At 63.1% G+C, this 55,973-nt stretch carries 57 protein-coding genes (2 of these 57 only partly in view); 13 read left to right on the forward strand and 44 right to left on the reverse strand.

Annotation, left to right across the window (positions count from 1 at the left end; translation table 11 throughout):
- Positions 1–490, forward strand: partial view of a cysteine hydrolase family protein gene (locus tag KYT87_RS28970; protein WP_104142510.1) — the 3' portion only. 368 nt of this gene lie to the left of the window's left edge; 490 of the gene's 858 nt are visible here — the last part of the coding sequence; its start codon lies off the left edge, out of view; its stop codon occupies positions 488–490.
- Between the two features lie 143 nt (positions 491–633).
- Here the strand turns inward: KYT87_RS28970 and KYT87_RS28975 are convergent, their stop codons facing one another.
- The 5 genes from KYT87_RS28975 to KYT87_RS28995 all read right to left on the reverse strand — a co-directional run bounded on the left by KYT87_RS28975 (position 634) and on the right by KYT87_RS28995 (position 4,128).
- Positions 634–1,257, reverse strand: coding sequence for a TetR/AcrR family transcriptional regulator (locus KYT87_RS28975; protein ID WP_120157296.1), 624 nt, complete (start codon positions 1,255–1,257; stop codon positions 634–636).
- A 127-nt stretch (positions 1,258–1,384) separates the two neighbouring features.
- The gene (locus KYT87_RS28980) at positions 1,385–1,696 is read right to left on the reverse strand and encodes a DUF4148 domain-containing protein (protein WP_046802924.1); all 312 of its coding nucleotides are present in this window, start codon (positions 1,694–1,696) and stop codon (positions 1,385–1,387) included.
- 99 nt (positions 1,697–1,795) lie between these two features.
- Positions 1,796–2,107: a DUF4148 domain-containing protein gene (locus tag KYT87_RS28985; RefSeq protein WP_104142507.1), complete on the reverse strand. Its 312-nt coding sequence runs from the start codon at positions 2,105–2,107 to the stop codon at positions 1,796–1,798.
- A 227-nt stretch (positions 2,108–2,334) separates the two neighbouring features.
- Complete coding sequence (locus KYT87_RS28990; protein ID WP_219991424.1) at positions 2,335–3,075, reverse strand: bifunctional 2-polyprenyl-6-hydroxyphenol methylase/3-demethylubiquinol 3-O-methyltransferase UbiG; 741 nt, start codon at positions 3,073–3,075, stop codon at positions 2,335–2,337.
- Positions 3,076–3,150: 75 nt separating this feature from the next.
- On the reverse strand, positions 3,151–4,128 hold the full coding sequence (locus KYT87_RS28995; RefSeq protein WP_046803122.1) for an AraC family transcriptional regulator: 978 nt from the start codon (positions 4,126–4,128) through the stop codon (positions 3,151–3,153).
- 142 nt (positions 4,129–4,270) lie between these two features.
- Between KYT87_RS28995 and KYT87_RS29000 the strand changes: the two genes are divergently transcribed.
- Positions 4,271–6,490: a TonB-dependent siderophore receptor gene (locus tag KYT87_RS29000; RefSeq protein WP_120157298.1), complete on the forward strand. Its 2,220-nt coding sequence runs from the start codon at positions 4,271–4,273 to the stop codon at positions 6,488–6,490.
- Positions 6,491–6,497: 7 nt separating this feature from the next.
- Here KYT87_RS29000 and KYT87_RS29005 read toward each other — a convergent pair whose 3' ends face one another.
- Complete coding sequence (locus tag KYT87_RS29005) at positions 6,498–7,664, reverse strand: mandelate racemase/muconate lactonizing enzyme family protein (RefSeq protein ID WP_219991425.1); 1,167 nt, start codon at positions 7,662–7,664, stop codon at positions 6,498–6,500.
- Positions 7,665–7,777: 113 nt separating this feature from the next.
- On the opposite strand from KYT87_RS29005, the gene KYT87_RS29010 reads away from it, so the two are divergent.
- Positions 7,778–8,677: a LysR family transcriptional regulator gene (locus KYT87_RS29010; RefSeq protein WP_219991426.1), complete on the forward strand. Its 900-nt coding sequence runs from the start codon at positions 7,778–7,780 to the stop codon at positions 8,675–8,677.
- On the opposite strand, the gene KYT87_RS29015 is transcribed toward KYT87_RS29010, so the two are convergent.
- From KYT87_RS29015 to KYT87_RS29025, 3 genes are all read right to left on the reverse strand, one after another.
- The gene (locus KYT87_RS29015) at positions 8,678–11,470 is read right to left on the reverse strand and encodes a GLUG motif-containing protein (RefSeq protein WP_219991427.1); all 2,793 of its coding nucleotides are present in this window, start codon (positions 11,468–11,470) and stop codon (positions 8,678–8,680) included. It abuts the gene before it with no gap.
- 189 nt (positions 11,471–11,659) lie between these two features.
- Positions 11,660–12,178: a single-stranded DNA-binding protein gene (gene ssb, locus KYT87_RS29020; RefSeq protein WP_219991428.1), complete on the reverse strand. Its 519-nt coding sequence runs from the start codon at positions 12,176–12,178 to the stop codon at positions 11,660–11,662.
- 400 nt (positions 12,179–12,578) lie between these two features.
- A complete protein-coding gene (locus tag KYT87_RS29025) occupies positions 12,579–13,763 on the reverse strand; it encodes an MFS transporter (RefSeq protein WP_046802915.1) in 1,185 nt (394 codons plus the stop codon).
- A 196-nt stretch (positions 13,764–13,959) separates the two neighbouring features.
- Here KYT87_RS29025 and uvrA point away from each other — a divergent pair, with 196 nt between their 5' ends.
- Positions 13,960–16,815, forward strand: coding sequence for an excinuclease ABC subunit UvrA (gene uvrA / locus KYT87_RS29030; protein WP_370638738.1), 2,856 nt, complete (start codon positions 13,960–13,962; stop codon positions 16,813–16,815).
- Between the two features lie 47 nt (positions 16,816–16,862).
- Complete coding sequence (locus KYT87_RS29035; protein ID WP_219991429.1) at positions 16,863–17,525, forward strand: glutathione S-transferase family protein; 663 nt, start codon at positions 16,863–16,865, stop codon at positions 17,523–17,525.
- Between the two features lie 71 nt (positions 17,526–17,596).
- Here the strand turns inward: KYT87_RS29035 and KYT87_RS29040 are convergent, their stop codons facing one another.
- The 3 genes from KYT87_RS29040 to KYT87_RS29050 are packed head-to-tail and all read right to left on the reverse strand — an operon-like array spanning position 17,597 to position 20,462.
- Positions 17,597–18,724 carry a deoxyguanosinetriphosphate triphosphohydrolase gene (locus tag KYT87_RS29040; protein ID WP_219991430.1) on the reverse strand — a complete coding sequence of 376 codons (1,128 nt, stop codon included), beginning with the start codon at positions 18,722–18,724 and terminating at the stop codon, positions 17,597–17,599.
- A gap of 23 nt (positions 18,725–18,747) precedes the next feature.
- The gene (aroB, locus tag KYT87_RS29045; protein WP_046802912.1) at positions 18,748–19,824 is read right to left on the reverse strand and encodes a 3-dehydroquinate synthase; all 1,077 of its coding nucleotides are present in this window, start codon (positions 19,822–19,824) and stop codon (positions 18,748–18,750) included.
- Positions 19,821–20,462: a shikimate kinase gene (locus KYT87_RS29050; protein WP_046802911.1), complete on the reverse strand. Its 642-nt coding sequence runs from the start codon at positions 20,460–20,462 to the stop codon at positions 19,821–19,823. The genes aroB and KYT87_RS29050 overlap by 4 nt, the downstream gene beginning before the upstream one ends.
- 114 nt (positions 20,463–20,576) lie before the next feature.
- On the opposite strand from KYT87_RS29050, the gene KYT87_RS29055 reads away from it, so the two are divergent.
- Positions 20,577–23,024, forward strand: a complete 2,448-nt coding sequence (locus KYT87_RS29055; RefSeq protein ID WP_046802910.1) for a penicillin-binding protein 1A — start codon at positions 20,577–20,579, stop codon at positions 23,022–23,024.
- 58 nt (positions 23,025–23,082) lie between these two features.
- Here the strand turns inward: KYT87_RS29055 and KYT87_RS29060 are convergent, their stop codons facing one another.
- From KYT87_RS29060 to hydA, 6 genes are all read right to left on the reverse strand, one after another.
- Positions 23,083–24,735, reverse strand: coding sequence for an ABC transporter ATP-binding protein (locus KYT87_RS29060; protein WP_219991431.1), 1,653 nt, complete (start codon positions 24,733–24,735; stop codon positions 23,083–23,085).
- Position 24,736: 1 nt separating this feature from the next.
- Positions 24,737–25,633 carry an ABC transporter permease gene (locus KYT87_RS29065; protein ID WP_219991432.1) on the reverse strand — a complete coding sequence of 299 codons (897 nt, stop codon included), beginning with the start codon at positions 25,631–25,633 and terminating at the stop codon, positions 24,737–24,739.
- Between the two features lie 10 nt (positions 25,634–25,643).
- Complete coding sequence (locus KYT87_RS29070; RefSeq protein WP_046802908.1) at positions 25,644–26,585, reverse strand: ABC transporter permease; 942 nt, start codon at positions 26,583–26,585, stop codon at positions 25,644–25,646.
- A 6-nt stretch (positions 26,586–26,591) separates the two neighbouring features.
- Positions 26,592–28,196 carry an ABC transporter substrate-binding protein gene (locus KYT87_RS29075; RefSeq protein ID WP_370638739.1) on the reverse strand — a complete coding sequence of 535 codons (1,605 nt, stop codon included), beginning with the start codon at positions 28,194–28,196 and terminating at the stop codon, positions 26,592–26,594.
- 68 nt (positions 28,197–28,264) lie between these two features.
- Entirely contained in the window at positions 28,265–29,707 is a 1,443-nt protein-coding gene (locus KYT87_RS29080) for an amidohydrolase family protein (protein ID WP_219991433.1), read from the reverse strand.
- Positions 29,708–29,755: 48 nt separating this feature from the next.
- Positions 29,756–31,204, reverse strand: coding sequence for a dihydropyrimidinase (gene hydA, locus KYT87_RS29085; RefSeq protein ID WP_219991434.1), 1,449 nt, complete (start codon positions 31,202–31,204; stop codon positions 29,756–29,758).
- Between the two features lie 329 nt (positions 31,205–31,533).
- On the opposite strand from hydA, the gene KYT87_RS29090 reads away from it, so the two are divergent.
- The gene (locus KYT87_RS29090; protein ID WP_046802905.1) at positions 31,534–32,214 is read left to right on the forward strand and encodes a GntR family transcriptional regulator; all 681 of its coding nucleotides are present in this window, start codon (positions 31,534–31,536) and stop codon (positions 32,212–32,214) included.
- 133 nt (positions 32,215–32,347) lie between these two features.
- On the opposite strand, the gene cyaY is transcribed toward KYT87_RS29090, so the two are convergent.
- Positions 32,348–32,677, reverse strand: a complete 330-nt coding sequence (cyaY, locus tag KYT87_RS29095; protein WP_046802904.1) for an iron donor protein CyaY — start codon at positions 32,675–32,677, stop codon at positions 32,348–32,350.
- Positions 32,678–32,771: 94 nt separating this feature from the next.
- Here cyaY and KYT87_RS29955 point away from each other — a divergent pair, with 94 nt between their 5' ends.
- Together KYT87_RS29955 and lysA are read left to right on the forward strand one after the other, a co-directional pair.
- A complete protein-coding gene (locus KYT87_RS29955) occupies positions 32,772–32,885 on the forward strand; it encodes a lipoprotein (protein ID WP_240434190.1) in 114 nt (37 codons plus the stop codon).
- Positions 32,882–34,171 carry a diaminopimelate decarboxylase gene (lysA, locus tag KYT87_RS29105; RefSeq protein ID WP_219991435.1) on the forward strand — a complete coding sequence of 430 codons (1,290 nt, stop codon included), beginning with the start codon at positions 32,882–32,884 and terminating at the stop codon, positions 34,169–34,171. Before KYT87_RS29955 ends, lysA begins: the two co-directional genes overlap by 4 nt.
- Positions 34,172–34,277: 106 nt before the next feature.
- Here lysA and ccsB read toward each other — a convergent pair whose 3' ends face one another.
- The 3 genes from ccsB to KYT87_RS29120 all read right to left on the reverse strand — a co-directional run bounded on the left by ccsB (position 34,278) and on the right by KYT87_RS29120 (position 38,553).
- Positions 34,278–35,645 carry a c-type cytochrome biogenesis protein CcsB gene (ccsB, locus tag KYT87_RS29110; protein ID WP_255593704.1) on the reverse strand — a complete coding sequence of 456 codons (1,368 nt, stop codon included), beginning with the start codon at positions 35,643–35,645 and terminating at the stop codon, positions 34,278–34,280.
- Positions 35,646–35,653: 8 nt separating this feature from the next.
- Positions 35,654–37,732 (reverse strand): cytochrome c biogenesis protein ResB, encoded by a 2,079-nt coding sequence (locus KYT87_RS29115; protein WP_046807441.1) that lies wholly within the window; start codon positions 37,730–37,732, stop codon positions 35,654–35,656.
- Positions 37,733–37,851: 119 nt separating this feature from the next.
- The gene (locus KYT87_RS29120; protein ID WP_104142798.1) at positions 37,852–38,553 is read right to left on the reverse strand and encodes a c-type cytochrome; all 702 of its coding nucleotides are present in this window, start codon (positions 38,551–38,553) and stop codon (positions 37,852–37,854) included.
- Between the two features lie 221 nt (positions 38,554–38,774).
- Here KYT87_RS29120 and yihA point away from each other — a divergent pair, with 221 nt between their 5' ends.
- Together yihA and hemB are read left to right on the forward strand one after the other, a co-directional pair.
- Complete coding sequence (gene yihA, locus KYT87_RS29125; RefSeq protein ID WP_006216506.1) at positions 38,775–39,398, forward strand: ribosome biogenesis GTP-binding protein YihA/YsxC; 624 nt, start codon at positions 38,775–38,777, stop codon at positions 39,396–39,398.
- On the forward strand, positions 39,395–40,411 hold the full coding sequence (gene hemB / locus KYT87_RS29130; RefSeq protein ID WP_104142463.1) for a porphobilinogen synthase: 1,017 nt from the start codon (positions 39,395–39,397) through the stop codon (positions 40,409–40,411). Before yihA ends, hemB begins: the two co-directional genes overlap by 4 nt.
- Here hemB and KYT87_RS29135 read toward each other — a convergent pair.
- The 3 genes from KYT87_RS29135 to cutA all read right to left on the reverse strand — a co-directional run bounded on the left by KYT87_RS29135 (position 40,408) and on the right by cutA (position 43,685).
- Entirely contained in the window at positions 40,408–41,283 is an 876-nt protein-coding gene (locus KYT87_RS29135) for a DMT family transporter (RefSeq protein WP_104142797.1), read from the reverse strand. The two genes, hemB and KYT87_RS29135, sit on opposite strands and share 4 nt — an antisense overlap.
- A gap of 129 nt (positions 41,284–41,412) precedes the next feature.
- Positions 41,413–43,239: a protein-disulfide reductase DsbD gene (gene dsbD, locus KYT87_RS29140; RefSeq protein ID WP_219992799.1), complete on the reverse strand. Its 1,827-nt coding sequence runs from the start codon at positions 43,237–43,239 to the stop codon at positions 41,413–41,415.
- A 98-nt stretch (positions 43,240–43,337) separates the two neighbouring features.
- A complete protein-coding gene (gene cutA, locus KYT87_RS29145; RefSeq protein ID WP_046807443.1) occupies positions 43,338–43,685 on the reverse strand; it encodes a divalent-cation tolerance protein CutA in 348 nt (115 codons plus the stop codon).
- A gap of 178 nt (positions 43,686–43,863) precedes the next feature.
- Between cutA and KYT87_RS29150 the strand changes: the two genes are divergently transcribed.
- Positions 43,864–44,301, forward strand: a complete 438-nt coding sequence (locus KYT87_RS29150) for an HIT family protein (RefSeq protein WP_104142460.1) — start codon at positions 43,864–43,866, stop codon at positions 44,299–44,301.
- An 81-nt stretch (positions 44,302–44,382) separates the two neighbouring features.
- Here KYT87_RS29150 and rplQ read toward each other — a convergent pair whose 3' ends face one another.
- From rplQ to KYT87_RS29245, 19 genes are all read right to left on the reverse strand, one after another.
- Positions 44,383–44,775: a 50S ribosomal protein L17 gene (gene rplQ / locus KYT87_RS29155; protein ID WP_006216513.1), complete on the reverse strand. Its 393-nt coding sequence runs from the start codon at positions 44,773–44,775 to the stop codon at positions 44,383–44,385.
- Between the two features lie 183 nt (positions 44,776–44,958).
- On the reverse strand, positions 44,959–45,945 hold the full coding sequence (rpoA, locus tag KYT87_RS29160) for a DNA-directed RNA polymerase subunit alpha (protein ID WP_006216514.1): 987 nt from the start codon (positions 45,943–45,945) through the stop codon (positions 44,959–44,961).
- A 213-nt stretch (positions 45,946–46,158) separates the two neighbouring features.
- Positions 46,159–46,782: a 30S ribosomal protein S4 gene (rpsD, locus tag KYT87_RS29165; protein WP_006216515.1), complete on the reverse strand. Its 624-nt coding sequence runs from the start codon at positions 46,780–46,782 to the stop codon at positions 46,159–46,161.
- 11 nt (positions 46,783–46,793) lie between these two features.
- Positions 46,794–47,195, reverse strand: a complete 402-nt coding sequence (rpsK, locus tag KYT87_RS29170; protein ID WP_006216516.1) for a 30S ribosomal protein S11 — start codon at positions 47,193–47,195, stop codon at positions 46,794–46,796.
- 15 nt (positions 47,196–47,210) lie between these two features.
- Positions 47,211–47,576 (reverse strand): 30S ribosomal protein S13, encoded by a 366-nt coding sequence (rpsM, locus tag KYT87_RS29175; protein WP_006216517.1) that lies wholly within the window; start codon positions 47,574–47,576, stop codon positions 47,211–47,213.
- A 43-nt stretch (positions 47,577–47,619) separates the two neighbouring features.
- Positions 47,620–47,733: a 50S ribosomal protein L36 gene (gene rpmJ / locus KYT87_RS29180; protein ID WP_003806928.1), complete on the reverse strand. Its 114-nt coding sequence runs from the start codon at positions 47,731–47,733 to the stop codon at positions 47,620–47,622.
- A 34-nt stretch (positions 47,734–47,767) separates the two neighbouring features.
- Positions 47,768–47,986, reverse strand: a complete 219-nt coding sequence (infA, locus tag KYT87_RS29185; protein ID WP_003806927.1) for a translation initiation factor IF-1 — start codon at positions 47,984–47,986, stop codon at positions 47,768–47,770.
- An 8-nt stretch (positions 47,987–47,994) separates the two neighbouring features.
- Positions 47,995–49,320 (reverse strand): preprotein translocase subunit SecY, encoded by a 1,326-nt coding sequence (gene secY, locus KYT87_RS29190; protein WP_039882533.1) that lies wholly within the window; start codon positions 49,318–49,320, stop codon positions 47,995–47,997.
- Positions 49,321–49,334: 14 nt separating this feature from the next.
- Positions 49,335–49,775: a 50S ribosomal protein L15 gene (rplO, locus tag KYT87_RS29195; RefSeq protein WP_013397002.1), complete on the reverse strand. Its 441-nt coding sequence runs from the start codon at positions 49,773–49,775 to the stop codon at positions 49,335–49,337.
- A gap of 9 nt (positions 49,776–49,784) precedes the next feature.
- A complete protein-coding gene (gene rpmD / locus KYT87_RS29200; protein WP_006216520.1) occupies positions 49,785–49,970 on the reverse strand; it encodes a 50S ribosomal protein L30 in 186 nt (61 codons plus the stop codon).
- A 3-nt stretch (positions 49,971–49,973) separates the two neighbouring features.
- On the reverse strand, positions 49,974–50,495 hold the full coding sequence (rpsE, locus tag KYT87_RS29205; protein ID WP_006216521.1) for a 30S ribosomal protein S5: 522 nt from the start codon (positions 50,493–50,495) through the stop codon (positions 49,974–49,976).
- Between the two features lie 15 nt (positions 50,496–50,510).
- A complete protein-coding gene (gene rplR / locus KYT87_RS29210; protein WP_006227039.1) occupies positions 50,511–50,876 on the reverse strand; it encodes a 50S ribosomal protein L18 in 366 nt (121 codons plus the stop codon).
- Positions 50,877–50,897: 21 nt separating this feature from the next.
- The gene (rplF, locus tag KYT87_RS29215; protein ID WP_046807445.1) at positions 50,898–51,431 is read right to left on the reverse strand and encodes a 50S ribosomal protein L6; all 534 of its coding nucleotides are present in this window, start codon (positions 51,429–51,431) and stop codon (positions 50,898–50,900) included.
- A 12-nt stretch (positions 51,432–51,443) separates the two neighbouring features.
- The gene (gene rpsH / locus KYT87_RS29220) at positions 51,444–51,839 is read right to left on the reverse strand and encodes a 30S ribosomal protein S8 (protein ID WP_006216525.1); all 396 of its coding nucleotides are present in this window, start codon (positions 51,837–51,839) and stop codon (positions 51,444–51,446) included.
- 10 nt (positions 51,840–51,849) lie between these two features.
- Entirely contained in the window at positions 51,850–52,155 is a 306-nt protein-coding gene (rpsN, locus tag KYT87_RS29225; protein WP_006216527.1) for a 30S ribosomal protein S14, read from the reverse strand.
- Positions 52,156–52,167: 12 nt separating this feature from the next.
- On the reverse strand, positions 52,168–52,707 hold the full coding sequence (gene rplE / locus KYT87_RS29230) for a 50S ribosomal protein L5 (RefSeq protein WP_006216529.1): 540 nt from the start codon (positions 52,705–52,707) through the stop codon (positions 52,168–52,170).
- A 12-nt stretch (positions 52,708–52,719) separates the two neighbouring features.
- A complete protein-coding gene (gene rplX / locus KYT87_RS29235) occupies positions 52,720–53,040 on the reverse strand; it encodes a 50S ribosomal protein L24 (RefSeq protein ID WP_006227036.1) in 321 nt (106 codons plus the stop codon).
- A gap of 11 nt (positions 53,041–53,051) precedes the next feature.
- Entirely contained in the window at positions 53,052–53,420 is a 369-nt protein-coding gene (gene rplN / locus KYT87_RS29240; RefSeq protein WP_046807446.1) for a 50S ribosomal protein L14, read from the reverse strand.
- A gap of 354 nt (positions 53,421–53,774) precedes the next feature.
- Positions 53,775–54,563 (reverse strand): aspartyl/asparaginyl beta-hydroxylase domain-containing protein, encoded by a 789-nt coding sequence (locus tag KYT87_RS29245; RefSeq protein ID WP_219991436.1) that lies wholly within the window; start codon positions 54,561–54,563, stop codon positions 53,775–53,777.
- A 157-nt stretch (positions 54,564–54,720) separates the two neighbouring features.
- Between KYT87_RS29245 and KYT87_RS29250 the strand changes: the two genes are divergently transcribed.
- Positions 54,721–55,973 carry the 5' portion of an NAD-dependent succinate-semialdehyde dehydrogenase gene (locus KYT87_RS29250; RefSeq protein WP_046807447.1) on the forward strand. It continues 175 nt past the right edge of the window, so the window shows 1,253 of its 1,428 coding nt (coding positions 1–1,253); the start codon lies at positions 54,721–54,723; its stop codon lies beyond the right edge, outside the window.

Here is a 55,973-nt window from a genome sequence, read left to right on the forward strand (position 1 = left end):
ACTGGAAGCACGCGGCCGCTACACGCTGATGGTGTGGCCCGTGCATTGCGAGATCGGCACCTGGGGGCACAACGTGCATCCCGACGTGCGCGCCGCGTACAACCGCTGGGAAGACGCCGGCCAATTCATCGTGCGCAAGGTGCCCAAAGGCACCAACCCGTGGACCGAGCACTACAGCGCCTTGATGGCCGAAGTGCCGGACCCCGACGATCCGCGCAGCCAGTTGAACCGCGCGCTGCTGGGATCGCTGGATCGCTCAGACCTGATTCTGGTCGCGGGCGAGGCCGGCAGCCATTGCGTGCGCGCCACCGTCGAACATCTGGCCGAGCATCTGCCCGGCGGCAACCTGTCCCGCATCGTCCTGCTGACCGATTGCATGAGCCCCGTGGCCGGATTCGCCGACGCACAAACCGCGTTCTTGCAACGCATGCGAGACCTGGGCATGCAAGAACGCACCAGCGTGGACATGGCGCGCGCGTTGCAACACTGATCGCGCAATGACAACGGCCGCCTGCAAATGCCGGGCGGCCGTGATGGGAAATCGGATTCACTGCTGACTGCTGGCTGCTCAATGCGGAGCGCTGACCGGCGCGAAAACCCGCGCCGTCGCGATTTTTTTACGTCTGGCCGCAGTTACACAGTGGGTGCGGATTCGGATGCGGCTGCGGCGGGCTTGGCTGCCTTGTCGCACTCCACATACAACGCACGGATGGCCTCGCACAATGCGGGCGGCTGCTGGAATAGCCGCGACACCAGCAGGCAACCTTGGACGGTGGCAAACACCGCGCGGCCGGCCGCATCGGCCGTACCAGAGAACTTCAGCGTCCCTTGCGCCGCGCCTTCAGCCAGCACACGCGCCAGCCAGGCTTCGTGGGCACGGAAAAATCCCTGCAACGCGCCGCGCACGCGGTCGGACAGGCTCATGATGTCGGCGGCCAACATGCCGCCCAAACACAGTTCGCCCGAACCGCAAGCCCGCGATTCCATCATCGACAGGTATTGCTCCAGCTGCGCCTGGGCAGGCTGCGCGGTATCAATGGCACGGACGGCGCCCAGCGCGCGCGCGCTGTAGGCCTCGACTGCTTCATACAACAGGTCGTCCTTGCCGGGAAAGTAGTAGTGGATGCTGGACGTCTTCACGCCCACATGCTCCGCCAGATCGCGGTAGCTGAAACCATTGCATCCGCGCGTGCGGATGAGCTTCTCGGCGTGCGCCAGCAGCAGGTCTCGGGTGGTGTTGGGGGTCGGGGTGTCCATGGCTGAATATTACCTACTAATAGGTCGGTCCGTCATTGGTGGCCGCCCTAGGGTGTGGGCCTTGGCCCGTGCGAACCCCGGCCGGGAAACATCCCGCCCCCCGGGGTTCGCATGTGCCGGCATCGGCTTAGCCTTGCACGGGCGGGTAGTCCAGTTCGCCGCTTTCGGTCAGGCCTTGAGCGCGGGCAGCGGCCAATTCCTGCTTGACCTGTTCGCGGCTCTTGTCGGCGCCAACCGACGCGAATGACGTGGCGGCGTAGCCTTCTTCGCCCGACACCAGCTGCCCATTCGCGCGGGCGGCGGCCAACTCTTGCTGCACTTGGGCACGCGTCACGGTGCTGGCGGTGTTCAGTTCAGGCGGATAGTCCAGTTCGCCGGCTTGAGCGGCGGCACCGATGAACGAGGCGGACAAAATCAGGGCGGATACGAGGGTCTTCATGGTGAATCTCCAGTAGAAAGGGATGCTGCGTGATGCGGATCAGGGGTACGTCGCGTTTGTGAAGCTATCTATGACTAGATAGACAAGCGCGTAAAAAAATCAGCCTTGAACGGGCGGGTAATCCAGTTCGCCGCTTTCGGTCAGGCCTTGAGCACGGGCAGCGGCCAGTTCTTGCTTGACCTGGGCGCGGGTCTTGTCGGCGCCAACGGAGGCAAACGCGGTCGCGGCGTAACCTTCTTCACCGGACACCAGCTCGCCATTTGCACGGGCGGCGGCCAGTTCTTGCTGCACTTGGGCACGCGTCACGGTGCTGGCCGTGTTCAATTCGGGCGGGTAGTCCAGTTCGCCGGCTTGAGCAGCGGCACCGATGAACGAGGCGGACAAAATCAGGGCGGATACGAGCGTCTTCATGGTTGATCTCCAGATGAATAAACGAGGCTTGCGTTGATTCGATTAAGCTACGGTTTTTGGTTTAGCTATCTACTTGTAGGTAGACAACCGGGGAAATAAAAAAGCGGTCCTACTGTATTTCTGGCTTCGGCGTCAGCGGCGTTTTGCGTGTGCTGCGTCGATGGATGGATCTTACCTACTACTAGATAGACAACGCAAGTGGGTTTTGTGAAACCAAATGTTTCGGCCTATCGGGTCGCCGCCACCAGCACCATCATCGGCCGATCCCTCTCTTCGGCAAGCGCGGGCTGGGCGGCCAGTTGTTCCTGGGTAGGCGCCCACTCTTGCACGTGCGCGATGGTGAACCCGGTCTGGATCAGCAAGTTCAGATAAGCGCCCAGCGTACGGTGCTGCTTGATGACGCCCTTGGCCAACCAGTCCGTGGTGCGCGGCCCTTGAACGGCGTACTGGTTCAGCGGCCAGATGCGCCGGCCCGAGGCGTCCTGCACGAAGGCGGGGCTGGCGGGCGCCGTGTAGATCGGGTGTTCCGCCGAGAACACGAAACGCCCGCCCGGCACCAACGCTTGATGGACGGTGGCAAAAAGCTCAGCCAGCCGCTCGATGTAGTGCAGCGTCAACGAGCTGTAGGCCAGGTCGTAAGCCGCCGGCGGCAGTTGCAGTTGTTCCAGGTCGGCGCGCTGATACACGATGCCGCCGGCGGCTGCCGAGGCAGGCGTGCCACCACGAGCCCGGTCCAGCATGTTTTGCGACACGTCCAGACCCAGTATCTCGCTGGCGCCCTGCGCCTGCGCCCATCGGCAGAACCAGCCGAAGCCGCAACCCAGGTCCACGACGCGGCGGCCCTGCAACGGTGGAATCAGCGCGCGCAACGCCGGCCATTCGGGCGCGCCGTCCAGGCCGTGCACCGACCGCGCCATCTGGCTGTAAGCCTCGAAAAACTCGGCAGTGTCATAGATGTTTTGCGTCATGGTGGTGTGCCCCTTGCGATGCGCCAACGCAGGCCCGAACCGGGCTCGGCAAGACTTGGCCGGCGTTGCTGCACCTTACCAGGACCGTGGCGACGCGCCATAGCGCGCCTTGAAGACCTTGCTGAAATGGCTAAGGCTGGAAAAGCCGACCTCGCCCGCCGCCTGCGTCACGCTCATGCCTGCTTGCAACAGATCCGATGCGCGCGCCAGCCGCATTTCGCTTAAATACGCATGCACCGATCTGCCCACGCATTCACGCATCAACTGCTGAAGCCGCTTTTCAGACAGGCCCACTTCCCGGGCAAGGCGCCCCGGCGGCCAATGCTCGGCGCAGCGATCGCGCAATAGCTCGCACGCGCGATGCACGCGTTGATGTTCGTGCGCCAAGGGGCCCGCCAGCGCGTCGGGCAACGACAGCAATTGCACAAAGGCCGACAGCATTTCCAGCGATTTGGCGCAATACCAAAGCCGCCGCGCTTCCGGCGCGGGTGGGGCCTCGCCGGTCAGGCTGCCCGCCAGCGCCAGCAAGCTGGTCGGAGCATCCAGCGATGCCACCAGTGATCCTTGCGCCGGCACGCTGACGTCGCGGTGAAACCGCTTGCGCAGCAGCGCAACCGGCATCGAACCACTTGCGCGCGTCAACGCGTCCGGCGTGTAGCGCACGTCTATCATCCGGACGCGGCGATGGGCCGGCAGGTGGGTTGCCCAGCCGACGGCGTGTTCGTGGTTGAACAAAAGCGCCGCGCCACCGGCCACCTTCAGGGGCTCGCCGCCTTCCACCGCCAGCACAGCCTCGCCTTCCAGCCAGACCTGCATGCCGAACACCGGGGCGCCCGGCGCGGGAATCGTCAGCGTCCGACGGGGCGATCCGTCCAGCACCACCAGGCTGACGCCGTCGTCCACCCTCAGCACGCGCTCGATCACGTCTTCCCAGTCGTCCGTGGCCGGTACGGTCGGCAGCGTGCCGCGCCACCACTCGTGCCGCTTGGGCGGTGCGGTGCTGGGCTCGGGCAGAGACAGAATGGGCAAGGGCGCGGCGGCGCTGGCGGGCATGGGAAAGGGGCGCAAAAACGGGGCAGCAGCAAAACCGTCAAACGGCGCCGAAAAAACGTCAGACAGCAAAAGCGGGATCTGGAATCATGCCGACGCACAGAAATGATTCTTGTTAATTATAAATTGATCCAGGGGTAACACCGTGTCCTTTTCAGTCAAGCCGCTGCCGCTGGCGTTGCTGGCCGCCCTTGCGGCGTCCGCATCCGCCTCTGCCATCGCGCAAACCGCCCAGCCCGCCCAAGCCACCGGTAACGGCGTCACCACCCTGGCCCCCGTCGTGGTGCAAGGGGTGCGCGACGCGTCGCCGACCTCCGGCGCGGACTATGTGGCCACGCGCAGCCGCTCGGGCACCAAATCGGATGCCGAACTGATCAACACGCCCCAGACGATCAACGTCATTACCCGCAAAGAAATGGACGAGCGCGGCGTCACCTCGGTCGCGCAAGCCGTGCGTTACACCCCCGGCGTCTTCGCCCAATACGGCGACAACGACGTGCGCTATGACTGGCTGACCGTGCGGGGCTTCACGCCGTCGCGCTATCTGGACGGACTGCTGCTGCCCTTCGGCGCGCGCGGCTATTCGCAACCGCGCATCGACACCTACGGCCTGGAACGCATCGAAATCCTGAAAGGCCCGTCGTCCGGACTGTATGGGCAAAGCGCGCCAGGCGGCCTGGTCAACATGACCAGCAAGCGCCCCACCGCCGAACCCATCAATGAAGTGGTGTTGCAGGCAGGCAGCTTCAACCGCTATCAAGGCGCGTTCGATTTCTCGGGCCCCGCCGACGAAGAAGGCAAGTTTCTGTACCGCTTGACGGGCACGCTGCGCGACAGCGACACGCAATACCAGCACGTAGACGATGAACGCCAGTTCATCGCGCCCAGCTTCACGTGGCGCCCGTCATCCGACACCAGCTTGAACGTCAGCGCGCAGTACCAGAAGATCACCAGCCACGGCGGCGGCGGCGCCCCCGTGCTGCCCGTCATCGGCACGCTGGAAAAAAGCGCCACGGCGGGCTACATCCCGCGCGACCGCTTTGTCGGCGAGCCCGGATACGACATCTTCACCAACGAACAAACCATGGTCGGCTACACGCTGGACCACCGCTTGAACGACACGTGGAGCCTGCGCCAAAGCGCCCGCTACACCAATGTCGACACCAACACGCGGCGCGTGCAGATCGGCGCCATGGTGTCGGACACGCAGGCCATCCGTTACGCCTGGGCGTTTCCGGAAACGTCGCATACCTTCCAGATCGACAACCAGTTGAATGCCAAATTCAACGCCGGTCCCACGCGCCATGACATCACCTTCGGCCTGGACTACCTGCGCGAAAAATCCCGCTATAACGAAAGCAGCCTGGGCCTGATGCTGCCCCCGGCCTCGCCGCTGTTCAACGTGTTCGACCCGGACTACGGCACGTCCGTGACGCGCCCGCCCACGGCCACCAAAATCAACATGACGCGCAGCCAGTTGGGCCTGTACGCGCAAGACCAGATTGAACTGGACCGTCTGCGCTTCACCTTCGCCGGCCGTTATGACTGGACCGAAGGCACCACCGACAACGGCGTCGCGGGTAGCGGCGGCCAATGGGGCTGGACGTCGCGCAGCGCCGATGCCGACCGCTTCACCGGCCGCGCCGGCGTGACCTACCGCTTTGACAACGGCATCGCGCCGTACTTCAGCTATTCCACGTCGTTTCAGCCGATGACCGGCATCACGCGCGACGGCTCGCCGCTCAAGCCCACTACGGGTGAGCAATACGAGGCCGGCGTGAAATACCAGCCCGAGGGCTACGACAGCTTTGTCACCCTGTCGGCCTTCCAGATCACGCAGAAAAACGTCAGCACGCCCGACCCGGTCAACACCAGCTTTGTGGTGCAGACGGGCGAAGCGCAGGTGCAGGGCATCGAGCTGGAAGGCAAGGCCAGCTTTGACAGCGGGCTGGACCTGACGATGTCGTATGCGCTGAGCGATAGCGAAGTCACCAAGACCAACGTCGCCGCCCAGCGCGGCAACCAGATGATTTTCGTGCCGCGCCATCAAGCCGCGCTGTGGGCCGACTACACCCTGCGCGAAGGTCCGCTGCAAGGCGTCGGCGTGGGCGCGGGCGTCACGTACCGTGGCGGCTTCTACGGCGACTTGAACAACCGCTACGCCCTGCCCGCCGTCACCCTGGTGGACGCCGCCATCCGCTACGACCTTGGCCGCGTCAGCCCCACCCTGGCCGGCGCGCAAGTCGCGCTGAACGTGTCCAACCTGTTCGACAAGCGCTACGTCGCCAACTGCCTGGGCACGGCCGTTAGTTGCTACTGGGGCGCCGAACGCACGGTGATGGCGACGTTGCGGTATCGCTGGTAGGCCGGCCCTACGCCGACAATTGCCGCATGACGGCGATCAGGTCCGACTTGCCTTCGAACCCGATGCCGGGAAGTTCCGGCATCGTGACGTAGCCGCCGTCGACTTTCACACCATCGGGAAAGCCGCCAAATGGCTGGAACAGGTCCGGGTAGCTTTCATTGCCGCCCAGGCCCAAGCCCGCTGCAATGTTCAACGACATCTGGTGGCCGCCGTGCGGAATGCAGCGGCTGGCCGACCAGCCGTGCTCGCGCAGCATGTCCAGCGTGCGCAGATACTCCACCAGCCCGTAGCTCAACGCGCAATCGAATTGCAGCCAATCGCGGTCCGGGCGCATGCCGCCGTATCGGATCAGGTTGCGCGCGTCCTGCATGGAAAACAGGTTTTCGCCCGTCGCCATCGGGTTGTTGTAGTAGTTGCGCAAGGTGGCCTGCAACTCGTAATCCAGCGGGTCGCCCGCCTCTTCGTACCAGAACAGGTCGTACTGCGACAGCGCCTTGGCATACTGAATGGCCGTATCCAGATCGAAGCGGCCGTTGGCGTCCACCGCCAGCTTCTGCCCGTCTTGCAGCACGCTCAAGATGGAATCGATGCGGCGCAGGTCCTCGTCCAGCGACGCGCCGCCAATCTTTTTCTTCACCACCGTGTAGCCACGATCGATGTAGCCGCGCATTTCATCCTTGAGCTTGCCGTGGTCCTGGCCCGGGTAGTAATACCCGCCGGCCGCGTAGACAAACACGCGGCGGTCGGCTTGCCCATTGCCGTAGCGATCCGCCAGCAACTGGAACAACGGCTTGCCTTCGATCTTGGCGACCGCATCCCACACCGCCATGTCGATGGTGCCAATCGCCACCGAGCGCTCGCCATGGCCGCCCGGCTTTTCGTTCGTGAACATCGCGCCCCAGATCTTGTGCGGGTCCAGATTCTTGCCCGTCGCGTCCACGAGCGATTCTGGGTCGGCTTCCATCACCCGCGGAATAAAGCGCTCGCGCATCAGCTTGCCCTGGCCGTATCGGCCATTCGAATTGAAGCCGTAGCCCACCACCGGCTTGCCGTCACGGATCACGTCGGTGATCACGGCGACCAGGCTCAGCGTCATCTTGCTGAAATCGATATAGGCGTTGCGGATGGGCGAGCTGATGGGCAGCGTCTGTTCGCGGATCTCGACGATTCTCATGAGGTGTCTCCTGATGCGCCGACTGTGGCGGCGCGGGTAAGTTCAGAACCCCTAGCGTAGAGGCGAATACCCGCACTAAGATTCACCCATATTCATTTGATTATTAACTTTCAGTGAAAACCGACATCGCGTCCGAATTGGAGTTCTTCATCCATCTGGCCCGGGTGGGCAGCCTTTCGGCGGCCGCACGCGAACTCGACCTGACGCCCCCCGCCGCCACCAAGCGCCTGGCGCTGATGGAACGGCGGTTGGGCGTGCGGCTGGTCAACCGCAGCACCCGGAACCTCAGCCTGACTCCCGAGGGCGAAACCTACCTGTCGCACGCGTCAAAGATCCTTGAAGACCTGCGCGCGATGGAAGACGCGGTTTCCAGCAGCGGCGGCACACCACGCGGCCCGCTGAAAGTGAACGCCACCTTGGGATTCGGCCGCACCACCATCGCCCCGCTGGTCTCGGACTTTGCCAAGCGCTATCCCGACGTGCAGGTACAGCTGGACGTGACGGACCGGCCGGTGGACCTGGTGGAAGGCGGATTCGACCTGGCGATCCGTTTCGGCGAACTGCCCGACAGACGCCTCAGCGCCCGGCGCGTCATGTCCAACGGCCGCTTCCTGTGCGCGTCCCCGCGCTATCTGGACAAGCACGGCACCCCCGCCACGCTGGCCGATCTGGCCTCGCACCGCTGCATCCTGCATACGCAAAACGACGAAGCACACGGCGTCTGGCGATTCACCCGCGAAGGCGAAAGCGTGGCAATCAAGGTGGATGGGGCGCTGTCCAGTAATGACGGGGATATCGTGCTGGGCTGGGCACTGGACGGCCATGGCATATTGATCCGCTCGGAATGGGATCTGGCCAAGTATTTAAAAAGCGGACGGCTGCAAGTGGTATTACCCGACTACACGCTGCCGTCCGCCGACCTCTTTGTGTATTATCCGCAACGCAGAAATCAAACTGCCCGGGCCAGGGCGTTTATTGATTATCTGGTTGAGGTGTTTCAGCGGGCGGGATGATTACCAGTCGAAGGTGCCTTGGTCGATGCCAACTTGGGGGCCGTCTTCACCGTCAACAGCGCCGGAACCCAAGGATTGGCGGATTTCGCTGATCGATCCATAGGAATCGGGGTGGACATTCCATCCCACCAAACTGCCCTTGATACCGTTGCCCGAGACGGCTCCGCTGGAATAAGACTGCTCGATCACGCCGGTATTAAGCCCGACCAATCCCCCCACTGCGTCCTGATCGTGTCGCCCTATGGCGTTGCCGCTAGCGTACGAATTCGCGATCAAACCGTCGTTGCCGCCTACCAGCCCGCCAATCGTACCGATCGGATGCCTGGGGTTGTGAGCGCCGGCAGTCGCCGTACCGCTAGCGGAAGAATCGCGGATCGTTCCGCGTCGCGTGTTCTCTCCGACCAAGCCCCCTACCGCGCTATCCTGGCCGCCATTCGCATCGCCCGATGCGTGGCTGCGATCGATCAACCCGGCGTTATTTCCGACCAACCCGCCCGCGCCTCGGAAGAAGGAACGGGTTGTTGCGTTTCCTGATGCCCGAGAATCGGTGATTATCCCTGTGTCCGTATTGACTCCAGTCAAACCGCCGGAGTCATAATCTCCAACGGAGTTGCCGCGAGCACGGCTGTTGCTGATTTTGCCGCGATTAACGCCGGCCAGCCCTCCCGAATAGAAGGTGGAAGTGACATTCCCCGTTGCGTAGGAATGTTCGATCGTTCCCTCGCGGCTGTTTGTACCGACCAAACCACCGCTCATCGCCAGCCCCCCATGAACGTCTGCTGTCGAATAGGAATGCGCGACGCGCCCGGCGTTGTCGCCGACCAAGCCGCCGGCGTCTCCGACTTGACCGCTATAGACGGAAACGCCTCGCACCACGGTGCTGGAATGTGAACGAAGCACCTCGCCCTCGTTGAAGCCCACAAGCCCCCCAAGCGAGTCTCTGTATTGCGACGTACTGATCTGGCCGGAAGAGTGGGCGTACTTGACCACACCATGGTTGGCGCCAACCAGCCCCCCAACGGAATTGAATCGGTCGGGGCGGTCGACGGAAATGTTCTGGTTCAGCACGCCGATATTCCGGAGCACACCATAGGAAGCGCTGAATACTCCCACCTGTCTTACGGTATTCGAGGAATCGAATTTAATCGTCAGATTGTCGATCGAATGTCCCAAGCCAGTCAGCGTCCCCGTGAATCTGTCTTTGGTGCTCCATCGATCTCCTCCAATGGGAGCAAATCCCCTGCCCGCATTCCAATCCGCCGTCTCGCTCGCGTCGATTTGGTTGGCCAAAGCGTAGTGACCGTCCAGACCCTTCTCAATGGCCTGAAGCTCATGCACATCGCGGATAAGTTGATAATGCTGCCCGTTGATACGCAAGCTTGCTTGTGACCCCGGCAACGTCACTGCGACATCCTTGCCCAGGATATAGTCCGCGTCCGTACCGTGGTTTATGACAACCCCCGCCTTATCCCCACTTGCTTCGACATTCGCATTCAGCCGCACGGATTTATTGGCATCCAGGCTCAGCGTAGTGTCAGCATCCCAGCTGATCTCTTCCAGGACGCGAATGTCGGCTTGGGTGGATGTCAGCGCAATATTGTTGTTGGCCAACTGCTGGTTCAGACGCTCGCCACTGATGCCGCTGACCAACGGCACTTCCTGCGTTGTCACGCTGATCTGATCGGCTTCAAGCGTCAACCAGCCGCCGTTGCCCGCGGCCGCGCGCGTATCAACTTGTGCGCTGCCTTCCATCTGCACTTGCCGACCTTGGACCAGAACATTGCCGCCGTCGCCTTCGCCGCCAGCTGTCGCCAGTAGATTGCCCCGCAGGTCCACGCGTTGACCTTGCACCGTAATATCGCCAGCACTGCCACTGAACGCGCTGGCGTTCAATGTGCCTGCGGCCAATACCGTGCCTTGCACGCCACCGTCCAGCACGATATTGCCCGAGCGGCCATTCAAGCTTTGTGCTTCGATCAGCCCTTGGTTGTTCACCACCGCATGCGCCACGGCATCGCCGGCGCGCGCTTTAAGCGTCACTTGGCCACCTTGCGCCGTCAGCGCGTTGTGGTTGCTGACCAGCGCATTCAGGGTGTCCTGATCTATCTCCACGTTCAGCAGTCCATCGTCTGAAGCACCGAGCGTAATTCGTTTACCCGCCGCCAGCGCGATGGCGCCCTGCTTTGCGCGGATAACACCCTTGTTTTCGACCTGCCCGCCCAGCAACGCGATCGTTCCGCCCTCCGTCGCGACCAACACGCCTTCGTTAACAACGCCTGCCGGTGCCGCGCGATCGCCGACAAAGCGCAGTATGTTTCCTTGCATATCAATATTGCTCAGGTTCAGTGTGGACCCCACCAACCCGCCCACGTTGACCTTTGCCGTCTTGCCGAACAAGATGCCGTTCGGATTAATAATGAACACGCGGCCGTTGGCGTTAAGCTGGCCCATGATCTTGCTGCCGTCGTTGCCGATGACGCGGTTCAGTGCAATGGCGTTGACGTGCGGCTGGTGAAAATCGACCCGACTACCCGAGGCAATATTGAAGCTGTCCCAATCAATGGACAGCTTGTAGGTGGTCTGCTCGATTTTCTGCGACAGGCGATTGGGTTCGGAGATGCTGGCTTGCCCGATGGTGATCTTGCCGCCCGAGGGCAGATTCTGGGCATAGGCCGCACCTGCAAGCAATAGCATCGAGGATGACACGCCCGCCAAAATCGGCAATGCCGTTCTCAATAGAGGGCGTGCACGTCGTTGTCTTTTATTCTTGGTGTTAAGGCCGCGGTGAATCATTACGTTCTCCTCGTCTTGATAATCCAGACGAGGCTAGCACGCGATATAGCGGAAACGCGAAATCATAAAATCGGCAACTTAATAATGATGATTACGCTGCATATTTCGTATTCTTCTTATTGATCGAATATAAAAAAAGCCCCCGCTTTTGCGAGGGCTCTTTCATAGCTGCGTAGCCGTTCGGAAAAATCAGAACGGAATATCGTCGTCCATATCCGCCAAGTTCGCACCGCTGCTGGCCGGGGCCGCTGCGGGGGCCGGGCGCTGTTGCGGCGCCGGGCGTTGCGCCGGGGCGCGTTGCTGTTGCGGACGCGACGGGGCGTCATCGTAGCCGCCACCACCGTAGCTGGCGCCGCCGCCACCGCCGTCTTCGCGGCCGCCCAACATTTGCATCTGGTCAGCCACCACTTCGGTGCTGTAACGGTCAGCGCCGGTGTCCTTGTCTTGCCACTTGCGCGTCTTCAGACGGCCTTCGATGTAGACCGAGCGGCCTTTCTTCAGGTATTCGCCGGCGATTTCAGCCAGGCGGTTGTACATGACGACGCGGTGCCATTCGGTTTCTTCGCGGCGTTCGCCGGAAGCCTTGTCCTTCCAGGTGGAGGTCGTGGCGATGGACATGTTGCAGATTGCAGCCCCTTCCGGGCTATAGCGGACTTCCGGGTCGCGACCCAGATTGCCCACGAGAATGACTTTGTTAACCGATGCCATGCCGATGTCCCTCAGTTGTTGACAGCCTGCGCCTGTGCGTTGCCGCGAGCGCGCCGGCAACAACATAAAAAGCGATGTTGAAGACCGGCTTCATGAAACACGCCGGTCATCATGACAATGACCGGCGACGCCTGGGATCCTGACGACCCCCACTTCCGTGAAGCCCTAAATTGGTACGTATTATCGACGAAAAGCCCCCGCCACGCCAAACGCGATTCGTGACAAAGCGATCCACCCCGGGAATCGATTTAGGGGCTGTTGGGCGCCATAGGCAGCGCGATCAGCGACGGTTGGGGTGTAGTCGGGGACGCATCCCCGGCCCGGTAGCCAGCCCAATCGCCAGCCCTGATCACCCGCCCTCGATCACCGCCCTTGCGGCCTTGATCCCGCCTTGGCGGTCTTACGCCAGCGGCCGCAGCGCCCAGGTCACCGCGAGCCACACCGCCGACAGAATCGCCGCGCCGACGAACACCGCGCTAGCGCCTGAATGGGCCGCCAGCCAACCTCCCAGCGCGCCGCCCGTGAACAGCCCGGCCGCTTGCGCCGTGTTGTAGAAGCCAAGCGCCAGCCCCTTGTACGCCTGCGGCGCCACGCGCGACACCAGCGAAGGCTGCAAGGCCTCCAGCACGTTGAAGGCGACAAAGAAACCGGTCAACGCCACAGCCAGCGTGTAAAAACCATGGCTGGCCGCCGGCAGCAGCGCGCACACCAGCACCAGGCCCGCCACGGCGGCGCGCAAGGCGCCCCGGTGGGCACGACGCTTTTCCGCGACGAACACCACGGGCACCATCAGCACGAACGACACCAGGATGACGGGCAGATAGACCTTCCACAGCTCGCGCGCGTCCAGCCCGCCGACTTTGGCCAGCAAGGCCGGCACCACCACGAACAGCGACACCTGAATCAGATGCAGCACGAACACACCAAAGTTCAGGCGCAGCAAGTCACGGTGGGTCAGCACTTCACGCGGCCGGGCGGCCTGCATGGTGCGGGCTTGGGTGCGCGGCACGACCGGCACCACAAAGCGCGCCACGCCCAGGCAGATCACGCCCAGGCAGGCGATGGTCCAGAACAAGCCCGACAGGCCCCACCAGCCCACCAACACGGGCGACAAGACCAGCGACACCGCGAAAGACAGTCCGATCGACCCGCCCACCATGGCCATGGCCCGGGTGCGGACTTCGTCGCGGGTGGCGTCGGCCAGCCAGGCGGTGACGGCGGCCGAGATCGCGCCCGCGCCCTGGATGGCGCGGCCGATGGTGATCCAGTACACGTCGGTCGCCTGCGCGCAGACGATGCTGCCCACCACGAACAGCAGCAGTCCGAACAGCACTACAGGGCGCCGCCCCCAGCGGTCGGACGCCAGGCCGAACGGGATCTGCATGAATGCCTGGGTCAGGCCATACATGCCCAGCGCCAGGCCGACGCGCGCGGGGTCGTCCCCGCCGGGCAGGCCGGCAGCCGCGACGGCGAACACCGGCAGCAACAGGAACAGCCCCAACATCCGGGCGGCGAACAGGCCGGCCAACGCGACGCTGGCGCGACGTTCGGAGGGGGTCAATTTCAGCTTGATGTCTGCCGGCATGCGAAAAATTCAACAATGACAAGGGCGGTGCGCGCGCGTGGATGTCACACGCTCACAGTCTGATCTGGCGGTGCGGCGCCGAACGCCGTTCAGTCCAACTTGTCGGACTGCCTTGAACGCGGGAGGTTTCGGCGCGCTATAGTAACAAGTTGGCCTTTGAAACCGCTTAAAAGAGCCTGATGGACACCCGATCGACGTGACAATACGCATACGGGGTGCACGCACCCACAACCTCAAGAACGTTTCGCTGGACCTGCCGCGCCACAAACTGGTGGTCGTCACCGGCTTGTCCGGCTCCGGCAAGTCTTCGCTGGCGTTCGATACGCTGTACGCGGAGGGCCAACGACGTTATGTGGAAAGCCTGTCCGCGTATGCCCGCCAATTCCTCCAGCTGATGGACAAGCCGGACGTCGACCTGATCGAAGGGTTGTCGCCGGCCATCTCTATTGAGCAAAAGGCCGCGGGCCACAACCCGCGTTCCACCGTCGGCACCATTACCGAAATCCACGACTACCTGCGCCTGCTGTATGCGCGGGTCGGCACGCCCTACTGCCCCGATCACGGCCTGCCGCTACAGGCGCAATCCGTCAGCCAGATGGTCGACGCGGTGCTGGGCTGGACGCCCGAAACGCGCCTGGCCGTGCTGGCGCCCATTGCGCGCGGCAAGAAAGGCAGCTTCGAGGACGAATGCGCCAGTTTGCAGGCGCAAGGCTATGTGCGGCTGCGCGTGGACGGCCAACTGATGGAAATCGACGGCATGGCGCCGTTGAAGAAAACCGAAAAGCACGACATCGACGTCGTCATCGACCGGCTGCGCATCAAGCCGGAAAGCAAGCAGCGCCTGGCGGAAAGCTTCGAAACCGCGCTGCAACTGGCGGATGGGCGCGCGCTGGCGCTGGACATGGACAGCGAACACGAGCAGGTGTTCTCCAGCCGCTACGCCTGCCCGGTGTGCAGCCACAGCCTGCCCGAACTGGAACCGCGCCTGTTCAGCTTCAACAACCCGATGGGCGCCTGCCCCAGCTGTGACGGCATCGGCCAGGTGGGCTTTTTCGACCCCAAGCGGGTCGTGGCCTTTCCTGAACTGAGCCTTGCCGCCGGCGCCATCCGGGGCTGGGACCGCCGCAACGCCTTCACGCATTCGCTGCTGAGCAGCCTGGCGGCGCATTACGAATTCGATATTGAAGCCCCGTTTGAAGACCTGCCCGAAGCCCTGCGCGACAAGGTGTTGTACGGGTCGGGCGAAGAAGAAATTTCGTTCCTCTACTTGAACGAGAAAGGCCGCAGCACCGTCAAGCGCCACACGTTCGAAGGCGTCATCCCGAATCTGGAACGCCGCTGGCGCGAAACGGATTCCGCGACCGTGCGGGAAGAACTGGGCAAGTACCGCAACATCAAGACCTGCCCGGACTGCGCCGGCTCGCGCTTGCGCCCCGAAGCCCGCAACGTGCTGATCGGCCACGATCCGCGCGGCGGCGAGCGCCACGGCCAAGCCATTTATGAAGTCGAGGCCATGCCGCTGTCCAGCTGCCTGGCCTGGTTCCGTGACCTGAGCCTGACGGGTGCCAAGCAGGAAATCGCGCAGCGCATCGTGCGTGAAATCGAGGCGCGGCTCAGTTTCCTGAACAACGTGGGCTTGAACTATCTGTCGCTGGACCGCAGCGCCGACACCATCTCGGGCGGCGAGGCCCAGCGCATACGCCTGGCCAGCCAGATCGGTTCCGGTTTGACCGGCGTCATGTACGTGCTGGACGAGCCATCCATCGGCCTGCACCAACGCGATAACGACCGCCTGATCGGCACCCTGCAACACCTGCGAGACCTGGGCAACAGCGTCATCGTCGTCGAGCACGACGAAGACATGATCCGCATGGCGGACTGGGTGGTCGACATGGGTCCGGGCGCGGGCGAGCACGGCGGCGAAGTCGTGTCGCAGGGTGATCCTGAAACGGTGCAGCGCGATCCGAACTCGCTGACCGGCCAGTACCTGAGCGGCGCACGCGAGATCGCAATTCCACCGCGCCGCCCGGTCAACGACGAACTGCCGTGGCTGACCTTGACCGGCGCCAGCGGCAACAACCTCAAAGACGTAGAACTGCGCGTGCCGGCCGGCCGCCTTGTCTGCGTCACGGGCGTGTCCGGTTCCGGCAAGTCCACACTGATCAACGACACGTTGGCGGTTGCCGTATCGCGCCAGCTGCATCACGCGCAAAGCGAACCCGCCCCCTACGTGTCGATGCAGGGCCTGGAAAATTTCGACAAGATCATCAGCGTCGACCAAAGCCCCATCGGCCGCACGCCGCGCAGCAACCCGGCAACCTACACCGGGCTGTTCACCCCGATCCGCGAGCTCTTTGCCGGCGTGCCGGAAGCGCGTACGCGTGGCTATGACCCGGGCCGGTTCAGTTTCAACGTCAAGGGTGGCCGCTGCGAAGCGTGCCAGGGCGACGGCGTGGTCAAGGTCGAAATGCACTTTCTGCCTGACATGTACGTGCCTTGCGACGTGTGCCACGGCAAGCGCTACAACCGCGAAACGCTGGAAATCCGCTACCGGGGCCGCAACATCAGCGAAGTGCTGGACCTGACGGTCGAGCAGGCGCTGGAATATTTCGAATCCGTGCCCGCGATCTCACGCAAGCTGCATACGCTGATCGATGTCGGCCTGTCTTACATTCGCCTGGGTCAAAGCGCCACCACCTTGTCGGGCGGCGAAGCGCAACGCGTGAAGTTGTCATTGGAGCTGTCGCGCCGCAGCACCGGGCGCACGCTGTACATCCTGGACGAACCCACCACCGGCCTGCATTTCCGCGATATCGAACTGCTGTTGCAAGTGCTGAACCAGCTGGTCGACAGCGGCAATACCGTGCTGATCATCGAGCACAACCTGGACGTCATCAAAACGGCGGACTGGCTGATCGACATGGGCCCGGAAGGCGGCGACGGCGGCGGCTATGTCGTGGCACAAGGCACGCCCGAGGTTGTTGCCAATACAAAGGCCAGCCACACCGGGCAATACCTGGGCAAGCTGCTGCGCCGCAACGCAGGCCGGTAAATCGACGGGCACCCAATCGACGCGCACCTTAAGGCAGAAACCGCACCATGTACACCCTGATCATCGGCAACAAGAATTACTCATCGTGGTCCTTGCGGCCCTGGCTGGCGCTGCGTGCGACGGGCATCGAATTTAACGAGCAAAAGCTCGGGTTCTTCACGGAAGCGTTCACGCGACAAGTGGCGGCGGTGTCGCCCGCCGGGCTGGTGCCGGTGCTGCTGGACGGCGACTTCGCCGTGTGGGATTCGCTGGCCATCTGCGAATACGTGGCTGAACAGCACCCCGACGCGGCCCTGTGGCCCAAGGACGCAAAGGCGCGCGCGCGGGCGCGGTCGATTGTGGCGCAAATGCACAGCGGCTTTACGGCGCTGCGCAACACGATGCCCATGAATATCGAAGCGCATCTGCCGGACATCGACGTGCCCGAGGCCGCGCAGCAAGACATCGGACGCGTGCAAGCGATCTGGCGCGACACGCGCGCCAAGTTCGGCCTGGGCGGCCCGTTCCTGTTCGGTGAATTTTCGATTGCCGACGCGTTCTATGCACCGGTGGTGTCGCGCTTTACCACCTACAACGTGGCCGCGACGGGCGCCGTGCGCGACTACATGGACGCGGTGATTGCGCTGCCCGCCATGCAGGAATGGATGCGCGACGCGCATGCGGAAGCGACGTTCGTGCCGGAAGACGAGCCGTACCGCACGCATCGCTGAACGGGCACAACTGACGGGCACAACGGGGCCCGCACCACGGCCCGGCAGCCCGTCAACGCCAGCGGCACCGCTTAGCCCATTTCGAACAGCCGCTTATGCTCGCGAATGGCGTAGCGGTCGGTCATGCCCGCGATGTAATCCGAAATGGCGCGGGCCTGTTCATTGAATGCCTCGCGCCGGTAGTCGGGCGGCAACAGCCGCGGATCATCCAGGAACACCGCGAACATCTCGCGCACGATGCGGCGCGCCTTCGCGGTCATGCGCAGCACCTGGTAATGCCGGTACAAGTTGTCGAACAAGAACTTCTTCAGTGCGTCGGCCTCGCGCCGGATCTCGTCCGAGAATCCGGCCAAAGGCGGTGCGCGGCGCACATCGTCAACGCTGGTCGGGGCCGCGTCACGAATGCGAGCCAGCGATGTTTGCGTCAGGTCGACTATCAAGGTGTTGATCATGCGGCGAATCGTCTCGGCCACCGCGCGGCGTGGCGCCAGGCCGGGATAGCGGTCCAGCACCTGGGCATGGTGGCGTTCGAATATCGACACGTCTTGCAACTGCTCAAGCGTGATCAAGCCTGAGCGCAGGCCGTCGTCGATATCGTGGTTGTTGTAGGCCACTTCGTCGGCCAGATTGGCCAGCTGCGCTTCCAGGGACGGCTGCGTGCGGTTCAGGAAACGCTCGCCCACATCGCCCAGCTGGCGCGCATGCGCGGCCGAACAATGCTTGAGGATGCCTTCGCGCGTTTCAAAGCAAAGGTTCAGCCCGTTGAAATCCGCGTAGCGCTCTTCTAGCTCGTCCACCACGCGCAGGCTTTGCAGGTTGTGCTCGAAGCCGCCGGCCTCGGGCGCCAGCTCGCGCATGCAGGCATTCAGTTCGTCCTGGCCGGCGTGGCCGAAGGGCGTGTGGCCAAGATCGTGCGCCAGCGAAATGGCTTCGGTCAGGTCTTCGGACAGCCCCAGGCTGCGAGCCAGCGTGCGCGCAATCTGCGCCACTTCCAGGCTGTGCGTCAGACGCGTGCGGAACAGATCGCCTTCGTGGTTGACGAACACCTGCGTCTTGTATTCCAACCGGCGAAAGGCGCCGGAATGGACGATGCGGTCGCGGTCACGCTGAAACTCGGTCCGGTTTTCGGGCGGTGGTTCGGCATAGGCCCGACCGCGCGATTGGGACGGGTCGGATGCGTAGGAAGCCAGCTCTTTCATCTGCAACACCGTCTCCATCGCGGTTACTGGGTGGTTCGGGACAAGACGGCGCGCACCGCCTCATCCGGGGCCGCGCGCATCAGCGCTTGGCCTATGCGCGGCATGAGCACGTAGCGAATCGAGCCGCCTTCGGTTTTCTTGTCGACCTGCATCAGGTCCAGCCAGCGGTCGGCGCCCAGGTCGGGCGCCACCACGGGGCAGCCGATAGCCGCCACCAGCGCGCGCACGCGTTCCACGTCGGCCCGCTGGAAACCGGCCACATCGGCCGACAACTCTGCCGCCTGCACCATGCCGCAACCGACAGCCTCGCCGTGCAGCCAGGCGCCGTAGCCCAGCCCCGATTCAATGGCGTGGCCAAAGGTGTGGCCCAGGTTCAGGATGGCGCGCAGGCCGGATTCGCGTTCATCCTTGCCGACCACCTGCGCCTTCAGTTCGCAAGAGCGGCGAATGGCGTAGGCGACGGCCTGCGGGTCCAGCGCGCGCAGCTTTTGCACGTTGTCTTCGCACCAGGTCCAAAAGTCCGGGTCCAGGATCAGGCCGTACTTGATGACTTCGGCCAAGCCGGCGGACACTTCGCGCGCGGGCAAGGTGTTCAGCACGTTGGTGTCGATTTCGACGGCCACCGGCTGATAGAACGCGCCGATCATGTTCTTGCCCAGCGGATGGTTCACGGCGGTCTTGCCGCCTACCGACGAATCCACCTGGGCTAGCAGCGTCGTGGGCACTTGCACGAAGCGCACGCCGCGCATGTAGACGGCGGCGGCGAACCCCGTCATGTCGCCGATGACGCCGCCGCCCAGCGCCACCAGCACGCAGCGGCGGTCCAGGCGATGCGTCAGCAAGGCGTCAAAAATCAGGTTCAGCGACTGCCAGTCTTTATAGGCCTCGCCATCCGGCAGTTCAATGCGCAGCACACGCTTGCCCGTGCGGGCCAACGCGGCCTCGGCACGCTCGCCGTACAGGGCGGCCACCGTGGGGTTGGTCACGACCGCAATCGCGGTGGCGTCGGCGGGAATGCACTGGTCCAGGGCATCAAGGCGGCCGGGGCCGATGTGGATCGGATAGCTTCCGCCCGGGGTGTCGACGTCAACAACGTTCATATGCGCTTCTCGAAGGCTTGTAATTGCGGCAGCAGCGCCTTGACCAGCGTGTGGATGGGCATGGCCCCGGTTTCCACGACCAGGTCGGCGACTTCTTTATAGAGGGGTTCCCGCAGGGTCATCAGGTCCCGCAGGGTGCCGCGCGGGTCGGCGGTGGCCAGCAACGGGCGGTTGCGGTCGCGGCAGGTACGGCGGAACAATTCGTCCACGCTGGCCCGTAAATAGATGACGATTCCGCGCTCGCGCAGGCGTTGGCGGTTTTCACTTGCCAGGATGGCGCCGCCACCGGTAGCAAGAATAATGTTGCGCCGTTGGGTACACTCCTCCAAGGCGGCGGACTCTCGGCGACGAAAACCGGCTTCGCCCTCGATTTCGAAGATAACCGGCACCCGAACGCCGCAACGCGCCTCGAGCTCATGATCCAGATCCATAAACTCGCGCCCCAGCGCACGCGCCAGGCTTCGGCCTATGGTGGTCTTGCCCGCGCCCATCATTCCCACCAGGAACACGGGCAGGTCATGCGGCAATGGCACGGTCTTGCCTGTGCACTCGATGGCGCAAGGCACGTGGTCAGGCCCCTGGTCGGAGGGCGCTGGGTCCGGGTCAGCCTCCGGACATGAGTGGGCGGAAAAGTTCATGTCGGCATTATCACATCTGCCGCCAGTTGCCCGCGCACCACACAGAACAATCTTGTTACAGAAACCGATCCCTCGCGCTGAGATGGGACCGGAGATACCCGTAAAATCGCCGCGATGAGCAAGCCCCAGAATTCCTCCAAGAAAGACAAGCCCGCCAAGAGCGGCTCCCCGATCCTGCGATTCTTCGTAAAAACCGGCATCCTCTTTGCCGGCCTGTTCCTGTGCGGCGTATTGCTGGCCGGAATGGCGCTGGCGCTGGCCTGGCCGAACCTGCCCGACCTGAACGCCATGACGGACTACCGCCCGCGGGTGCCGCTGCGCGTGTACACGGCCGACCGCGTGCTGATCGGGGAATTTGGCGAAGAACGCCGCAACGTGCTGCGTTTCAACGAAATTCCCGACGTCATGAAGTCGGCGGTGCTGGCGGCAGAAGACGACCGCTTCTACCAGCACGGCGGTATCGACTGGACGGGCGTGGTGCGGGCGGGCCTGACGAACCTGATCAACATGTCCAAGACGCAGGGCGCCAGCACGATCACGATGCAGGTGGCGCGTAACTTCTACCTGTCGTCGGAAAAGACCTATTCGCGCAAGTTCTACGAACTGCTGCTGACGTTCAAGATTGAGTCCGAGCTGACCAAGGACCAGATCCTTGAGCTCTATATGAACCAGATCTACCTGGGTCACCGCGCCTACGGTTTCGCCGCCGCGTCGCGCACGTACTTCGGCAAGCCCTTGTCCGAAGTGACCCCCGCCGAAGCCGCCATGCTGGCCGGCATTCCGAAGGCGCCTTCGCGCTTCAACCCGATTTCGAACCGCCCCCGCGCCGAACTGCGCCAGCGTTACGTGCTGGGCCGGATGCAGTCGCTGGGCTACCTGACCGAGCCGGAATACAAGCAGGCGATGGCGCAGCCCATCATCATGAAGTCGGCGGAAGGCACGCCGGCGGGCGGCTATTCGATTCACGGCGAATACGTGGCGGAATTGGCACGCCAGCTGCTCTACAACGTCTACCAGGACAACGTCTATTCGCGCGGCATCAACATCTACACGACCGTGCAGTCCAAGGACCAGGAAGCCGCGTATCGCGCCGTGCGCGAAGGCGTGCTGGAATACACGCGTCGCGCGCCCTACCCCGGCCCCGAAGAGCAACTGGACCTGCCCCCGGGCACCGAAAACAATCCGGCCGCGCTGGATGAATTCCTGGACGGCGTGTTCGACAAATTCAGCGACAGCGGCGACCTGCTGACCGCTCTGGTGTTGTCGGCCAGCCCCACCGAAGTGAAGCTGGCGCGCAGCTCGCGCGAGATCATCACCGTCACCGACAAGAAGGTGCTGGGCGTCGTCGCCCGCGCGCTCAATGACAAGGCCAAGCCCGAACAGCGCATCAAGCGCGGCTCGGTGGTCTACATCCGCAAGTTCGGCGACAACTGGGAAATCATCAACCTGCCGTCGGTGCAGGCCGCCTTCGTCGCCTTGTCGCCGCAAGATGGCGCCATCCGCGCGATGGTCGGCGGTTTCGATTTCTATCGCGGCAATTTCAACCGCGTAACGCAAGCGTGGCGCCAGCCGGGCTCGAACATCAAGCCGTTCATCTACGCGGCCTCCCTGGAACGCGGCCTGACGCCCGCCACGCAGATTTCCGACCAGCCGTTCGAACTGACGGCGGCGCAAACCGGCTCGAAGGCCTGGAACCCCAAGAACTACGGCAATCAGTACGAGCCCATGCTGACCTTGCGCCAGGGCCTGTACAAGTCCAAGAACATGGTGTCGATCCGCATCCTGCAAGCCATTGGCCCGCAGTACGCACAGGACTACCTGACCCGCTTCGGCTTCGACAAGGCACGCCAACCGGCCGTGCTGCCGCTGGCCCTGGGTGCAGGCAGTGTCACGCCGCTGCAACTGGCCGGCGCGTTCTCGGTATTCGCCAACGGCGGCTACCGCGTCACGCCCTACCTGATCGACCGCGTCACCGACAGCAGCGGCAAGGTCATCATGCAGTCCAAGCCCGTGGTGGCCGGCGACGCGGCGGCCCGCGCCATCGACCCGCGCACCGCCTGGGTCATGGACGACATCCTGCGCGGCGTGGCCACCTACGGCACGGCCGCGCGCGCCCGCGCACTGCTCAAGCGCAACGACATCGCCGGCAAGACCGGCACCACCAACGAATCCGTGGACGCCTGGTTCTCGGGCTACACACCGAACCTGGTGGCAACGGCGTGGCTGGGCTTTGACCAGCCCAAATCGCTGGGCTCGCGCGAGACCGGTGGCGGCGTCGCCATGCCGATCTGGGTCGACTACATGCAAGACGTGCTCAAGGGCGTGCCGGAAGAAAAGCCGCGCCCCCGCCCCGATGGCCTGATCGTGGAAAACGGCGAGTTCTACTTCTCTGAATTCCCGCCCGGACAGGCCGTGGCCCGTCTGGGGTTGGCCGAAGCCGACACCCTGGGCGAGTTCCTGAACGGCCTGGGAGGCAGCAGCAGCCCGGATACGAAGATCAAGGTGGCGCCGGGCGTAGGAACGCAAAACGCGGCTCCGTGGTCGCAGAAGATCCCGTTCTGACGAACAAAGGCCGGCCTGGATAGGCCGGCCTTTCAGTTTTTGGGTAGGCCCCGGCGGCTCACTGCAACGCCGCTTGCGCCGGCCTGAACCGCTTGAAATCCCAATGCCGACCCGGCGCGGCATCCAGCAGCTGGCGCGTGTAGCCATCCTGCGGTCGAGTCAGCACCGCAGCCGCCTCCCCCGCCTCGACGATCTGCCCCGACTTCATCACAACGATCGAATTGCATATCTGCGCCGCCACGCGCAGGTCGTGTGTGATGAACAGCACCGCGGTGTCAGTGCGGGCACGTATGTCTTCGATCAGTTCCAGCACCTGTGCTTGCACCGACACATCCAGCGCCGATACCGCCTCGTCGGCGATCAGGATGTCGGGCCGCAGCGCCAACGCGCGCGCAATGCAGATGCGCTGGCGCTGCCCGCCCGAGAACTGATGCGGATAGCGCTCCATGGTGTCCGCGCCCAGCCCGACAATATCCAGCAGTTCGATCGCCCTCGCTTGCGCCTCATCTTGCGGCACACCGAAGTTGCGCATGCCCTCGATGATGGAATCGCCCACGCGAATGCGCGCATTCAGCGACCGGTACGGGTCCTGGAACACCACCTGGATGCGCTTGCGCACAGGATGGAATTGCCGTTTGCTGGCCGTGGCGATCTCGATGCCGTCCAGACGCACGCTGCCGGAACTGGGATCGATCAAGCGAGCGATGCAGCGCGCCAGCGTGGACTTGCCCGACCCCGACTCGCCCACGATGCCGACGATCTCTTTCTTGCGCAGCGTGAAGCTGACGTCGCGCACGGCGTGCACCGCGCGCTTTGCCTTGAAGAAGCCGCGCTCGTTGTAGGTCTTTTGCAGACCGTTGACCACCAGCACAGGTTCGCCTTCGGGCGCCTGCCGAGCGGACGGCGCAAGGCCCGGCACCGATGACACCAACATGCGCGTATAAGCCTCTTTCGGACGCGCCAGCACCTCATCGCGCGTCCCCACCTCGACCAGCTTTCCGCGGTTCATCACCGCAATACGATCGGCGATTTCCGCCACCACGCCAAAGTCGTGCGTGATGAACAGCACCGCGGTGTTGTGCGACTTCTGCAGTTCCAGTATCAACGCCAGGATCTGCTTCTGGGTGGTCACGTCCAGCGCGGTGGTGGGCTCGTCGGCAATCAGCAGCTTGGGGTTCAGGATCAGCGCCATGCAGATGACGATGCGCTGGCGCTGTCCGCCGGAAAGCTGATGTGGATAGGACTGGTAGATACGTTCCACCTCCGGCAAGCGCACCGATTCCAGCATGTCCAGGATCTTGCGCTTGCGCGAGGCCGCGTCCATCGCGCTATGGGTGCGCAGTACCTCGTCGATCTGCCAGCCAACCGTGCGCACCGGATTGAGCGCCGTCATGGGCTCCTGGAAGACCATGGACATGCGGGTGGCGCGCAGCTTACGCAGGCGCTCCGGCGTGCATGCCAGCACGTCCTCGCCGTCAAGCAGGATGCGGCCCGCGCTGGGCCGCAGCGCATCCGGCGCCAACAGGCCCATTACCGAAAACGACGTGACGGATTTGCCCGATCCGGACTCTCCGACCACACACAGTGTTTCGCCGGCGTGTATGTCGAAGCTGATGCCTTCGACCACGTGGCGCGGCTCATCCGCCGGCGTGCCGACGAGCGTCACCGACAGATTCTGCACTTGCAGCACGGGTATTGTGGAATTGTTCATGTCAGACCCTTCGCGCCATCTTGGGATCAAGGGCGTCGCGCAGGGCGTCGCCCAGCATGTTCACGCTGAGCACGGTCAGCGCCAGGAACATGCCCGGCAGCAGGATCAGCTCGGGCTTGATCTGGAAGTACATCCGGCCTTCGGCGATCACGTTGCCCCAGGACGGAAACTCGGGCGGCATACCAACGCCCAGAAAGCTCATGACCGCCTCGGACAGCATCGCGGATGCAAAGATGAAAGTGCCCTGCACGATCAGCGGCGCCACCGTGTTGGGCACCAGATGGCGCCGCATCAGCACGTGCGTGGGCGTGCCCAGCGAAATGGCGGCTTCCACATAGGGTTCGTCGCGCAGGCTCAGGATCAGGCCGCGTACCAGGCGCACCACGCGCGGAAACTCGGGCACGGCAATGGCGATCAGCACGGTCAACATGCTGGCGCCCGTCACCGCCACCAGCGCGATGGCAAGCAGGATGCCGGGCACGGACATGATGCCGTCCATGACGCGCATGATGACCATGTCCGCCGAGCGAAAGTAGCCCGCGACCACGCCCAGCGCCAAGCCGGGTATCAACGCGGCCACGGCCGTGCCCGCCCCGATCATCAACGAAATGCGCGCGCCATGGACCACGCGCGACAGCACGTCGCGGCCATACGCATCGGTGCCAAACCAGTGCTCGGCGGAAAAGCCCTTCAAGCGCTGCATGGGATCGATGGCCATGGGATCGGCCAGCCCCAGCAGATTGGCCGAGATGGCGGCCAGGACGATGACCCCAAGCACAGCCAGTGCCGCCATGACCGGCCACGTGGACAGCGTGCGCACCAGCGCGGACGCGGGTGGCTTGCGGATGGCGGGCGCAGCGCCGGCTCCACCCGCGATCGAGTGTATGGAAGTAGACATGCAGGTTCCCTCAATAACGGATGCGCGGATCGAACACCGAATACAGGACGTCGATCGTCAGGTTCACCCCGATGTAGACCAGCGAGAACAGCAGGATCAGCCCTTGGATCAGCGGATAATCGCGCGCCAGCACCGACTCGACCACCAGCCGCCCCAGGCCGGGCAGGTTGAAGACCGACTCCGTGACGACCACGCCGCTGATCAATAACGCGATGCTCACGCCGATCACGGTGATGATGGGCACGGCCGCGGTCCGCAGCGCGTGCGCCATCATCACGGCGCGTTCGGTGATGCCCTTGGCGCGCGCGGTGCGGATGAAGTCCTCACCCATCACCTCCAGCACGCTGCTGCGGGCGATGCGCGCGATCAGGGCCACAAACCCCGTGCTGAGCGCGATGGTGGGCAGCAACAGGTGCATGCCGAAGGCAACAAGACCCGCCGACGGCGACTTATAGCCCTGCACGGGTAGCCAGCCCAACTTCATGGCAAACAACAGGATCAGCGCATAGCCGGTGACGAAGATGGGCACCGAAAAGCCCAGCACCGAAAACGCCATCACCGCCCGGTCAGTCCGGGTGCCGCGGCGCCACGCCGAGAACACACCCAGCGGCACGGCGATCAGCGTGGACAGCAGGATGGTCGACAGCGCCAGCGCCAGCGACGGCCCCACGCGAGCGCTGATCATCGCGGTGACGGGCGTGCCCGAATGCAGCGACACGCCCAGATCGCCTTGCAGCACCTGGCCGCTCCACAGAAGGAACTGGGTGGCCAGCGACCGGTCCAGCCCCATGTGCTCGCGAATCTGCGCCAGCTGCGTTTCGGTGGCGGCATCGCCTGCCAGCATCAGCGCCGGATCTCCCGGCGTCAGCCGCAGCAGGCAAAACACCAGCACGGCCACCGTCAGCACCACCGGAACGGTCGCCAGGATGCGCCTGAGTAGGTAGCTGAACATGCTGGCTTACCGGCTGGCTTTCTTGATGTTCCAGAACACCGGCGCGGGCGATTCCAACACGCCGGACAGCTTCTTGCTGTAAGCGGCGGCGGTCTCGATCTGGCCCAGTGTGACGGCCACGCCTTCATCCAGCATCACGTCCTGCAACTGGTCGGCGATCTGCTTGCGTTCCGGTTCCGTCGCCGCCACTAGAAACTGGTCACGCAGCGCTTCGACCTTAGGCACGGTTGGCCAGCCGAACCAGGCCTTCTCGCCGTTGGCGGACACGCCATAGTTGCGCAGCGGGTCCATGATTTCGCTGACGTGCCACGTGGTCACGAAAATGCTCCAGCCGCCCTTGGCGGGCACGTCGCGGTTGGCGCGGCGCGACAGCATGGTCATGAAATCCATGGCCTGCAATTGCACGTTGAAGCCGGCCTGGCGCAGCTGCTGCGCCATCACCACGGGTATGGCGGACGCCATGGCAATGTCGGTGGCATGCAGGATCACGACAGGCGCGCCGTCGTACTTGGCCTCCTTCAGCAACGCCTTCGCCTTCTCGATGTTGGACGGCACGATCATGTCGGCACGGGTATCGCTGGAATACGGCAGGCCGCAGCCGAACACCGCGCCGCAAGTCTTGAAGAATTCCGGGTCGCCCACTTGCGCCTTCAGGATGTCACCCTGGCCGACCGCATACATGGCCGCCTGGCGCACCAGCTTGTTGTCGAACGGCGCATTAAGTTGGTTGAAGCGGTACATGGGCTGGTAGCCCATCTTGTCCAGCACACGCAGCGTCAGGTCCGGTGAACCTTTCACCATCGGCACCAGGTCGAAAGGCACGGTCTCGATGTAATCGACCTCTCCGCCCAGCAGGGCATTCACAGTCGTCATCGGGTCGGCCATCGCCACCCATTCCACGCGATCCACGTTGACCACCTTGCCGCCCGCCGTCCAGCTGGGCGCTTCCTTGCGCGGCACGTAGTCAGTGTTTTTTTCGTAGACCGTCTTCACGCCCGGCTGGAACTCCTTCTGCACGAACTTGAAGGGACCGGATCCGGTGTAATCGCTGATGGCCTGTGCCACCGGCGTTTGCGCGACCCGCTTGGGCATCATGAAGCTGGGCAGGCCGCTGGGCTTGCCCAGTGCCGACAGCACGTCGGCAGGGGCCGTCAGCACGATCCTGAATGTCTTGTCATCGATGACGTCCATCGACGCAACCAGCGGCATGAGCTGGCGACCGGTCTTGTCCGACTGGGCCCAGCGCTGGATCGACGCCACGCAATCCTCGGCCTTCACGGCGGTGCCATCGTGCCATTTCAACCCGTCGCGCAACGTGAAGGTGTAGGTTTTGCCGTCCGGCGAGATCTCCCACTTGTCCGCCATCTGTGGCTGGACCTTGTTGTTCGCGTCTGTCGCCAGCAGCGTGTCGTAGATCATGTAGGCGTGGTTGCGCGTCTGGTGCGACGCCGTCAGCACGGGGTCCAGCACCGTCAGCTTGCTGGCCATCACCACAGTCAGCGTTTCCGCCTGCGCGGGCGCCCAGGCCAGGGCAGCGGCGCAAGCCACTGCCGCGCCAACGCGGCCCAGGCCATAGCGGGCTTCAAGTCTTTCAGCATTCAGATAAGCCATGTCATTCCCTTGTAGTGTTATGGACGAACGGGGCCTGTGCCGGCCCTTCGGATGGAGTGTCGATCAGGTCACACGACGTCGAATGACAGCGGCGACATCTGTTGCGCGCTGCGGCCGGCCACCAGGTCGCGCGAAGGCACCAGCGCCTCGGCGCGGCGCTGGGCCTCGTCTACCTGCTCGGCGGCCTTGCGGTAATCCAGCGTATGCACCTGTCCCTCGTGCAGCACGCGGCGGCCGTCGATATACACGGTGTGCACAGCGCGGTCCGCAGCGGCGTAAACCAGGCTGCGTACCGGATCGCGCGACGGGCGCATCAGGTAATGCGTCATGTCCACCATCACCAGGTCGGCGCGCGCGCCCACCGCGATGCGGCCCAGGTCTTCGCGGCCCAGCGCCTTCGCGCCACCGACCGTCGCGGCGTGGAACACTTCGCCGGTGGTCACCGCGCGCGGCGTTTGCGCCATCAAGCGAGCCAGATAGCCCACGTGGCGCATTTCCTCGATCATGTTGTGCGGATAGGTATCCGTGCCGATGCCCAGGTTGATGCCCGCGCGGCGATAACGCCCAAAGTCGCGCAGCGCCATGCCCCGGCGCATGAATACCGTGGGGCAGTGCGCCACGCTGGCGCCCGTCTCGGACAGGATGGACAGGTCGGTCGCCGTACCCCAGTGCGTATTCGGGTGGTCGTCCACGAAGATGCCGTGGCCGACGATGCTGCCCGGATCCAACACGCCCAGGCTATGCAGCCACTGGACCGGTGTGAGGCCATGGCGGCGCGTGATTTCGTGAAATTCCGGCAGCGACTGCGCGGCATGAGTCTGCCAGCCGATGCCGCGACGCTTTGCCTCTTGATGACTGGCCTTCAGCAGTTCGGGCGTGCAGGTGTCGATCTGCGCGGGCACCAGCATGCCTGTGAGGCGACCGCACGCGTGCGCCTCGGCCTTGTCGATCAACGCCAGCGCGCGCTCCATGCCCGCCTCGCCGGCCTTCTCGTTCCAGTCGTACTCCACCACATGGCCGTTGCGCGTGTACCAGCGCGCCGAGCGGAACATGGGCGCGATATACGCCCGCAGGCCGCTTTGCACCATGATGTCGATCCAGTGCTCGTGTGCCACCGACATGTCCACCACGGTCGTCACGCCTGACATCAGCAGTTCGGCGGCGGCCAGCGTCAGCTGCGCGGGCGCGGCTTCGTCGTCGCCTTCCATGGTGGGCATGTACTCGTACAGATTCGAGTTGTACAGGCCCGGTGACCCGGTTTCGTCCGTGTAGCCCTTGTTGATGGGCTCATGCACCAGATGGCTGTGGATATCCACCAGGCCCGGCATCACCATCATGCCGTTGCCGCTGACGATTTCCGCATCCGGCGTGGCCGCCTGCGCCCCCGCCCCGACGTGCGTGATACGGCCGTCCTTAAAGCCCACGTCGGCGTTCTTCATGTAGACGTGCTGCTGGCGCGAGGCGTCCCAGGCAACCACAACGTCGGCGTTCTTGATCAGGGTAGTCTTCAACGTTATTTCCTCTGAAATGAAGGGCGGATATCCATGTGGCGCGCTGCGTTAGCGCCAGTCTGGCCGCGAGCCCTGGCGGGCGCTGGGCGGCGCCAGGCTGGGCAGCCCGCGCGGCAAAAACTTTCCTTGGCCCGGCGTGCCCGTAAAGCGCTCGCCATCCCAAACGACTTGTCCGCGCAACAACGTCATCGCGGGCCACGCCCGCAGCGTCGTGCCCGCGTACGGCGTGTAGTCCACCGCGTGGTGCAGATGTTCATTGGTGAGCGTGAACTCGCGCTCTTCCCAGATCACCAGGTCGGCATCGCTGCCGATGGCCAGCGTGCCCTTTCGCGGGTACAGGCCATAGGCGCGCGCCGGCTGGGTTGCGGTCAGCTCCACGAAGCGATTCACGCTGATGCGGCCGCCCAACACCCCTTCCGAATACAGCAACGGCATGCGCGTTTCGATGCCGGGAATGCCGTTCGGAATATGACGGAACGCCACCTCTTTGCCGCCGGGCGTCTTGCCGTCCTCGCCGGTCAGGTTGAAGGGCGAGTGGTCGGACGAAAACACCGTGAAAAGGCCGTCCGCCAGCCCCTGCCAGATCTGCTCCTGGCTGGACTTGTCGCGCGGCGGTGGGCTGCACACGCAGCGCGCGCCGAAATAGCTGTCGTCCGTGCCTAGATCCGCGGCGGTCAGAAAAAGGTATTGCGGGCAGGTTTCGGCATAGACATTCAAGCCCTTGGCGCGCGCCTCGCGGATTTGCGCGACCGCTTCGCCGCCCGAGATGTGCACCAGCAAGATGGGAACGTCGATAAGTTCGGACAGCGCGATGGCGCGATGGGCGCCTTCGCGCTCCACCAGCATCGGCCGCGAAACGGCATGAAAGCGCGGCGCGGTGCGGCCAGAGGCCTCCAGGCGGCGCGTCAGCCAGGCGATGCAATCGGAGTTTTCGGCATGAATCATCGCCATGCCGCCATGCACGCGCGCCACGTCCAGCACGTCCAGGATCTGGGCGTCGGACAACTTCAGCGCGTCATACGTCATATACAACTTGAACGAGGTGTAGCCGGCCGCTATCAGGCGCGGCAGCTCGTCGGCCAGCACGGTCGGCGTGGGGTCGGTCAGGATCAGGTGAAAGGCATAGTCCACGTGGGCTCGGCCGTCGGCGCGCTGGTGGTAATCGTCGATGGCGGCCTGCACCGTGGCGCCCTTGCGCTGCGCCGCGAAGGGGATCACGGTGGTCGTGCCCCCGCAGGCGGCCGAGCGCGTACCCGTGAAAAAGTCATCCGCCAACTTCACGGGCGGCGCCATCGGCTGGTCCAGGTGGCAATGGGCGTCGATGCCGCCCGGCGTGACCACGCGTCCGGCCACGTCGATTTCACACATGCCCGCCGCCAAGCCGCGGCCGATCTGCACAATGCGGCCGTCCACGATCCCCAGATCCGCGCGACAGGTATCGCCGGCCGTTGCCAGCACCGCGTCGCGCAGCACCAGATCAAAACCTTGCTTCGTCATATGCGCCAGCCCGTCTGATCCGCCCTTTCCCTGCCGCGAAAGCGTGGCGGGATGGGCATGTTGTGAGCGGATTCTAGGCCGAATACAAAAATGATTACGCTAGTGATTACCCTGAAATATACATTTCAAGGTCAAATTGTTAACATTATGTTTGACGCTGACTTCTGGGCCTTGTCCAATGCCGGCGAATGATCGGGTATCTTCACGTTCATCCGCCAAGTTGCGGCCAACGTGCAGCCTATAAGCAACCTACAAGCGGCAACAGACCGCTCATTACCCGTGGCGGCGATCCCGCCCCGGCTTCCTACGCGCAAACCAAGAACGAGCCCATGGCATCAGACAAACGCGAAAACTCGGTCACCGGCATCTACGAGCGCATCTACCGCGCCATCCTGGACAACCGCCTCAAGCCCGGCACCAAGCTGGTCGAAGAGCGCCTGGCCGAAATCTTTGAAGTCAGCCGGCCGCGCATCCGTGAGGTTCTTGCGCGCCTGGCCCACGAACAGATCGTCGAACTTTTCCCCCAGCGTGGCGCCTACGTCGCCAAGCCGTCCATCGAAAAAGCGCGCGACGTCTTCGAGGCGCGCAGGCTGATCGAGCCCGCCGTCGTGCGCCGCCTGACGCAGAACCTGACCGCCGAGAAGCTGGCGCGCCTGCGCGAACACGTGCTGTTGGAACACGATGCCCGCAAGCGCGACGACAAGCGCGCCATCATCCGGCTGGCCGGCGAATTTCATATTCTTCTAAGCGAGCTGGCGGGCAACGGCGAACTGGCGCGCACGATGCGCGAGCTGTCCACGCTGACCTGCCTGGTCATCTTCCTGTACAACCTGCCCACCGCCACCAGCTGCCGCGACGACGAACACGAGCTGATAACCGAAGCCATCGCGGCGCGCGACGCCCAGCGCGCCGAGGAATTGACGCTGCATCACCTGGAGCACATCGAACAAAGCGTGAAGCTGGAATCGGTGGAAGAATCGGTGGACCTGGAAGAAGTCTTCAAGTTCTGACCCACATTGACCGAACCCCAGGCGAAAATAAAGAAAAGCCCCGGGGTGTAAAACCCGGGGCTTCGTTGCATCTGAAGGGCCGGCCATGACGGCCGGCCTTATCAGCCCTTGTTACTTTGCGAGTACGACGGCTTTATAGTTTCAGCGTAACCGGCACGCCGGCCGCGGCCGAGCAGATTTGCGACAGGGCGTCCGGCAGTTGCGGGCCGCCACGGGTGTCGTTCCAATGGTGGCCGTCGTAGCGGTAGTGGAAGCCGCCACTGCGGGCGGCTACCCACAGTTCCTGCATGGCGGCCTGGCTGTTGACGACGACATGGGTGTTGTCTTCGAAAACCATGGTCAGGACATTGCCGCTGCGGGTGGTTTCCACGTCGACGTCGAGCGAAGCCGCCCAGTCGTCGGCCTGGCTTTCGATGCTGTCCAGCACCTGGTCGATCAACGCAAGAAATTCGGTTTCGGTCATAATCGAGCCTGCAAGAATTACGGAGTTCCCAGTGTTCCAATTGGCATTCAGCCGCATGGCTCTTCGCATTGTAGCCACGCTTGTGGCCTCCGGCATGGTGGCGGCATGCGGCTATAAGGGGCCTTTATACATGCCGACGCCTGACGGCAAGCCGCCGTCGCGTTCGCAGCCCGCGCCGCAGATCCCTCCCCCTCCTTCGATCCCATGACGACAGCCTTTCCCCTGCCGCCGGAGCTGACCGGCCATCCCTATTTCCAGTACCGCAATAACGTACTGTACGCCGAGGATGTGCCGCTGGACCATCTGGCGCATGGGCTAGGCACCCCGCTGTACGTGTACTCTCGCGCGGCGCTCAAGGCCGCTTGGGAAACCTATCGCAGCGCCATCGGGCCGCTGCCCGTGCTGGTCTGCTACGGGATGAAGGCAAACTCCAACCTGGCGGTCCTCAAGGAATTCGTGCGGTTGGGCGCGGGCTTTGACATCGTCTCTGGCGGCGAGCTCAAGCGCGCGCTGGCGGTGGGCGCCGAGCCCTCCAAGATCGTGTTTTCCGGCGTGGGCAAGCAAGCCTGGGAAATGCGCGACGCGCTGGTCGCCGGGGTGAAGTGCTTTAACGTCGAATCGGAAGACGAATTGCGCCGCCTGTCCGAAGTGGCGCAGGACATGGGCTTGCGCGCGCCGGTGTCACTGCGCGTGAACCCCGATGTGGACGCGCAAACGCATCCCTATATCTCCACCGGCCTGAAAGAGAACAAGTTCGGCATCGCCATTGAATCGGCGCTGGACGTTTATCGCGTCGCGAGGGAGCTGCCGGGCCTGGAGATCGTGGGCGTGGACTGCCATATCGGCTCGCAGTTGACCGATATCAGCCCCTATTTCGATGCGCTGGAAAAGCTGCTGGACCTGATCGATGCGCTGGAACGCGAAGGCATCCGCATCGCCCATCTGGATTTGGGCGGTGGGCTGGGCATCCGCTATACGGACGAGACGCCGCCTTCGCCCAAGGCGTTGCTGGACCGGGTATTTGAACGGCTGAACGCGCGCGGCCACGGGCATCTGCATCTGGTGCTGGAGCCCGGCCGTTCGCTGGTGGGCAATGCCGGCATGCTGCTGACCACGGTGCAATATCTAAAGCATTCGCCGGCGCGCAATTTCGCGATCGTCGATGCCGCCATGAACGATCTGCTGCGTCCCGCGCTTTACGAGGCCTATCACGGCGTGCAGCCGCTACGCCCGCGCGCCGGTGGCCAGGTGGAATACGACATCGTCGGGCCAGTATGCGAAAGCGCGGACTGGCTGGCCAAGGGGCGCGCACTGGCCATCCAGCAAGGCGACGTGCTGGCGGTGGAATCCGCAGGCGCCTACAGCATGGCCATGGCCAGCAACTACAACACACGCGCGCGCGCGGCCGAAGTCATGGTCGATGGCGACCACTACCACGTGGTGCGCCAACGCGAGACGCTGGACGATCTGCTCAAGGGCGAGTCCACGCTGTAGCGGCCCCGGCACGTTCGCCACCACGCGCCGATGCATCGGCGCACACGTCACACTCGTTAAAAAAAAAGGCCCCGCAGGGCCTTTTTTTGCGTCGCGCGTTTTCGTCTTACAGCTGCCCATACGAATGCAGGCCGGACAGGAACATGTTCACGCCCAGGAAGGCAAAGCCGGTGATCAGCAGGCCCATCAGCGCCCAGTAGGCGGCCATGGTGCCGCGCAGACCCTTGATCAGGCGCATGTGCAGCCAGGCCGCGTAGTTCAGCCAGACGATCAGCGCCCAGGTTTCCTTGGGGTCCCACTGCCAGTAGGCGCCCCAGGCGTCCGCCGCCCACAGCGCGCCCAGGATCGTGGCCACCGTGAAGAAGGCGAAGCCGATGGCGATAGCGCGATACATGATGTCGTCCAGCACCTCCAGCGAGGGCAGCGCCGCGGCAATGCGGCGGCGGCCCAGCAGGATGGCGCCCACGATCACCGCGCCCACGCCGAAGTACAGCATCCACGTGGCCGACAAGCCGTCGGTACGGAACACCATCGGCTCGGCGCACAGCAACACACCCAGGATGAATAGCGGCGCCAGCTTGGCCCACGACGTGGTCTGGCCATGCTGCTTGATCAGATAGGCAAAGCCCACCATCGCGGCCAGCGAAAACGTGCCATAGCCGATGAAGTTGGCCGGCACATGCAGCTTCATCCACCAGCTTTTCAGCGCGGGCACCAGCGGTTGGATCTGGCCGGCATCGCGCGTGAAGGAATACCACAGCAGGAACACGACGGCCGAGGTCACCACCAGCAGTACAAAGCCGCCCAGCGCGCGCGTGGCGTACTTGCGTTCGTAATACAGGTAGAACAGCGCCGTGATCAGCGAGAACAGCACGAAGACTTCGTACAGGTTGCTGACGGGAATATGGCCCAGGTCAGGGCCCATCAGATGGCCTTCGCGCCAGCGCACCAGCAGGCCGGTGACACCGGCGAACACCGCGCCCCACGTCAGCGCCGTGCCCAGCCACGCGGCGGTCGGGCTGAATACGCCGATCCAGTAGCAGACCATGGCCAGCGCAAACAGCGCGCACATCCACAAGATGGCCGACTGGGAAGAAAACAGGTATTTCAGGAAGAACACCTGCTCGGCGCGGGCCAGGTCATTGCCGTACAGCATCAGGGCCAGCCCCGCCGCGACCGCACAGGCGACCATCAGGCGGCGCAGCGGACGCCACAGCCAGCCCATCCAGGCCAGCGCGGGCACGGTGCCGCACAGGATGATCTTCTCGTAGTAGTCCATCGCGTTGCCGTGGCGGGTCAGCGCGAAGCCGGCGCCCACTGCCAACAGCAGGAAGAAAACAACGTCGGTCCAATCCGGCTTGCCGCGACGGGCGCGGTTATCGCCCGTTTCGGACAAGCTGTCTTGCCACAGGGTATCGGGCGACGCGTTCAACGTGTCCGGCGAGGAGGGGTGCGGGGTGGTCGTAGTCGACATAAATAACCTTAAGGCCTCTTCTGGCGCAGCAGCGCCTGCTTGAAGCGTTCAAACTCCTGATTGAAGTCGAGTGTACGCTTCTGGGACGTCATGGCCGCCAGGACGCTGCTGCCGCTGCCTTGCGGCTTGACCCAGATCCAGACGCGGCGGTCGCGGATGTAGAACATCGAAAACACGCCCAGGACCAGCAACAGGCTGCCCAGGTAGACCGTGTTCTTGCCCGGCGTGCGGCTGACCTGGAATACGCTGGCCTGCACGTGGTTGAAGTCCGCCAGCGACAGGAATACCGGCGCCGGATAGACCGTCAGGTCGGACAGCGCCGCCACGGCCAAGCGCGACCAGACGGCCGCGCGTTCGCCATCCGGGCCTTCCACGGCCACGGCCGGCAAGCCGGCGCGCTCGCGCTCGATGGCGCGCAATTCGTTCATGCTGGCCCCGATCAGCCGGATCACCACATCCGCGGCGCGTTCCAGGTCGGCCGCGGGCGTGTTGGCTTGCAGGAATGCGGCCACCGCTTGCAGGCCGCCCGAGGCAAAGGTTTCCAGCGCGCGCTCGGCGGCAGTTTGCAAGGGTTGGCGGTCGGCGCCGGACGGACTGTTGCGCTCGGCGAAACGACGGGCGGCTTCCCGGCGCGCGGCCGGGTCGGCCAAGGTGGCGCGCAAGCGCATGAATTCACCGATGGAACTGTCGTCGTCGGCCGGAATGCGCAGGTAACGGAAGGGCTCCGACGCATTGTTGCGTACCCCGGCCAGGAAGACGGTGGCGCCGTCCAATTCCATGGGCAGCATGTAGTTCTGGAATTCGTGCGCCTGGCCGGCATCGTCGATCAGCTTGTATTCGACGCTGGGGCCCACGTTGCGCAGGTTTTCGTTCTTCTTTCCCGCCGCGCTGCCGGACACCGAGGCCACGTGCTCGGCAAAGCTCTGGTTGGCGCCCTTGGGGTCACCGCGCGTCAGGTCCTCGACGTTGATCGGGCGCATGGCGGTGATTTCGACACCCATGCTGCGCGGGCCACCCGACGTCTGCGCCGTCACTTCGCTGGTCTTGCCCACCGTGCCGTTCACCGAGAAGGTCGCGGCATTGGCGCCGACCAGCGGGTAGCCCTTCAAGACCACCGTGCTGCCGCCATCGTCAAAACTGGACTGGTACACGGTCATGCCCTTGAAGCGCAGCGGCTCGTTGACCTCGATGGTGGAATCGAACGTCTTGCCCGTGTCCGGGTCGGTGACTTCAACTTCGCTGGCAAAGCGGCTGGGCATGCCGGTCGAGTAGTAATCGACCACGAACTTCTTCAGCTTCAGTGTGAAGGGCATCGGCTGCACCAAGGCGCCGTCGCCCACCATCACCACCGCCGTGCTGGCCTGCCCGCCTTCGGGCACCAGCACGCTGGCACGGAAACTGGGGTTGTTGACCGACAAACGGCCGCTTTCGGGCACTTCCGAAATCAGCATGTTGTCCACAATGGGCTGCTTGCCGCCGAACATGACCTGAAGCCGCACCGGCAATTCGCTATCGAGCAGCCCGCCGATGCAGATGATGACCATGGCCGCGTGCGCGAAGACGTAGCCCAGGCGGTTGGCGCTGCCCTTCTTGGCGGCCAGCAGCACGCCGTCGGCGTCCTGCCGCTGCCGCACGGCATAGCCCAGCCGCTCAAGCAGCGCTTTCAGCCCGGCCGATGTCTGTGCCACGTCGGTGGGTTCTTCGGTTTCCACACGATGCGGGAAGGCGCGCAGGCTGCTGGCGCGCACATGCTCGCGGAAGGAGCGCGCGTCGCGCAACATCTTGGGCGCGTTGCGGATCAGGCATACCGAGGTCGACACGACCAAAAAGCCCATGATCAGCAGAAACCACCAGCTGTTGTAGACGTGCCAGATGGAAAATTTGTCGAACACCTCGTACCAGAACGGCCCGAACTGGTCGATGTAGTTGCTGGACGAACGGTTCTGCTGCAACACCGTGCCCACCAGGCTCGCCACGCAGATGAACATCAGCAGGCTGACGGCAAAACGCATCGAACCAAGCAGTTCGAAGAAGTCGCCGGGCAGGCTGCGCAAAGAGGGGCGGGTGTGGGTTCGTGTTGAATTCATGAAAAAAGGGGGGCCGCGCGATCGGCTACCCCCCTCATAGACAGCGCGCAACGGAATCAGGTTCCGTCACGCTCAGGTTGCATGAACGCGGACCAGCCGCGCGTGTTGCCGGCGTTGGCCTACCGCAAGCCCGCTGCGTAGTCGGACACGGCCTTGATATCGGCGTCCGACATGCGGTCTGCGATCGCGAACATGATTTCGTTCTTGCGGTCGCCGCTGCGGAACAGCTTGAGCTGCTCTTCGATGTACATGGGGAACTGCCCCGACAAGCGGGGGTACTGGCTGGGCATGCCCGCGCCGTTTGCAGAGTGGCACGCCGCGCAGGCCGGCACATTGCGCTCCGGCAAGCCGCCGCGCCAGATCTTCTGGCCCAGGTCGACCAACTTTTCCTGGCCCGCCGTGGCGGGTTCTTTCAGGGGTTGTTGCGCCAGGTACAGCGCAATGTTCTGCATGTCGGCCGGCGTCAGGTTCTGCGCCATGGCCGTCATCGGGGTCGGATTGCCCCCCGCGCCATTGCGCACGGGCAGCTTGGCGCCCTGCTTGATCTGGAAGTCGGCCAGTTGCTTGGCCAGGTATTCGTGGGGTTGCGCGGCCAGGTTGGGGTTCACCGGGATGGTGCTATTGCCCGCCGCGCCATGACAGGACGCACAGGCAATGATGCCCCGCGAGGCGTCGCCCTGGTCAAACAGCTGACCGCCCTTGGCGGCATCTGGCTTGGCCGGGCCCGCTGCGCCGTCGGCGGCGAAACTGGGTGTAGAGAAGGCGGAGGCGCCGAGCAACAGCCCGCTCGCAACCAACATCCGGGACAGCACACGCTTCATGAAGACCTCGACGATCACATCGATCAAGGCGCAAAAAGGCGCCCACGCCTACCCCGCACACCCTGGAAAACCGTATCGAACCTCTCTGCCCGTTCTGCCTGCCAAGTTGCCGCAGGCACCTAAACAGTAAGCAAAAAAGACGGCTCCGCGCACGGGGACCACTGTTGCAAACGCCGGATTATACAATAGGGCTCGAAACCAACCGTATCCAAAGCCCATCCGTGTCCCTCCTACATCGCGCCTCCTTCCTTACCTCCGCAGCTCGCCTCGACCAGTTGCCGGCCGCCGGCGCTCCCGAGGTCTGCTTTGTCGGCCGCTCCAACGCCGGCAAATCCACGGCCATCAACGTGCTGTGCAACCAGCGCCGTCTTGCGTTTTCCAGCAAGACGCCGGGCCGCACGCGCTTGATCAACATGTTCGGCTTGCCCGACCCGCTGGATCCGGAAGGCCACATCGGTTTTCTCGTTGACTTGCCCGGCTACGGCTATGCGTCCGTGGCACGCAACGAAAAAGAAAAATGGGCGGACATTCTTGGCGGCTACCTGCGCGACCGCGAGTCGCTTGCGGGCATCGTGCTGCTGATCGATATCCGCCGCGGCGTCACCGAGCTTGACCGCCGCCTGGCCAACTTCATCGCCCCCACCGGCCGCCCCGTGCTGGCGCTGCTGACCAAGGCCGACAAGCTGCCCTATGGCCAGCGCATGCGCACCGTGTTCTCGGTCCGCAAGGACCTGGCCGACATCGGCGCCCTGCACACCATCCCGTTTTCGGCGCCCGAGCGCATCGGGCTGGAAGAAGCGGGCGCCCACATTGAGAATTGGATTTCCCCCAAGGTCGAATCATGAACCCGCAGATCATCACCCCTGAATTTCCGGTTTCCCGCCCCCGCCGCCTGCGCCGCGACGACTTCACCCGCCGCCTGGTGCGCGAGAACGCGCTGACGGTCAATGACCTGATCTACCCGGTGTTCGTGGCCGACGGCACGGGCATCGAGCAAGCCGTGCCGTCCCTGCCCGGCGTGGTCCGCTATTCGCTGGATACGCTGCTGCCCGTGGCCGAGAAATGCGTCGAACTGGGCATCCCGGTGATGGCGCTGTTCCCGGTCATCGACCCGTCGCTGAAGACGCCCGACGGCGTCGAAGCGACCAACCCGCGCGGTCTGATTCCGCGCGTGGTGGGCGAATTGAAAAAACGTTTCCCCGAGCTGGGCATCCTGTGTGATGTGGCGCTGGACCCGTACACCAGCCACGGCCAGGACGGCGTCATCGACGAGAACGGCTACGTCATCAACGAAATCACGGTCGAGATCCTGGTCAAGCAGGCGCTCACGCAGGCCGCCGCGGGCGTGGACATGGTGGCCCCCAGCGACATGATGGATGGGCGCATCGGCGCGGTCCGCAAGGCACTGGAAGCCAACGGCCACATCCACACGCAGATCATGGCCTATTCGGCCAAGTACGCCAGCGCGTTCTATGGCCCGTTCCGCGACGCCGTGGGCTCGGCCACCAACCTGGGCAAGTCCAACAAAATGGCTTACCAGATGGACCCGGGCAACCTGGACGAAGCATTGCGCGAAGTGGCCGCCGATCTGCAAGAAGGCGCGGACATGGTCATGGTCAAGCCGGGCATGCCGTACCTGGACGTGCTGCGCCGCGTGAAGGACACCTTCCGCGTGCCCACGTTCGCCTACCAGGTCAGCGGTGAATACGCGATGATCAAGGCCGCCGCCGCCAATGGCTGGCTGGACCACGACAAGGTCATGATGGAAGCGCTGCTGGCGTTCAAGCGCGCCGGCGCCGACGGCATCCTGACGTACTTCGCCATCGAAGCCGCCACGCTGCTCAAAGCGCAGCGCTAAGCACTTTTAGGGTCAGGCGCCGGCGTGGTCCGGCGCAGCCCCAGCCACGTTCCCCCGAGCACGCAGGCCAGCCCCAACACATGGGTCAAGGTGACGTGTTCATCCAGGAACAGCGAGGCGAACAACAGCCCGAATATCGGCAGCCAGTTCACGAACAAGGCGGCGCGGCTGATGCCCAGCCGCGCGATGCCGGCGTTCCAGATGATGTTGCTGACGCCCGAGGCAATCACCGCGGAAAACAGCAGCACCAGCCACGGCCACCAGGTCATCTGCCAGGTGTCGGTCTGGTACGACGACGGCGTCACCAACGCGTGCGCCACCAGCATCAGCCCGCCTGCCAGGTACATGTACCAAAGCATGCCCAGCGGGTCCATCGTGCGCGACATGCGCTGGATCACCAGGCCGCCGAACACGAACACCAGCACGGCCACGAATACCACCGCGTCGCCCCAGCCATTAAGCCCGAATTGGGCACCGCTGCCGGCCACCACCATGCCCACGCCCAGCAGCCCGAGCAGAGCGCCGCAGATGCGTACCAGGGTCAGTTTTTCGCGATAGAACAGCGCGGCCAGCAGTGCCGACAACAAGGGGCTGGTGGCCATGATCAGCGTGCCGTTGGCGGCGGAAGAAAAGCGCAGCCCGGAGACCAGCGCCACCTGGTGCGCGTAGACCACCAGAAAGCCCGCCAGCGCCACCCAGCCCAATTCCACGCGGCCCAGCTTGGGCACGCGGCCACGGCGGGCCTTGATGATGAGGGTGACGGTGATGAACGCAACCACGATCCGCACGGCGGCAAGCGCCTGGATGTCCATGTGCTGCGTGAGGTACTTGATGGAGACGATGTTCAGGCCCCATGTGGCCATGACGAACATCAATTGAACATAGATCAGACCGTTGCGGTCCTGGCTTGCATCAACTGTCGGGGACGTCACGGGCGCCGGCCTGGAGGGAGTGGGATGCGCCGCCCACGCAGCGCAGCCGCCATGGTATATCGCCCGCCGTCAGCGCACCAGCACCTTGTCCAGCGATTCCGTGAAGCGCTTGGCATCCTGGAAACCCACTACGCGCGCATCGGGAAGTTCCTTGCCGCCCGGCTCGAAGAACATGATTCCCGGCGGCCCGAACAGCCGGAAGCGCTTGAGCAGCGCGCGGTCGTCGGCGTTGTTTGCCGTGACGTCGGCCTGCACCAGCAACATGCCCGACATGCGCTGTGCGACACCGGGATCGGTGAACGTGAAGCGCTCCATTTCGCGGCAGGATACGCACCAGTCGGCATAGAAATCCAGCATGACCGGCTGGCGGCTTTGCGCCAGCAGCGCGTCCAGCTCGGCGTTGTTGCGCACGCGCGTGAATTGCATGTCGCCCTTGGCGACGGCCGTGCCCACCGACGCCTCGCCACGTGCGGCCAGATGCGACAGCGGCTGCAAGACATCGCGCCCCCCGCTGGCCGCGCCGATCAGCCAGGCGGCGGCGGCAAGCGCCAACAGCAGCCCCAGCCCCTTGGCAAACATGCGACCGGCACCGGCGCCCGCGGGCAAGGCGTCAAACGCGCGCAGCATCACGGCGGACACGACGGCCAGGAAGGCCCAACCCGTCATCTGCACCCAGGTCGGCACCACCGGAATCAGCATCCACCACGCGGTCCCCAGCAGCAGCATGCCAAACAGGCGCTTGACGCCATCCATCCACGGGCCGGCCTTGGGCAGCAACGCGCCCGAGGACGCGCCCACGATCAGCAAGGGCACGCCCATGCCCCAGGCCATGGCAAACAACGCCGAGCCGCCCAGGATGACGTCGCCCGTTTGCGAGATATACAGCAGCGCGCCGGCCAACGGCGCGGCCACGCACGGCCCGACGATCAAGGCGGACAAGGCGCCCATCAGCAGCGCGCCGGTGTAGCGGCCGCCCGGCACGCGTGACGAGCGCTCGGACAGCTTGGCCTGGACGCCGGACGGCATCTGGAACGTGAACACGTCGAACATGGCCAGCGCCAGCACGGTCAGCAGGATGGCGAACAGCGTCAGGATCCAGGGGGTTTGCAACCAGGCGGCCAGACCGGCGCCGCTCAGGCCAGCGGCCACGCCCAGCGCGGTGTAGACCACCGACATACCCAGCACATAGGTCGCCGCCAGGGCCAAACCCCGACCGCGCGTGGGCCGGGGCTGCGCCACGCCACCCAGCACGATCGAAGACAGGATGGGAATCATCGGCAACACGCAGGGCGTGAAGGCCAGCAACAAACCCAGGATCAAAAACACGCCCGCCGTCTTGGCCCAACCCAGGCCGCCCAGCGCATCGGCCAGACCGGTATCGCCTGCGTTGACCAGGGCGCCAAGGCCGGTAGCCGCGGGGGCTGAGGTGGATTGCCCAGGTTGCGATGATTGCCCGGCTGTTGCAAGCAGACCGCCCGCCAAGGCGTATCCGCCCGCCACCGGCGTCAGCTTGACGCTGCTGTCCATCGGCGGATAGCACAGGCCGGCGTCCGCGCACCCCTGCCCGGTCAACGTCAGGGTGAAAGGCGCGGTGCCCGAGCCCACCGGCACGCGAATCAGGACGTCCTTGTGGAAGACTTCCATGTCCTTTTCGAAGGTCGGGTCGTACTTGACCTCGCCCTTCGGATAGACGGCCTCGCCCAGCGTTGTGGCACCGGCCGGGCTGATCGTGATGCCGAAACGCTCGCGGTACATGTAGTAGCCGGGCGCAACCTTGTAGTGCAGTTCCAGCGTGTCGGGCGCGGCCATCTTCGCGCTGAAGACGAACGCTTTTTCGGGCTCAAGAAAGTCGGCTTCAGCGTGCGCCGCCTGCCAACCCAGCAGCAACAGCATCATTGCCAGCAATGCCAGGCAGCGTCCGATCAGAGTGCGCGCCGCGCGAGGGGCGTGAATCGGGCGCCCGGGCGCGTCGACGATACCGGCAGGTTGAAACATCAGTCTCTCTTGTTTTTGGTGACGGCCGTTTGTTCTCGCACCCAATCCAGATAGGGCGCGGCGCCGCCGATGACCGGCAGCACGATAATTTCGGGCACATCGTAGGGATGCATCTGCGCCAGGGCCTGAACAACGGCTTGATGACGTGCGTAGGTGGTTTTGATATGGATGGGGACTTCTTCCGTCCCCTCGACCTCTCCGTTCCACAGATAGATGGACAGGCCCGGCGCGCCAAGGTTCACGCACGCGGCCAATCCATCTTCCACCAGCACATGCGCGATGCGCTTGGCCAGCAAGAGGTCGGGCGCATTGCTGATGACCAGCACGACGTCGTCATCGCGCAACATGGAGGCTCCTTGAGATAACCGTGTGGGATGTAACTCGGGGTATTTTATCGATATTGCGCCGAAGCCCGGACGCCGGACGCTGGCGGCCGGACCCGGATACCCGCGCTCGAACCTGCTGGCCAAGCGCCCGCAACCATATCGACGCCGCCACCATGCCACCCGCTTTCACGAGGCCCGCATGCCCGACAATTGCCTGTTCTGCCGGATCGCCCGGCACGAGATTCCCGCGCACATCATCCATGAAGACGACCGCTTGATGGCCTTCCTGGACATCCAGCCGGTACGGCCGGGACACACGCTGATCATTCCGAAGCAGCATTACCCGTACTTCGAGGACATGCCGGCCGACCTGGCGGGGCACATCGTAAACCTGGGACAGAAGCTGGGACGCCACATGAAGCGCCTGTACGGCGTGCAGCGCGTGGGGTTCGCGTTCACGGGCATACACGTCGCGCATTCGCACGCGCACGTCATCCCCATGCATCACACGCAGGACGTCACATCCACCGCGTACATCGAACAGCAGGACCTGACGTTCAAGATGCCGCCGCAACCGCCTCAAGAGGTACTGGCAGCCACCGCCGAGCAGCTGCGAGGGGAACTGCACGCCTCGTGACGTCAGTCGCGTGGCGGGGCGCGCAAATAAAACAAGGGCGGGTCCGAAGACCCGCCCTTGTCGCTTATCTAGCAACCGAATTTATTCGGCGCTGTCCGCAGCGGCTTCATCAACTTCCGGACGGTCAACCAGTTCCATGAAAGCCATGGGAGCGTTGTCGCCTTGACGGAAGCCCATCTTCAGCACGCGGGTGTAGCCACCGTTACGGGCCGCGTAGCGCGGGCCGATTTCGGCAAACAGCTTCACCACCGCATCGCGATCGCGCAGACGGGCAAATGCCAGACGCTTGTTCGCCAGCGTGGGCTCTTTGCCCAGCGTGATCAGGGGTTCGATGACGCGGCGCAATTCTTTCGCCTTCGGCAGCGTGGTCTTGATGGCTTCGTGAGTGATCAACGAAACGGCCATGTTGCGGAACATGGCAAGACGGTGACTGCTGGTGCGGTTGAGCTTACGCAAGCCATTACCGTGACGCATGATAAGTTTCCTTTGAATCTAAAGATGGCGTTAGCCATCGGGTTGCCGGCTCTTCTATCAACCTGCAATCAGGCCGCGGTCCGGTAGAAAACGGTGCATTTTACGACGAATTCGCAAACCGCCCGACGGGGTTGCCGGGCGTTGCAGGTGGCGCCCCGTTGCCGGGGTGCCACCCGTTAAAACTTAGGGACGCTCCAGGCCCAGGGGCGGCCAGTTCTCGAGCTTCATGCCCAAGGTCAAGCCACGTGCAGCCAGAACTTCCTTGATTTCGTTGAGCGACTTGCGACCCAGGTTCGGGGTCTTGAGCAGCTCGTTTTCGGTACGCTGGATCAGGTCGCCGATGTAGTAGATGTTTTCGGCCTTCAGGCAGTTGGCCGAACGCACGGTCAGTTCCAGGTCGTCGACCGGACGCAGCAGGACCGGGTCGATCTGCGGCGTGCCGCGAACCGGAGCTTCGTACGAATCACCAGCGCCTTCCAGCGCGGCGAAGACCGAGATCTGGTCCATCAGGATGCGAGCCGACTGGCGCACCGCTTCCTCGGGCGAAATGACGCCGTTGGTTTCGATGTCCAGAACCAGCTTGTCCAGGTCGGTGCGCTGTTCCACACGGGCGCTTTCCACCGCGTAGCTGACGCGGCGAACCGGGCTGAACGAAGCGTCCAGAACGATACGGCCGATGGTGTGGGTGCGGTCTTCCGACAGCGCGCGCACGTTGCCCGGCACGTAGCCGCGGCCCTTCTCAACCTTGATCTGCATTTCCAGCTTGCCTGCGTCCGTCAGGTTGCAGATGGCATGGCCGGGGTTGATGATCTCGACGTCGTGCGGCAGTTCAATGTCGCTGGCCAGCACGGTGCCCGCGCCGGTCTTGCGCAGAACCAGGGTCACTTCGTCGCGATTGTGCAGCTTGAAAACCACGCCCTTCAGGTTCAGCAGGATGTCGACGACATCTTCGCGAACGCCCGGGATGGTCGAATATTCGTGCACCACGCCCGTCATTTGCACTTCGGTCGGCGCGTAGCCGGTCATCGAAGACAGCAGGATGCGGCGCAGGGCGTTGCCCAGCGTATGACCGTAGCCACGCTCGAACGGCTCCATCACGATCTTGGCATGGTGCGTGCCGACCGGTTCGACTTCAATGGAGCGCGGCTTCAGAAAACCTTGAGTGGACATTTACTGTGTTCCTTTTCAATACCCTCGGCTCGTTACACCGATAAGGCTGATGGACAGGTGAAACATGAAACTCGGGCAGCGCGAAAGCGCCGGCCGATACTTACCGCAAAGCCCGCCCCACCAAAAGGCGGAAGGCGGGCTGCTGCGAGACGTGCAAACGGGTCGCGGGACCAGTAGCCGGCACACCTGCGAAGGAGGCGCCGGCCGACCTGATTAACGCGAGTACAGTTCGACGACCATCGATTCGTTGATGTCGCGAGCGACGTCAGCGCGATCGGGGACCGACTTGAACGTACCGGTCAGCTTGGTCGCGTCGACTTCCACCCATTGGGGGATGCCGATGCTGGTGGCCAGGTCGAGCGATTCCTTGATACGGCCTTGCTTCTTGGCCTTTTCACGGATCGAGACGACGTCGCCGGCCTTGACCAGCATCGAAGCGATGTCAGCCGTGTGGCCGTTCAGTTCGATGGCGCGGTGGCTGACCAGCTGGCGAGCTTCGGCGCGCGTCGAGCCGAAGCCCATGCGGTAGACGACGTTGTCCAGGCGCGATTCCAGCAGCTGGATCAGGGTTTCGCCGGTGTTGCCACGGCGACGCTCTGCTTCAGCGAAGTACTTGCGGAATTGCTTTTCCAGCACGCCGTACATGCGCTTGAGCTTTTGCTTTTCGCGCAGCTGCAGGCCGTAGTCGGAAGTGCGGGCACCCGAAGTGCGGCCGTGTTGGCCAGGCTTGGAATCCAGCTTGCACTTGGAATCCAGCGAGCGACGGGCGCTCTTCAGGAACAGGTCAGTACCCTCGCGGCGCGAGAGCTTGCATTTGGGTCCAATATAACGTGCCATGTGGATTCCCTTTAGATACGACGACGCTTCGGCGGACGGCAGCCGTTGTGCGGAACGGGCGTGATGTCGGCGATGGACGAAATCTTGATGCCCAGCGCGTTCAGAGCGCGGACCGACGATTCGCGGCCAGGACCGGGGCCCTTGATGCGCACTTCCAGCGTCTTGATGCCGTATTCCAGCGCGACGCGGCCAGCCGTTTCAGCGGCGACTTGCGCGGCAAACGGGGTCGACTTACGCGAACCCTTGAAACCAGCACCACCCGAAGTGGCCCACGACAAAGCGTTGCCCTGACGGTCGGTGATGGTGATGATGGTGTTGTTGAACGAAGCGTGAACGTGCGCGATGCCGTCCGAGACGTTCTTCTTAACCTTTTTGCGCACGCGCGAAGCGCCGCTGGTGGAAGCTTTCGCCATAATCCAGTTCCTCGATTATTTCTTCAGGGACGCAGCAGCACGACGCGGGCCCTTACGGGTCCGGGCGTTGGTGCGAGTGCGCTGGCCGCGCACGGGCAAACCGCGCTTGTGACGCATACCGCGGTAGGTTCCCAGGTCGATCAAACGCTTGATCGAGAGCTGTACTTCACGACGCAGGTCGCCTTCAACCGTGAACAAACCAACATGTTCGCGGACGCGTTCCAATTCAGCGTCGTTCAGATCCTTGACCTTTTTGTCAAAGGGTACGTTTGCCGCTTCGCAGATTTTGCGAGCGCGCGTACGACCAATGCCAAAAATGGCGGTCAGTCCGATCTCGGCGTGCTGTTGCGGCGGGATGTTAATGCCAGCAATACGGGCCATGACTATTCCTTGAATAAATCTGTTGCGTAGTCGCTAACCCGAGTTAGCCTTGACGCTGCTTGTGACGCGGGTCGGTGCAGATAACACGCACCACGCCGTGACGTTTGATAACTTTGCAGTTGCGGCAGATCCGCTTAACCGATGCCATTACTTTCATGGTTGACTCCTAATTTTCCGTAATCCGGTTCCGCTCATTTGGAGCGGAAAACTATCCTGGCTCGCGTCAGATCATAGGGCGTGAGCTCCACTGTGACCTTGTCACCCGGCAGGATCCGGATGTAATGCATACGCATCTTGCCGGAAATATGGCCCAACACCACGTGGCCGTTTTCGAGCTTGACGCGAAATGTCGCGTTCGGGAGGTTCTCAAGAACCTCGCCTTGCATCTGAATGACGTCGTCCTTGGACATTCTTTTGCTTACCGCATCGGCAAACCCGCGCCCTTGAAGTTGGCCTTCTTGAGCAACGAGTCGTACTGGTGAGACATCATGTAGGCCTGAACCTGTGCCATGAAATCCATCGTCACCACCACAATAATCAACAGAGACGTACCACCGAAGTAGAAGGGAACGTTCCAGCGCATCACCAAGAATTCCGGCAACAGGCACACCAACGTAATGTAGATGGCACCTGCGAGCGTCAAACGCATCAGGATCTTGTCGATGTAGCGCGCTGTTTGTTCACCCGGACGAATGCCCGGAACAAACGCACCACTCTTCTTCAGGTTGTCCGCCGTTTCGCGGCTGTTGAACACCAGAGCCGTGTAGAAAAAGCAGAAGAAAATAATCGCGACGGAGTACAGCGTGATGTAGAGCGGTTGACGAGGCGACAGGGCCGCAGCCAGGTCGCTAAGCCAGCGCATGTTCTCACTGCTGGAGAACCAGCTCGTGATCGTGGCCGGGAACAGAATGATCGACGATGCGAAAATCGGCGGAATCACCCCTGCCATGTTCAGCTTCAGCGGCAAATGCGAGCTTTGACCACCGTAGACCTTGTTGCCGACCTGACGCTTGGCGTAGTTCACCGTGATCTTGCGCTGTCCGCGTTCCACGAACACCACAAAAGCGGTAACCAGCACCACCAGAGCCACAATGAACAGTGCCGAAAGCACGGACATCGCGTTGGTGCGGACCAGGTCCAACAGTGCAGCCAGCGCCGCGGGCAAACCCGCAACGATACCTGCGAAGATCAGGATGGAAATCCCGTTGCCCAGACCGCGTTCCGTGATCTGTTCACCCAGCCACATGACGAACATGGTGCCAGTGACCAGAGTCACAACGGTCGTGAAGCGAAACAGCATACCCGGATCGATCACCAGTCCCTGTTGGGACTCCAACGCCACCGAAATGCCCACTGCTTGCACCAGCGCCAGCACGACTGTGCCGTAGCGGGTGTATTGGGTAATCTTCCGACGACCGGATTCGCCCTCTTTCTTGAGCGCTTCCAGCGACGGCACCACCACCGACATCAACTGCATGATGATGGATGCCGAAATGTACGGCATGATCCCCAGGGCAAAAATCGAGAAACGCGAGAGCGCCCCACCCGAGAACATGTTGAACAGGCCCAGGATCCCGCCCTGGTTCTGGCGGAACAAGTCCGCCAGCGCATCCGGATTAATACCCGGTACGGGGATGTGTGTACCCAAACGGTAAACCACCAGGGCGAGCACCAGGAACACCAAACGGCGCTTCAAATCACCGTACCGTGCTCCGGTTTTGCCCAATGCCTGCGCGTTAGCCACTCGTCACCTCGTGATCAAGCAAGCGAGCCGCCCGCGCCTTCGATGGCGGCGCGAGCGCCGGCCGTCGCAGTAATGCCCTTGAGCACTACCTTGCGCGAGAGTTCACCCGACTTGATGACCTTGGCGTAACGAACCGCCTGACCAATCACGCCAGCCGCCTTGAGCACTTGCACGTCGACTTCGTCGATGGGCAAGGCTTGCAGGTCCGACAGACGGACTTCGGCGTACAGGTGCTGACCGAGCGGGGTGAAACCACGCTTGGGCAGACGACGCTGCAGCGGCATTTGACCGCCTTCGAAGCCAACCTTATGGAAACCGCCCGAGCGCGACTTCTGACCTTTGTGGCCACGGCCGGCGGTTTTACCCAGACCCGAACCGATACCACGGCCGACGCGGCGCTTGGCGTGCTTGCTGCCCTCAGCGGGCTTCAGCGAATTAAGTTGCATATCCGACATGGTGATTCCTTAGGCTTCCGAGACGGAAACGAGATAATCCACCTTACGGATCATCCCACGCACCTCGGGCGTATCGACCAACACGCGGCTGCTGTTGATGCGGCCCAAGCCCAAACCGCGAACCGTATCACGGTGCGATTGCTTGGTACCGATCACGGAGCGCACGAGGGTCACTTTGATCTGCTTCTGAGCCATGATTTACCCCAGGATTTCTTCGACCGACTTGCCGCGCTTGGCAGCAACATCGGCCGGGGTCAGGGAAGCGCGCAGACCGTTCAACGTGGCGCGAACCATGTTGTAGGGGTTGCTCGAGCCCAAGCTCTTGGCAACCACGTTACGCACACCCATCACTTCAAAAATAGCGCGCATCGGGCCGCCGGCGATAACGCCAGTACCTTCAGCAGCCGGCGAGATCAGCACGGTAGCGGCGCCATGCTTGCCAACCACGGTGTGGTGCAGCGTGCCGTTCTTCAGAGCAACCTTGAACATGCCGCGGCGGGCCTGTTCCATTGCCTTCTGGACGGACACCGGCACTTCACGCGCCTTGCCCTTACCCATGCCGACGCGACCATCGCCATCGCCAACCACGGTCAGCGCGGCAAAGCTCATGGTGCGACCACCCTTGACCACTTTGCTCACGCGGTTGACCGCGATCATCTTTTCGCGGAGGCCGTCATCGTTCTCTTTTTCCGCGGCGTTCTTGCCTTGTACTTTAGCCATTTGACAGATCCTCGCTTAGAACTTCAGGCCGGCTTCACGCGCGGCATCGGCCAGCGCTTTCACGCGGCCATGGTAACGAAAGCCCGAGCGATCGAAAGCGACCAGTTCGATACCGGCAGCCTTGGCCTTTTCGGCCACGCGCTTGCCAACCAGGGTCGCAGCGGCAGTGTTGCCGCCTTGACCGGTTTGGCCGGCCAGTTGCGCACGCACTTCGGCTTCCACCGTCGAGGCGCTGACCAGAACGCGATCGCCTTCCGGCGAAATGATGTTGGCGTAGATGTGCTGGTTCGAGCGGAAGACCGAGAGGCGGTGAACGCGCAACTCGTTGATCTTCCGGCGGGTCGGAACCGCACGACGCAAACGGGAAACTTTTTTGTCCATGATTCGTCCTTGCGTGCGCCGTTATTTCTTCTTGGTTTCTTTGATGACGACGCGTTCGTCCGAGTAACGCACACCCTTGCCCTTGTAGGGTTCGGGCTCGCGGTACGAGCGGATTTCAGCGGCCATCTGACCGACGACTTGCTTGTTGGCGCCCTTGATGACGATTTCCGTCTGGGTGGGGCATTCGGCCTTGATACCGGCCGGCAACTGATGCAAAACGTCGTGCGAGAAACCGAGCTGCAGCTTAACGGCATCGCCTTGGATCGAGGCGCGGTAACCCACGCCAACCAGGGTCAGCTTGCGCTCGAAGCCCTTGCTCACGCCGGTAACCATATTGGCCACCAGAGCGCGCACGGTACCCGACATGGCATTGGCGTGACGAGATTCGTTGGCGGCGGCAAACGTGAGCTTGCCTTCGTCCATCGCAACCGTAACGTCGCCAGTCAGGGCTTGAGTCAGGGTACCCAGCGGGCCCTTGACGATGATCTGATCCTGCTTGATGTCAGCTTCGACACCCTTCGGCAGTTCGACCGGATACTTAGCGATACGTGACATTCGAATTTCTCCTTAGGCCACGTAGCACAGCACTTCGCCGCCGACGCCGTTGGCGCGAGCCTTACGGTCGGTCATGACGCCGCGCGAGGTCGAAACGATAGCCACGCCCAGGCCGTTCATGACCTGAGGAATGCTGGTACGGCCCTTGTAGATACGCAGACCGGGGCGCGAAACGCGTTCGATGCGTTCGATAACCGGGCGGCCAGCGTAGTACTTCAGGGTGATCTCGAGCTCAGGCTTGGCCTGGGTGCCCTTGATTTCAAAGCTGTCGATGTAGCCTTCGTCTTTCAGCACAGCGGCAATTGCCGCCTTCAGCTTCGAGGAGGGCATGCTCACCGTAACTTTGTCCACTTGCTGCGCATTGCGAATGCGGGTCAGCATATCGGCGATGGGATCGCTCATGCTCATAATGTATCTCCTACCAGCTGGCCTTGGTGATGCCGGGGATTTCGCCCTTCATCGCCATTTCACGCAGTTTGTGACGCGTCAGGCCGAACTTGCGGAACACGCCGCGCGGACGACCGGTGACCACGCAACGGTTACGTTGGCGCGTCGGATTGGCATTGCGCGGCAGCTGTTGCAGCTTGAGCCGAGCTTGGTAACGTTCTTCGTCGGTCTTCGACTGGTCGTCGATGATCGCCTTCAACTCAGCGCGCTTGGCAGCGAACTTGTCAGCCAGCTTGGCGCGCTTGATGTCGCGATTGATGAGGGAAAGTTTAGCCACGTCATCAGCCCCTTAGTTACGGAACGGGAAGCTGAAGGCCGTCAACAGCGCCTTGGCTTCTTCGTCGGTCTTCGCGGAGGTGGTGATGCTGATGTTCAGCCCACGCAGCGCGTCGATCTTGTCGTACTCGATTTCGGGGAAAATGATTTGCTCTTTCACCCCGATGTTGTAGTTGCCACGGCCGTCGAACGCACGACCCGAGATACCACGGAAGTCGCGCACGCGAGGCAGCGCGACCGCAACGAGGCGATCCAGGAATTCGTACATGCGTTGACCACGCAACGTGACCATGCAACCAATCGGGTAGTTTTCGCGGATCTTGAAACCGGCGATAGCCTTCTTGGTCTTCGTCACGACAGGCTTTTGGCCAGCGATCTTGGTCAGGTCCGACACCGCGTGTTCGATAACCTTCTTATCGGACACGGCTTCCGAGACACCCATGTTCAGGGTGATCTTGGTGATGCGCGGCACTTCCATGACGCTCTTGTAGCCAAACTTGGCCTGCAGGTCGCCAGCGACCTTGCTCTTGTAGAAATCTTGCAAACGAGACATGTCTATCGCCCCTTACGCCTTGGCGCCGACAACGGCACCATTGGAACGGAACACGCGGACCTTGCGACCTTCGACTTCTTGAACGCCCACGCGGTCGCCACGACCGGTTGCGGGGTTAAAGAGCGCCACATTCGAGATGTGGATCGGCATGGTCTTTTCGACAATCCCGCCCGGGTTGTTAGCCATCGGGTTGGCTTTCACGTGCTTCTTGACGATGTTGACGCCTTCGACCAGAACGTGGTCGGCATCAACACGAGCCAGCACGGTACCGCGACGCTTCTTGTCGCGGCCGGTCAGGACGATGACTTCGTCGCCTTTACGAATGTTATTCATCGTAGGGCTCCTTACAGCACTTCCGGGGCCAACGACACGATCTTCATGAACTTCTCGGTACGCAGTTCACGCGTAACGGGTCCGAAGATGCGGGTGCCGATGGGCTCCAGCTTGGCGTTGAGCAATACGGCGGCATTGCCACCGAACTTAATCAGCGAACCGTCTTTACGGCGCACGCCCTTGGCGGTACGAACCACCACGGCATTGTAAATTTCGCCTTTCTTGACGCGTCCGCGCGGAGCCGCATCTTTGACGCTCACCTTGATGATGTCGCCGATACCGGCATAACGGCGCTTGGAGCCACCGAGCACCTTAATGCACATGACATGACGCGCACCAGTGTTATCGGCCACGTCCAGCGTGGTCTGCATTTGGATCATGATTTTTCCTGTTCCAACTTAACTGGAAATACTGTTTTCCCGGGGTTTTCCCCCCGAGGAACTCTGCAATTCCTGCCAGTTTTGGTCCCGTCAGGTCTGCCGCCCTGCTTTTGTGTTGTAGACCTAGAGCTTTCGCTCTACCTCTGCAACGGGTTGGCAACGCAACGACCCTGGGTTGAAATCCTGCGGGTATTCCCCCAACTCGATGAGCTAAATCTTCCTTAACTCAATCGACAATCTGGGAAAGCTGATCATTCTAGCGTGGTTAAATTTTGAGCGCAAGTACTTTGTTGGTATGACGCACAAAAGACCACGCTCCCCAATAAGGGGAACGGTTTGCGGGCCATCTGCCCCCTATTTCTGGCGGTAGTAGCCCTTCTCCCAGGCATCGTGATTGGCCTTGCCGCGACGGATTTCGTCCGTGAACGGGGCCGCTCTGAGCACCAGGCGATTCAGCCATTTTACCGGAACACGGCACGGCCTTTCGAAGTCGACGAACAGAACGGCGCGTAGCCCGTCCGTGTCGTTGTGAACCTGGTGGGGATACAGGTCATCGAACACCACGGCCCGGCCTTCCCGCCAGCTATACCGTTCCCCCCCAACTTCTATCCAGCAGCGTTCGGCCGGCTCGGGCACCACCAGCCCCAGGTGCAGGCGCAGCACGCCGTTGTAGGGGCCGGTATGCAGAGGAATTCGCTTGCCCGGTTCCAGGATCGAGAAGAACGCACTGCGGATACCTGGTATCCCGGTCAATGCGCGGGCGGTTTCCGGGCAACGCGCCAGGTTGCGTTCAGATCGCAGTCCATACCCCATGAAGACAAACGTCTTCCACTGGTCGTCGGACGTGATCATCCCGACATCCGGGGATATCTCATGAAACGCGGGCAGATGCTGGCGTTCTGCCAGCAATTCGGCGAGTTCGGCGCGGATGACCGGGGTCCGCGCCTCCAGCTCGGGGATCCACGGGAACTGGTCATTCTGGAAGATCGGCTTGTCGCCCACCAGCGACGCCCGCGCGATCCGGTGACGTAGCCAATCGATGAAGCGAAAAAGCACGCGCGAATACAGACTGGGCTTGTTGCCGGAAAGCGCGTCAACGGGTTGCACGATGGGTATGGAATCAGGCTGGCTAAGATGGCCCATTGTGTCCAAGCCCGCCCGGGCTTGCAAGACTTGGCCCCTCCCATTGGCTCCAATCCTGCGCTGCGGATTGGCCCTCCCCGCATCGCGCAAGCTGGTTTAGACTGGCGTGGGCGACACGCGATCGCACTCCACTCCTATTTCGCAAGGAAAGACAGGCATGTATGAACAGTTGGCGCTGTATATCGACGGCGAATTCATCTCCGGCGAGGGTAGGCGCACCCAGGACGTCATTAACCCGGCCACGCTTGAAGTGCTGGGCCAGCTGCCTCACGCAACCGAAGCCGATCTGGACCGTGCGCTAGCCGCCGCCCAGCGCGCGTTCGAATCGTGGAAGAAGTCTTCTCCCATGGATCGTTCGGCCATCCTGCGCAAGGTTGCCACGCTGTCGCGCGAGCGCGCCAAGGAAATCGGCCGCAACATGACGCTGGACCAGGGCAAGCCGCTGGCCGAAGCCGTGGGCGAAGTCACCTCTTGCGCTGAACACGCCGACTGGCACGCCGAAGAATGCCGCCGTATCTACGGCCGCGTGGTCCCGCCCCGCAATCCCGATGTACGCCAGTTCGTCGTGCGCGAACCCATCGGCGTCTGCGCCGCGTTCACGCCTTGGAACTTCCCGTACAACCAGGCCATCCGCAAGATCGCCGCCGCGCTCGGCGCCGGTTGCACGGTGGTTCTCAAGGGTCCGGAAGATTCGCCCAGCGCCGTCATGGCGATTGCGCGCATGTTCCACGATGCCGGCCTGCCCAAGGGCTGCCTGAACATCGTCTGGGGCGAGCCCGCCAAGATCTCCGACTACCTGATCCGTTCGCCGATCGTGCGCAAGGTGTCGTTCACCGGTTCCGTGCCGGTGGGCAAGCAGCTGGCCGCGCTGGCCGGCGCGCACATGAAGCGCGTCACGATGGAATTGGGCGGCCATTCGCCCGTGCTGGTGTTCGACGACGCCGACATCGACCGCGCCGCTGAAATGCTGGCCAAGTTCAAGGTTCGCAACGCCGGTCAGGTCTGCGTGTCGCCCACTCGCTTCTACGTGCAGGAAGGCGCCTACGAGCAGTTCCTGGCCCGCTTCTCGGACGTGCTCAAGAACATCAAGGTCGGCGACGGCCTGGAAGCCGGCACCGACATGGGTCCGCTGGCGCACGAACGCCGCGTACCCGCCATGAGCGCCTTCATCGACGACGCCAAGAAGCATGGCGGCAAGGTCGTGGTGGGCGGTGGCCCGCTGGACCGCAAGGGCTTTTTCTTCGCCCCCACGGTCGTGACGGAACTGCCGGACGACTCGATGCTGATGACCGAAGAACCCTTCGGCCCCGTGGCGCCGGTGGTCCGCTTCAAGGACACCGACGAAGTCCTGCGCCGCGCCAACAGCCTGCCGTTCGGCCTGTCGTCCTACGTGTTCACCAATTCGTTGAA

Source organism: Achromobacter sp. ES-001, assembly GCF_019448355.1.
In the GTDB taxonomy this organism is placed as follows: domain Bacteria; phylum Pseudomonadota; class Gammaproteobacteria; order Burkholderiales; family Burkholderiaceae_B; genus Achromobacter; species Achromobacter spanius_B.

Bases quoted from the DNA above. Each gene is read 5' to 3' on its own strand.
- KYT87_RS28975 (WP_120157296.1), bottom strand. From the start codon at position 1,257: ATGGACACCCCGACCCCCAACACCACCCGAGACCTGCTGCTGGCGCAC.
- KYT87_RS28980 (WP_046802924.1), bottom strand. From the start codon at position 1,696: ATGAAGACCCTCGTATCCGCCCTGATTTTGTCCGCCTCGTTCATCGGT.
- KYT87_RS28985 (WP_104142507.1), bottom strand. From the start codon at position 2,107: ATGAAGACGCTCGTATCCGCCCTGATTTTGTCCGCCTCGTTCATCGGT.
- KYT87_RS28990 (WP_219991424.1), bottom strand. From the start codon at position 3,075: ATGACGCAAAACATCTATGACACTGCCGAGTTTTTCGAGGCTTACAGC.
- KYT87_RS28995 (WP_046803122.1), bottom strand. From the start codon at position 4,128: ATGCCCGCCAGCGCCGCCGCGCCCTTGCCCATTCTGTCTCTGCCCGAG.
- KYT87_RS29005 (WP_219991425.1), bottom strand. From the start codon at position 7,664: ATGAGAATCGTCGAGATCCGCGAACAGACGCTGCCCATCAGCTCGCCC.
- KYT87_RS29015 (WP_219991427.1), bottom strand. From the start codon at position 11,470: ATGATTCACCGCGGCCTTAACACCAAGAATAAAAGACAACGACGTGCA.
- ssb (WP_219991428.1), bottom strand. From the start codon at position 12,178: ATGGCATCGGTTAACAAAGTCATTCTCGTGGGCAATCTGGGTCGCGAC.
- KYT87_RS29025 (WP_046802915.1), bottom strand. From the start codon at position 13,763: ATGCCGGCAGACATCAAGCTGAAATTGACCCCCTCCGAACGTCGCGCC.
- KYT87_RS29035 (WP_219991429.1), top strand. From the start codon at position 16,863: ATGTACACCCTGATCATCGGCAACAAGAATTACTCATCGTGGTCCTTG.
- KYT87_RS29040 (WP_219991430.1), bottom strand. From the start codon at position 18,724: ATGAAAGAGCTGGCTTCCTACGCATCCGACCCGTCCCAATCGCGCGGT.
- aroB (WP_046802912.1), bottom strand. From the start codon at position 19,824: ATGAACGTTGTTGACGTCGACACCCCGGGCGGAAGCTATCCGATCCAC.
- KYT87_RS29050 (WP_046802911.1), bottom strand. From the start codon at position 20,462: ATGAACTTTTCCGCCCACTCATGTCCGGAGGCTGACCCGGACCCAGCG.
- KYT87_RS29055 (WP_046802910.1), top strand. From the start codon at position 20,577: ATGAGCAAGCCCCAGAATTCCTCCAAGAAAGACAAGCCCGCCAAGAGC.
- KYT87_RS29060 (WP_219991431.1), bottom strand. From the start codon at position 24,735: ATGAACAATTCCACAATACCCGTGCTGCAAGTGCAGAATCTGTCGGTG.
- KYT87_RS29065 (WP_219991432.1), bottom strand. From the start codon at position 25,633: ATGTCTACTTCCATACACTCGATCGCGGGTGGAGCCGGCGCTGCGCCC.
- KYT87_RS29070 (WP_046802908.1), bottom strand. From the start codon at position 26,585: ATGTTCAGCTACCTACTCAGGCGCATCCTGGCGACCGTTCCGGTGGTG.
- KYT87_RS29075 (WP_370638739.1), bottom strand. From the start codon at position 28,196: ATGGCTTATCTGAATGCTGAAAGACTTGAAGCCCGCTATGGCCTGGGC.
- hydA (WP_219991434.1), bottom strand. From the start codon at position 31,204: ATGACGAAGCAAGGTTTTGATCTGGTGCTGCGCGACGCGGTGCTGGCA.
- KYT87_RS29090 (WP_046802905.1), top strand. From the start codon at position 31,534: ATGGCATCAGACAAACGCGAAAACTCGGTCACCGGCATCTACGAGCGC.
- cyaY (WP_046802904.1), bottom strand. From the start codon at position 32,677: ATGACCGAAACCGAATTTCTTGCGTTGATCGACCAGGTGCTGGACAGC.
- KYT87_RS29955 (WP_240434190.1), top strand. From the start codon at position 32,772: ATGGTGGCGGCATGCGGCTATAAGGGGCCTTTATACATGCCGACGCCT.
- lysA (WP_219991435.1), top strand. From the start codon at position 32,882: ATGACGACAGCCTTTCCCCTGCCGCCGGAGCTGACCGGCCATCCCTAT.
- ccsB (WP_255593704.1), bottom strand. From the start codon at position 35,645: ATGTCGACTACGACCACCCCGCACCCCTCCTCGCCGGACACGTTGAAC.
- KYT87_RS29115 (WP_046807441.1), bottom strand. From the start codon at position 37,732: ATGAATTCAACACGAACCCACACCCGCCCCTCTTTGCGCAGCCTGCCC.
- KYT87_RS29120 (WP_104142798.1), bottom strand. From the start codon at position 38,553: ATGAAGCGTGTGCTGTCCCGGATGTTGGTTGCGAGCGGGCTGTTGCTC.
- hemB (WP_104142463.1), top strand. From the start codon at position 39,395: ATGAACCCGCAGATCATCACCCCTGAATTTCCGGTTTCCCGCCCCCGC.
- KYT87_RS29135 (WP_104142797.1), bottom strand. From the start codon at position 41,283: ATGTTCGTCATGGCCACATGGGGCCTGAACATCGTCTCCATCAAGTAC.
- dsbD (WP_219992799.1), bottom strand. From the start codon at position 43,239: ATGATGCTGTTGCTGCTGGGTTGGCAGGCGGCGCACGCTGAAGCCGAC.
- cutA (WP_046807443.1), bottom strand. From the start codon at position 43,685: ATGTTGCGCGATGACGACGTCGTGCTGGTCATCAGCAATGCGCCCGAC.
- KYT87_RS29150 (WP_104142460.1), top strand. From the start codon at position 43,864: ATGCCCGACAATTGCCTGTTCTGCCGGATCGCCCGGCACGAGATTCCC.
- rplQ (WP_006216513.1), bottom strand. From the start codon at position 44,775: ATGCGTCACGGTAATGGCTTGCGTAAGCTCAACCGCACCAGCAGTCAC.
- rpoA (WP_006216514.1), bottom strand. From the start codon at position 45,945: ATGTCCACTCAAGGTTTTCTGAAGCCGCGCTCCATTGAAGTCGAACCG.
- rpsD (WP_006216515.1), bottom strand. From the start codon at position 46,782: ATGGCACGTTATATTGGACCCAAATGCAAGCTCTCGCGCCGCGAGGGT.
- rpsK (WP_006216516.1), bottom strand. From the start codon at position 47,195: ATGGCGAAAGCTTCCACCAGCGGCGCTTCGCGCGTGCGCAAAAAGGTT.
- rpsM (WP_006216517.1), bottom strand. From the start codon at position 47,576: ATGGCCCGTATTGCTGGCATTAACATCCCGCCGCAACAGCACGCCGAG.
- rpmJ (WP_003806928.1), bottom strand. From the start codon at position 47,733: ATGAAAGTAATGGCATCGGTTAAGCGGATCTGCCGCAACTGCAAAGTT.
- infA (WP_003806927.1), bottom strand. From the start codon at position 47,986: ATGTCCAAGGACGACGTCATTCAGATGCAAGGCGAGGTTCTTGAGAAC.
- rplO (WP_013397002.1), bottom strand. From the start codon at position 49,775: ATGTCGGATATGCAACTTAATTCGCTGAAGCCCGCTGAGGGCAGCAAG.
- rpmD (WP_006216520.1), bottom strand. From the start codon at position 49,970: ATGGCTCAGAAGCAGATCAAAGTGACCCTCGTGCGCTCCGTGATCGGT.
- rpsE (WP_006216521.1), bottom strand. From the start codon at position 50,495: ATGGCTAAAGTACAAGGCAAGAACGCCGCGGAAAAAGAGAACGATGAC.
- rplR (WP_006227039.1), bottom strand. From the start codon at position 50,876: ATGGACAAAAAAGTTTCCCGTTTGCGTCGTGCGGTTCCGACCCGCCGG.
- rplF (WP_046807445.1), bottom strand. From the start codon at position 51,431: ATGTCACGTATCGCTAAGTATCCGGTCGAACTGCCGAAGGGTGTCGAA.
- rpsH (WP_006216525.1), bottom strand. From the start codon at position 51,839: ATGAGCATGAGCGATCCCATCGCCGATATGCTGACCCGCATTCGCAAT.
- rplE (WP_006216529.1), bottom strand. From the start codon at position 52,707: ATGTCTCGTTTGCAAGATTTCTACAAGAGCAAGGTCGCTGGCGACCTG.
- rplX (WP_006227036.1), bottom strand. From the start codon at position 53,040: ATGAATAACATTCGTAAAGGCGACGAAGTCATCGTCCTGACCGGCCGC.
- rplN (WP_046807446.1), bottom strand. From the start codon at position 53,420: ATGATCCAAATGCAGACCACGCTGGACGTGGCCGATAACACTGGTGCG.
- KYT87_RS29245 (WP_219991436.1), bottom strand. From the start codon at position 54,563: ATGGGCCATCTTAGCCAGCCTGATTCCATACCCATCGTGCAACCCGTT.